The organism is Gimesia chilikensis (assembly GCF_007744075.1).
Lineage (GTDB): Bacteria > Planctomycetota > Planctomycetia > Planctomycetales > Planctomycetaceae > Gimesia > Gimesia chilikensis_A.
Map to the genome: position 1 here is coordinate 8,248,451 of NZ_CP036266.1, position 40,904 is coordinate 8,289,354.

Annotated in this window: 35 protein-coding genes (1 of these 35 cut by a window edge); 22 read left to right on the top strand and 13 right to left on the bottom strand. The window is 53.6% G+C overall.

Annotated features, from left to right (window positions below; translation table 11 throughout):
* Positions 1 to 197, bottom strand: the beginning of a protein-coding gene (gene aroE, locus HG66A1_RS31605) for a shikimate dehydrogenase (protein WP_145193562.1). The gene continues 661 nt to the left of window position 1, outside the view; only the first 197 of its 858 coding nucleotides appear in the window; its start codon is at positions 195 to 197; its stop codon lies beyond the left edge, outside the window.
* Between the two features lie 52 nt (positions 198 to 249).
* The gene (metF, locus tag HG66A1_RS31610) at positions 250 to 1,131 is read right to left on the bottom strand and encodes a methylenetetrahydrofolate reductase [NAD(P)H] (RefSeq protein WP_145193564.1); all 882 of its coding nucleotides are present in this window, start codon (positions 1,129 to 1,131) and stop codon (positions 250 to 252) included.
* A 437-nt stretch (positions 1,132 to 1,568) separates the two neighbouring features.
* Here metF and ahcY point away from each other — a divergent pair, with 437 nt between their 5' ends.
* Positions 1,569 to 2,900, top strand: coding sequence for an adenosylhomocysteinase (ahcY, locus tag HG66A1_RS31615; protein ID WP_197996908.1), 1,332 nt, complete (start codon positions 1,569 to 1,571; stop codon positions 2,898 to 2,900).
* Between the two features lie 231 nt (positions 2,901 to 3,131).
* Entirely contained in the window at positions 3,132 to 4,154 is a 1,023-nt protein-coding gene (locus tag HG66A1_RS31620; RefSeq protein WP_145193566.1) for a sugar phosphate isomerase/epimerase family protein, read from the top strand.
* Positions 4,155 to 4,235: 81 nt separating this feature from the next.
* On the opposite strand, the gene HG66A1_RS31625 is transcribed toward HG66A1_RS31620, so the two are convergent.
* The 3 genes from HG66A1_RS31625 to HG66A1_RS31635 form a co-directional block, all read right to left on the bottom strand.
* Complete coding sequence (locus HG66A1_RS31625; RefSeq protein WP_145045854.1) at positions 4,236 to 5,282, bottom strand: fatty acid desaturase family protein; 1,047 nt, start codon at positions 5,280 to 5,282, stop codon at positions 4,236 to 4,238.
* Between the two features lie 322 nt (positions 5,283 to 5,604).
* Positions 5,605 to 7,089 (bottom strand): sulfatase, encoded by a 1,485-nt coding sequence (locus HG66A1_RS31630; RefSeq protein WP_197996909.1) that lies wholly within the window; start codon positions 7,087 to 7,089, stop codon positions 5,605 to 5,607.
* 135 nt (positions 7,090 to 7,224) lie between these two features.
* Positions 7,225 to 7,458 carry a SlyX family protein gene (locus HG66A1_RS31635; RefSeq protein ID WP_145193570.1) on the bottom strand — a complete coding sequence of 78 codons (234 nt, stop codon included), beginning with the start codon at positions 7,456 to 7,458 and terminating at the stop codon, positions 7,225 to 7,227.
* A 113-nt stretch (positions 7,459 to 7,571) separates the two neighbouring features.
* Here HG66A1_RS31635 and HG66A1_RS31640 point away from each other — a divergent pair, with 113 nt between their 5' ends.
* Positions 7,572 to 9,116: an alpha/beta hydrolase-fold protein gene (locus tag HG66A1_RS31640; protein ID WP_145193572.1), complete on the top strand. Its 1,545-nt coding sequence runs from the start codon at positions 7,572 to 7,574 to the stop codon at positions 9,114 to 9,116.
* A gap of 12 nt (positions 9,117 to 9,128) precedes the next feature.
* Here the strand turns inward: HG66A1_RS31640 and HG66A1_RS31645 are convergent, their stop codons facing one another.
* From HG66A1_RS31645 to HG66A1_RS31675, 7 genes are all read right to left on the bottom strand, one after another.
* Complete coding sequence (locus HG66A1_RS31645) at positions 9,129 to 10,169, bottom strand: ThiF family adenylyltransferase (protein ID WP_145193573.1); 1,041 nt, start codon at positions 10,167 to 10,169, stop codon at positions 9,129 to 9,131.
* 167 nt (positions 10,170 to 10,336) lie between these two features.
* Positions 10,337 to 11,416, bottom strand: coding sequence for a hypothetical protein (locus tag HG66A1_RS31650; RefSeq protein ID WP_145193575.1), 1,080 nt, complete (start codon positions 11,414 to 11,416; stop codon positions 10,337 to 10,339).
* A gap of 274 nt (positions 11,417 to 11,690) precedes the next feature.
* Positions 11,691 to 12,392, bottom strand: coding sequence for an FKBP-type peptidyl-prolyl cis-trans isomerase (locus HG66A1_RS31655; protein WP_145193577.1), 702 nt, complete (start codon positions 12,390 to 12,392; stop codon positions 11,691 to 11,693).
* Positions 12,393 to 12,651: 259 nt separating this feature from the next.
* A complete protein-coding gene (locus HG66A1_RS31660) occupies positions 12,652 to 13,884 on the bottom strand; it encodes an LL-diaminopimelate aminotransferase (protein ID WP_145193579.1) in 1,233 nt (410 codons plus the stop codon).
* Between the two features lie 154 nt (positions 13,885 to 14,038).
* Positions 14,039 to 15,379 (bottom strand): hypothetical protein, encoded by a 1,341-nt coding sequence (locus HG66A1_RS31665; RefSeq protein ID WP_145193581.1) that lies wholly within the window; start codon positions 15,377 to 15,379, stop codon positions 14,039 to 14,041.
* An 87-nt stretch (positions 15,380 to 15,466) separates the two neighbouring features.
* On the bottom strand, positions 15,467 to 16,537 hold the full coding sequence (locus HG66A1_RS31670; RefSeq protein ID WP_145193582.1) for a YgfZ/GcvT domain-containing protein: 1,071 nt from the start codon (positions 16,535 to 16,537) through the stop codon (positions 15,467 to 15,469).
* 292 nt (positions 16,538 to 16,829) lie between these two features.
* Positions 16,830 to 18,053: a protein-L-isoaspartate(D-aspartate) O-methyltransferase gene (locus HG66A1_RS31675; protein ID WP_145193584.1), complete on the bottom strand. Its 1,224-nt coding sequence runs from the start codon at positions 18,051 to 18,053 to the stop codon at positions 16,830 to 16,832.
* Between the two features lie 217 nt (positions 18,054 to 18,270).
* Between HG66A1_RS31675 and HG66A1_RS31680 the strand changes: the two genes are divergently transcribed.
* The 18 genes from HG66A1_RS31680 to HG66A1_RS31765 all read left to right on the top strand — a co-directional run bounded on the left by HG66A1_RS31680 (position 18,271) and on the right by HG66A1_RS31765 (position 38,665).
* Complete coding sequence (locus HG66A1_RS31680) at positions 18,271 to 19,098, top strand: HEAT repeat domain-containing protein (RefSeq protein ID WP_145193586.1); 828 nt, start codon at positions 18,271 to 18,273, stop codon at positions 19,096 to 19,098.
* Positions 19,099 to 19,543: 445 nt separating this feature from the next.
* Entirely contained in the window at positions 19,544 to 20,140 is a 597-nt protein-coding gene (locus tag HG66A1_RS31685) for a hypothetical protein (RefSeq protein ID WP_145193588.1), read from the top strand.
* A gap of 10 nt (positions 20,141 to 20,150) precedes the next feature.
* On the top strand, positions 20,151 to 21,035 hold the full coding sequence (locus HG66A1_RS31690) for a prepilin-type N-terminal cleavage/methylation domain-containing protein (RefSeq protein WP_261344708.1): 885 nt from the start codon (positions 20,151 to 20,153) through the stop codon (positions 21,033 to 21,035).
* Positions 21,019 to 22,986 (top strand): hypothetical protein, encoded by a 1,968-nt coding sequence (locus tag HG66A1_RS31695; RefSeq protein ID WP_145193592.1) that lies wholly within the window; start codon positions 21,019 to 21,021, stop codon positions 22,984 to 22,986. The genes HG66A1_RS31690 and HG66A1_RS31695 overlap by 17 nt, the downstream gene beginning before the upstream one ends.
* A 65-nt stretch (positions 22,987 to 23,051) precedes the next feature.
* Positions 23,052 to 23,645, top strand: a complete 594-nt coding sequence (locus HG66A1_RS31700) for a Tfp pilus assembly protein FimT/FimU (RefSeq protein ID WP_197996911.1) — start codon at positions 23,052 to 23,054, stop codon at positions 23,643 to 23,645.
* 39 nt (positions 23,646 to 23,684) lie between these two features.
* Complete coding sequence (pilM, locus tag HG66A1_RS31705) at positions 23,685 to 24,758, top strand: pilus assembly protein PilM (RefSeq protein ID WP_145193597.1); 1,074 nt, start codon at positions 23,685 to 23,687, stop codon at positions 24,756 to 24,758.
* 102 nt (positions 24,759 to 24,860) lie between these two features.
* A complete protein-coding gene (locus HG66A1_RS31710; RefSeq protein WP_145193599.1) occupies positions 24,861 to 25,595 on the top strand; it encodes a PilN domain-containing protein in 735 nt (244 codons plus the stop codon).
* The gene (locus HG66A1_RS31715) at positions 25,588 to 26,196 is read left to right on the top strand and encodes a type 4a pilus biogenesis protein PilO (RefSeq protein ID WP_145193601.1); all 609 of its coding nucleotides are present in this window, start codon (positions 25,588 to 25,590) and stop codon (positions 26,194 to 26,196) included. Before HG66A1_RS31710 ends, HG66A1_RS31715 begins: the two co-directional genes overlap by 8 nt.
* A 183-nt stretch (positions 26,197 to 26,379) precedes the next feature.
* Complete coding sequence (locus HG66A1_RS31720) at positions 26,380 to 26,979, top strand: hypothetical protein (protein WP_145193603.1); 600 nt, start codon at positions 26,380 to 26,382, stop codon at positions 26,977 to 26,979.
* 65 nt (positions 26,980 to 27,044) lie between these two features.
* Positions 27,045 to 29,459 carry a hypothetical protein gene (locus tag HG66A1_RS31725; protein WP_145193605.1) on the top strand — a complete coding sequence of 805 codons (2,415 nt, stop codon included), beginning with the start codon at positions 27,045 to 27,047 and terminating at the stop codon, positions 29,457 to 29,459.
* Between the two features lie 2 nt (positions 29,460 to 29,461).
* Positions 29,462 to 30,523, top strand: coding sequence for a tetratricopeptide repeat protein (locus HG66A1_RS31730; protein WP_145193607.1), 1,062 nt, complete (start codon positions 29,462 to 29,464; stop codon positions 30,521 to 30,523).
* Positions 30,524 to 30,738: 215 nt separating this feature from the next.
* Entirely contained in the window at positions 30,739 to 32,205 is a 1,467-nt protein-coding gene (locus HG66A1_RS31735; protein ID WP_145193609.1) for a sensor histidine kinase, read from the top strand.
* A 64-nt stretch (positions 32,206 to 32,269) separates the two neighbouring features.
* Positions 32,270 to 32,659, top strand: a complete 390-nt coding sequence (locus tag HG66A1_RS31740) for a response regulator (RefSeq protein ID WP_145193611.1) — start codon at positions 32,270 to 32,272, stop codon at positions 32,657 to 32,659.
* A 33-nt stretch (positions 32,660 to 32,692) separates the two neighbouring features.
* Entirely contained in the window at positions 32,693 to 34,201 is a 1,509-nt protein-coding gene (locus HG66A1_RS31745; RefSeq protein WP_145193613.1) for a GGDEF domain-containing protein, read from the top strand.
* 11 nt (positions 34,202 to 34,212) lie between these two features.
* Complete coding sequence (locus HG66A1_RS31750) at positions 34,213 to 34,548, top strand: STAS domain-containing protein (RefSeq protein WP_145193615.1); 336 nt, start codon at positions 34,213 to 34,215, stop codon at positions 34,546 to 34,548.
* A 17-nt stretch (positions 34,549 to 34,565) separates the two neighbouring features.
* Positions 34,566 to 36,323 carry a GspE/PulE family protein gene (locus HG66A1_RS31755; RefSeq protein WP_145193617.1) on the top strand — a complete coding sequence of 586 codons (1,758 nt, stop codon included), beginning with the start codon at positions 34,566 to 34,568 and terminating at the stop codon, positions 36,321 to 36,323.
* Between the two features lie 35 nt (positions 36,324 to 36,358).
* Entirely contained in the window at positions 36,359 to 37,432 is a 1,074-nt protein-coding gene (locus tag HG66A1_RS31760; RefSeq protein ID WP_145193619.1) for a type IV pilus twitching motility protein PilT, read from the top strand.
* A gap of 27 nt (positions 37,433 to 37,459) precedes the next feature.
* Positions 37,460 to 38,665: a type II secretion system F family protein gene (locus HG66A1_RS31765; RefSeq protein WP_145193621.1), complete on the top strand. Its 1,206-nt coding sequence runs from the start codon at positions 37,460 to 37,462 to the stop codon at positions 38,663 to 38,665.
* Here the strand turns inward: HG66A1_RS31765 and HG66A1_RS31770 are convergent.
* On the bottom strand, positions 38,662 to 40,011 hold the full coding sequence (locus tag HG66A1_RS31770; protein ID WP_145193623.1) for an AI-2E family transporter: 1,350 nt from the start codon (positions 40,009 to 40,011) through the stop codon (positions 38,662 to 38,664). The genes HG66A1_RS31765 and HG66A1_RS31770 overlap by 4 nt on opposite strands.
* A gap of 276 nt (positions 40,012 to 40,287) precedes the next feature.
* On the opposite strand from HG66A1_RS31770, the gene HG66A1_RS31775 reads away from it, so the two are divergent.
* Positions 40,288 to 40,863, top strand: coding sequence for a glycine cleavage system protein R (locus tag HG66A1_RS31775; protein ID WP_197993739.1), 576 nt, complete (start codon positions 40,288 to 40,290; stop codon positions 40,861 to 40,863).
* Positions 40,864 to 40,904: the final 41 nt, after the last annotated feature.

The window sequence follows — 40,904 nt, forward strand, 5'->3', positions numbered from 1 at the left end:
GCACCGCGGAAGCCCATTGCCCGCAGACCGCCGACGGCCTGGACCAGATTTTCGGGAGCCACTTCAATTGTCAGGTATCGCCATTCCAGACCACAGGCATTGTAGGCTGCTTCCATCATGCACTGCGTGGGGTTCTCTGCGACCGGTTGTCCGAACACACACGTCAGTTCCTGTTTGAAGTTGAGCGGCTGATTCATGTCGTGCTTTCTCCCTGTTGTGTCTGTTGGTCGCGAAGAAAAGGGGCTCCGTTCAGGCTACGGATTCGTGCCAGCCCAGGGCATCAAAAATCCGCTTGCAGGCCTGCGAACGGTTCAACACGTAGAAGTGCATGCCCGGAACACCCGCATCGATTAGCTCCTGGCACTGCGCGATGGCGTATTCCACGCCGATCTCAAACTGGGCGTCGAGGTCATCCTGAGCGGCTTCGAGCCGGCCCACGAGCTCGGCAGGGAACTCGGAACTGCACATCGACATGATCCGCTGGATCCGCCGGTATTCGGTGATCGGCATGATGCCGGGGATGATTGGACGGTCTATGCCTGCCTGGGCACAACGTTCCTGGAAGCGATAGAAGTGCTGGTTGTTGAAGAAGAGCTGGGTGTAGATCGCATCTGCGCCCGCATCCACTTTTCGCTTGAGGTTTTCCAGATCAGCCTGTGGAGTCAGCGCCTCGGGGTGCACTTCGGGGTAGCCGGCGACGCCAATGCCCATCTCGGGGAAATTCTCACGAATGAGGGTGACGAGTTCACTGGCATACTTCAGACCGCCGTCCGCGGGAATGAAAGTTTCTTCCCCTTTGGGTGGATCCCCACGGAGCGCCATGATGTTTCCGATGCCTGCCTCGCTGGCTTCCTTCAGCCAGTCAACCAGTTGCTCCCGCGTGGAACCGACACAGGTGAAGTGGGCCGTCGCGGTCGAGTGCAGGTCTTTCTGGATGGTATCACAGAGTTCGATGGTTCGCTTGCTGGTAGATCCGCCCGCGCCATAAGTACAGGAGACGAAAGCAGGTTTGTAACGAACCAGTTCCTCCAGTGTACGAAACAACTCTGCATCGCCACTTTCATTTTTGGGAGGAAAAATTTCAACAGAGAGACCAAAGGTTCCCGAACGATAAATTTCGCTGATTCGCATTATCTTTTCTTGTCTCGAAGGGGTGAGGCGAACTCGGTACGAGTTTATACCACGAAGTTACGACTCGCGTAGTGTATAAATTATGGGTTTTGCCGGTCAACAAATCTGCATTTTCTATTGCCAGTCCGGCTGGATTTACCTATCTTGCAATCAACGCAGAGACCATTCTACCTGACTATTTGCCAACTCCTGAAACAGCGGCCTGAAAGGCAGACTGTGATCGCAATCTGAGATGGGAGCGAGAGGCACTCAACCAGAGGTGGCCCGCTTCTGAGCAGGGTAGCGTCTCTGGCCGAAATCGATGAAACCCGCTGAGATTCATCGTCAATTAATTGGTCTGCTTAAGTAAAGCAACTATAATAACATGATTCAAGTCGGTTTCCGCTTGAAGATGAATCAAATTTCCCCTTTTCCAACTGAATCAACAAGGATTGAGAATGTCCACCGAAACCAACCCGTTGCCGTATAAAGTGAAGGATTACAGCGAAGAAGAATTCCAGAAACTCGCTGCCTGGGGTCGCAAGGAAATCGAGCTGGCAGAAACGGAAATGCCAGGTTTGATGGCACTGCGGGAAAAGTACGGTAAAGATCAGCCTCTGAAAGGAGCCCGGATCGCCGGCTGTCTGCACATGACCATTCAGACCGCTGTGCTGATCGAAACTCTGACCGCACTGGGCGCTGAAGTCCGCTGGTCCAGCTGTAACATTTTCTCCACCCAGGATCACGCTGCTGCAGCGATCGCTGCCACCGGTGTTCCCGTCTTCGCCTGGAAAGGGATGAGTGAAGAGGAATTCGACTGGTGTATCGAGCAGACTCTGTTCTGGCCCAACGGCGAAGGTCTGAACATGATCCTCGACGACGGCGGCGACCTGACCGTGATGGTCCATGAAAGGTATCCCGAGCTGCTGAAGGAGATCAAAGGTCTGACCGAAGAGACCACGACCGGCGTGCACCGCCTGCACCAGATGTTCGAACAGGGTAAACTGGGCGTTCCCGCCATCAACGTCAATGACTCCGTCACCAAGAGCAAGTTCGACAACCTCTACGGTTGCCGGGAATCTCTGGCTGACGGCATCAAACGGGCTACCGACATCATGATCGCCGGCAAGGTCGTTGTTGTCTGTGGTTACGGTGATGTGGGTAAAGGCTGTGCCGACGCGATGAAAGGCCTCGGCGCCCGCGTGCTGATCACCGAAATCGATCCGATCTGTGCTCTGCAGGCTGCTATGGAAGGTTACGAAGTTACCACCATGGAAGATGCTGCCAGCCGTGGCGACATCTTTGTGACCTCTACCGGCTGCTGCGACGTCATCCGGGGCGAACACATGGACCAGATGAAGAACGAAGCCATCGTCTGCAACATCGGTCACTTCGACTCTGAAATTCAGGTCGCCTACCTGAAGAACCGCAGCGATATCGAGCAGATCGAAATCAAGCCACAGGTCGACAAGTTCGTCTACCCCGACGGCAAAGCGATCATCGTGCTGGCCGAAGGTCGTCTGGTCAACCTGGGTTGTGCCACCGGCCACCCTTCGTTCGTGATGTCCAACAGCTTCACCAACCAGGTAATCGGCCAGATCGAACTCTGGAACAACGAAGACCAGTACGAAATCGGCGTCTACATGCTGCCTAAGCAGCTGGACGAAGAAGTCGCCCGTCTGCACCTGGAGAAACTGGGCGTGAAACTGTCCAAACTCACAGACGCACAGGCTGAATATCTTGGTATTCCAGTAGAAGGCCCTTACAAGCCGGACTACTACCGCTACTAAGAGTAACACGGCTTTAATTGAATCAGGACCTCCGAATCGCTGCAACAGTGATTCGGAGGTCTTTTTATGCGCCGCGTCAAAGTCTGATTGTCACATCAGAAGCCAGTTTCTATAATCCGGGAACGGTCTGGCGTTGAGGGATCACTGCCGGACCGTTCCGCTTTCATTCCTGAGACAGGATGTGCTCTGCATGCTGTTTTTTCGATTACACGAACAGAGAAAGATTCTCCCATGACACAAGCCTCATCGCGCCGTGACTTTCTGAAACAGACCGCTGCCTTTTCGACAGGACTGGCCGTCTCCAGCTGGGCCGGTTCCCTGCTGGCCAACACCGCATTGAACCAGCCTCTGTATAAGATCTCCCTGGCTCAATGGTCGCTGCACCGGGCTCTGCGCGGGGGCAAACTGGACAACCTCGATTTTGCCAAAGTCACCAAAGAAGAGTTCGGCATCAATGCGGTCGAGTACGTGAACCAGTTCTTCAAAGATAAAGCTGAGGACAAGAAATACCTGGCGGAAATGAATAAGCGGGCCGCCGACGTGGGCGTCAAGAACGTGCTGATCATGATCGACGGGGAAGGGGCTCTGGGTGATCCGGATGCCAAGAAACGGACCCAGGCAATTGAGAATCATCACAAGTGGGTCACCGCTGCCAAGACACTGGGCTGTCACTCCATCCGTGTGAATGCCCGCAGCAACGGCAGCTACGAAGAACAGCAGAAGCTGGCCGCCGATGGTCTGCGTCGTCTGACTGAATTCGCCAAAAAGTACGGCATCAACGTTCTGGTGGAAAACCACGGCGGATTGTCGTCTAACGGTGCCTGGCTGGCCGGTGTGATGAAGATGGTCAACATGCCCGAATGTGGCACGCTGCCCGACTTCGGCAACTTCGTACTCGATCGTAAAACCGGCGAGCAGTACGATCGCTACAAAGGCGTCAAAGAACTGATGCCTTATGCCAAAGCCGTCAGTGCCAAAACACACGACTTTGACAAAGATGGCAACGAGATCAACACCGACTATGTGAAGATGATGCAGATCGTTCTGGACGCCGGCTATCACGGTTACGTGGGCATCGAGTATGAAGGCAAGAAACTCGATGAGTACGCGGGCATCAAAGCCAGCAAGAAGCTGCTGCTCAAAGTTCGCGAAGAGCTGACTCCCGAGGAAACTGCTGATCCCTGCTGTGGCCAGGAAGGGTACTATGTACCGCAGCGTCGTCGCATGTTCCGTCGGCGTCTGTTCCGCAGATAAGCGAAATCCGGACAGTCTGTCTACATAAAAAAACGCCCCAGTGTCCTGATGACAGCTGGGGCGTTTTCGATTTCGTGATGACTACGATGCGCGGTGTACTTTGGAGACATCGCGGTCGGAGAGAATCTCGCGTGCGACATCGGTGACAAAGTTGTCTGCGCCCAGCCATTTTTCTTTCTTCGGTGCGGGAGCACCCACATTCATACCGACGCCCGGTTTCCAGAGGGCGGGGAGGGTATGCTTGATGGCTGACATGTAAGTCGTAAATACCGGGTACTTCGTATCGGGATTGTCCTGCTGATAGTTGTCCATTTTTTCAACCAGCTTGTTGTGGGCAATCTTGGGATGCCGATGGTGCGGCCCGTGAACGAAGATGTCAAAGTTAATGTAAGTGCAGATCCGGGTGATCAGACCATTGCCAATCACGGTCCGGGTGCCGAGCAGCGGATCGTAACTCTTCATTCCCAGGTGTTCGGTGAATTTGCGGAAGGTCTGAATCACACTGGCCACCCAGTGAGGAATGACCCAGGCTACGATGAACGGACGCCAGAGCGAGAACCAGGCAATGGTTCCCAGGACGGCAGCCCAGAACACAGCCATCGCCGCGTATTCCAGACGCATGGTGCGAATGACCTTGGGGTTTTTAACCGGAGTGTTTTTGCTGAAACAGAGCCGACTGTAGACGAAAGGTGACGTGAAGAATCCGAAAGGGAACTCCAGCCAGCAGAAGATACGTCGGAATGTCAGAGACGTTGTAGGATCGGAGTACGGCCACAATTCCCAGTCACCGGGCTTATTCAGATAAGCGTGATGACGGATATGGGCTTCCCGATAAGCGGTATAAGAGACCAACAGTCCGGTGCCGATCGCGCGGCCCAGCCAGACGCTGACCCAGGTCTTACCACAGATTCCCTGGTGAGATGTTTCATGGAAACAGCTCGACCAGCAGAACATGCTGTAGGCAGCAATGATCGTCCAGCCGACCTGGAAGTACCAGGCAGGGGAGGGCCATTGGAATGCCAGCGCCATGATCGCGATGGATCCGAACAGTGAATGTGAAAAACGGGGAGTTGTCGATTTTGTTTCGAGATCTTCGATCTCTTTAGCAGTGAAAAGGGTCACTGACATCGCACGTACCTCCTGGTTGTGCTCAGACTTTCAAAACGGTTCGTTTAAATACGTATCGGAAAGTTGAGCTTGTGCCACATCAGGTGAGTTGCAACTTTTAGACCAGATAATCAGGAGCTGCAGCAGTTTTTACCCAGTCTGCTTATCTTTCCGACACATTAAGGATATGTCGCGAAAGAACGTGTTGCATAAAAGAATCACCAGACAAATGGCACAACCTGGATAACATTGATAAATTGTATCGATTAGATAATTTATATCAGTTACCCCAGGCGCTGACCAGAAAATTTTTGCAAATCGGCCCAGAAAAGTATTCTGGCGTTCACTTCTTCTTCTGTTCTGGCAGGTAGAGATAGGTCTTGGGGAAGAGTTTTTGTGTCATCAGTACAGTTTTGGACTGACCGCCATTCCAGATATCCCACTTAGGATCGGCATAGCGGGCAAAAAACTGATCGAGCTCCTGTTTCAGCTCGTCTTTTTTCTGCTTGTACTGGGCATCATCGATCAGGTTATTGTGTTCTTTTGAATCCTGGGTCAGGTGATAGAGTTCGTTGGGCGATTCATGATAGCGTTCGATAAACTTCCACTCTGGTGTCCGAACGGCCCGCACGTTTTCGAATTCGTAGAAGACCTCTTCCTTCCAGGGAATCTGTTTCCCCTTGAGCACGGGAGCAAAGTTACGTCCGGGGCGGGCGGGCTTGGCCGGGATTTTATCCTCGAGACCGAGGTAGTTAAGCAGAGTCGGATACACATCGTAATTGGCGACCATCATCTTCTGCCGGGCTCCCTCCACGATCTGACCTGGCTGAGAAAAGATCAGCGGAATCGTCAGCGTCCAGTCAAAGGCGGTTAAGGGGCGGGTGTGATCGCCCATGCCCCAGTAGCCGCTATGGCCGCCGGAAAGCCCCTGGTCGGCTGTGAAAATAACCAGCGTATTTTCACGGAGACCAAGCTCTTTGAGTGTCTGCATGATTTGCCCGACACCATCATCCACGCCTGAGACTTCCGCTGCATATTTGCGAATGATGCCCAGGTCTCCGATCCAGTCTCCGTAGTTGAAGTTCCAGGGCTGCGCTTTTTCCCGCGGGAAGGAGGGGAAGGTCAGCTGTTCGTATTCTTCCTTGAAACGGTTTTTAATCGGCTCCTTCATCGCGGAACCCAGTCCATAGGGACCGTTATACGCCAGGAACAGGAAGAAGGGTTTATCCTGATTCTGTTTGATGAACTTGATACCGTGCTGCGTCCAGAGATCGGTCAGGTAGGTCGGTTCTTTGTGAATCTTTTCGTCTTCGATCACTTCCTGATCATAGAATCCGGAACTCGCGCCGTGCGGCTTGGTGATCCAGTAGGAAAAACCTTCCTGGGGATAGAGGTTGTCGCCCAGATGCCATTTGCCCGAGAGTCCACAGACGTAGCCGGCGTCATGCAGGATCTGGGGAATGGTCTGAAATTCCTCCAGTGTATTGTAGGAATCGGGACCGGTCTGGATGCGTGGCCTGAGATAACAGTGCACGCCATGCTGACAAGGCATGAGTCCCGTAAGGAAGGTTGCCCGCGTAGGCGAACAGACCGCGTTGTTGGCGAAGGCCCGCGTAAACAGCGTGCCTTCCTGAGCCAGCTGATCAATGTGCGGCGTTTTGATGTCTTTGTTGCCGTAACAACCCAGCGTCCACTCCCCGTGGTTGTCGGTCATGATGATCACGACGTTGGGCCGCTTCTGTTGCGCGGCCTGCAGAAAACCGGCACTTACCAGCGCGACGACAACGATCAGACAACGTACGACAGAGGAATTAAAGAAGCGTGACATGAGCAGAACCTTCCGGTAAGAAAACAGAAAACGCTGGCCAGGTTGAGCACTTTCAGCATGCCGCATTCGATTCTGTTTTGCAAGTCGTCTGCCTGATGACGACCCATTTCATTGGCTCTGCCGACCTTCGCCGCATCAATAATGCGGCGGTTTCTCCTCGAGGGGGTCCCGTCCTTCGTCCTCTTCTTCGAGTGTCCCGATGCGGTTATCCAGTAACTTCATGGATCGACTCAGTTTGTCCAGCACATCATTCTGATGCAGGATCGCCGTGTTCAATTGCTCAACATCGTGCTGCAGGTGCATCAGCACCGATTCAATCTGGTTCAGGCGGGAAGAGACTTCTTCCAGGGGAGAAGCTGATTCACTCATGGGACTTTGATCTTTCGGGAAAGCGGCTTTTCAGCGGGGTCCAGCCGGTTATGATGTAGGGAGATTTTATTCGCGCACGGTCCACTTTGAAACAGGCTCAGGTCAGATTCATCATGATTCCCGCATTTCGACTTCGCTTGCTGATGTTGTCCCTTCTCTTTACGCTGTTTCAGGCCTTGCCGGCAGAGGCAGCTCAGCAGCGGTTTGAGGTCCAGTTTACGGAGGCCGTCCATCCACAGCCGTTTACGGGGCGCGTCTATCTGTTCTTCACCCGCTCCGGTCGTGAGCCCCGGCTGGGTCCTTCGTGGTTTAATCCGGAGTCCTTCGTGGCGCGGGATGTTACCAACTGGAAGCCGGGCGAGCGGCTCGAATTTTCTGCCAAGACTCCCGGTCTGCTCTCTTATCCAGACCCGTATGCGGACATGAATCTGAACGGTTATCAGGTGCAGGCTGTCGCACGTTTCAATGCAGGGGAACCGAAGATCGGCACCGGCCCGGGCAACGGCTATAGCCAGGTTCTCCGTGTGCCCTCCGTGGTCTCGACTCAGCCGCCGTTGTTAACTATTGATTCACTGGTACCCGCGAAACCGTTTCCCGAAACCCGCTGGAGTAAACAGATCCGGGTGCGTTCTGAACTGCTTTCCAGGTTTCATGGCCGCGAGACATTTCTGGAAGCCTCGGTCTTACTGCCACAAAGTTATTACAGCCAGCCGCAGCGGAAATATCCCGTCATCTATTCCATTCCCGGGTTTGGCGGCGACCATCTGCGGGGAATCCGGAATGAACCGATTGCCGAACAGAATGAGCAGGGGGTTGAGTTTCTGCGGGTGCAGTTGAACCCTCAGTGCCAGTGGGGCCATCACGTGTTTGCCGATTCCGCCACCAATGGCCCGGTGGGGAAAGCCTTCACGACTGAGTTCCTGCCGGCACTGGAAAAGTCTTTCCGGGCGATCCCCCATCCACGGGCGCGATTCCTTACCGGTCATTCCTCGGGAGGCTGGTCTTCGCTGTGGTTGCAGATTACTTATCCCAATCAGTTTGGCGGAACCTGGAGTACCGCTCCCGACCCGGTCGACTTTCGCGACTTTCAGCTGATCAATATCTACGAAACGAACAGCAACGTCTATCGTGATGCGAATGGCCGACCACGGCCATTGGGGCGTCGTGGCGGGAAACCGATCCTCTGGTTTGAACCATTCGCGAAAATGGAACAGGTGCTCGGTTACGGCGGTCAGCTAAGAAGCTTTGAAGCTGTCTTTTCCCCGCGTGGCGCTGACGGCAGGCCACTGAAACTGTATGACCGGGAGACGGGGAAGATCGATCCCCGGGTTGCCGAAACCTGGAAAGCGTATGACATTCGCCTGATTCTCGAGGAGAACTGGGAGAATCTGGGCCCGCAACTGGCGGGTAAAATCCACGTCTTCATGGGTGAGGAAGATACGTTTTACCTGACGGGAGCCACGGTGCTGCTCAAACACTCGCTGGATAAACTGAATCAGCAATTTGACGCGCAGTCGGTCGTAGAAATTCATCCTGGTAAAGATCACTCGACGCTGATGACCCGGGAACTGGTGATGCGTATCCGCCGCGAGATGGTGCAGGCGTTTCTCGCGCATCGGGCAGAGATCGAATCCGCGCTGAAAACAGAGTCCCGGTAAACCGGGCTTCGGTCAGCTGCCGATATAGCGGGCGTAGACCGTTTTAGCGACCGCGGGATCGTCGGTCCCTTTGATGATTGCGCGTCCGTCGCGGAACAGGCTGATTTCGTAGTCGGGGTTTTTCAGATTCAATCGCAGCAGATAAGGATTGAAGTCGACCTCACCGGAGTGCTTCAGTTTTTCTGCCAGATCTTCAAAGACAATCTTACCTTTATCGGCGGGAGCGACCTGTACCGCGTTACGACCACAGAGCCGCGTGGTGCGTGAGCCCTGTTCCCCTTTCAACCAGACGCGTTCTCCCTGGTGACAGGCTTTGCAGCCCGATTTTTCTCTGAGGTCCGCGACGCTCATCTGTCGATACGAGCCTTCCCAGATATCGACCACGGTGAGTACCGGTTTGATGAGATCTTCTTTCCCGGCGAGCAGCTTGATCGCATCGACGGCTTCCAGGGAGGCGATCACATTGACCGTGGGTCCCAGAATACCCGCGGTGTCGCAGGTTTCGGTGCTGCCCGGTTCGGGAGCGGTATCGATCAGACAACGCAGGCAGGCGGTTTTGCCGGGTAGAATGGTCATCGTCTGACCGGTACTGCCGATACAACCGCAGTAGATCCAGGGGATGCCCAATTCGAGCGAGACATCATTGATCAGATACCGGACTTCGAAGTTATCGGTGCCGTCCAGGATCAGGTCGACGTCTTTGGCGAGGGACAGAATATTGGTATGGTCGATGTCGGCGACAATCGGCTCGATGTTGACGGTACTGTTGATCTTCTTCAGTTTTTCAGCAGCTGCGATTGCCTTGGGCAGTTTGGCTGCGACGTCCGACTCATCAAACAGAACCTGCCGCTGCAGGTTGCTGATCTCGACGAAATCGCGGTCGACAATTTTGATCTGTCCCACGCCTGCGCGAACCAGTGTTTCCGCGAGTACGGTTCCCAGCGCTCCACATCCACAGAGTAAGACGCGGCCCTGCATCAGGTTCGTCTGACCCGCTTCGCCCAGTTCAGAAAAGAGGACCTGACGACTGTAACGTTCCAATTCCGGTTTCATGCTTGCTGACTGCCCGTATGCTGAATGAAGTATTTCCTGAGTCTTATTCTAGCATTCCCCGCCAGGGAAAACAGGGGCGGCGGCAATCCTCGGGTGGTAAAACAACGAACCCCGCTACCTTCGCAGCGGGGTTCGTCTCTGCATACTTCAATTTTTCAACACGGTGCCTAGTCGACACTGATCTCCTGCAGCAGTGACACAAACTGTGGTTTGATCAACTGCTGGTTGGTTTCAGCCCAACCCTTGGAGGCGACATTAACCGTGATCTTCGGTTTGATCCAGGTGGTTGGCCCCTTGGTTTTGACTTTGACGAACGGTGCAAACTGCTCCAGTTTGGGCAGTCTCTGCTGCCATTCTTCCAGAACGTCTGCTGGAATGTCGGTCGCGTTGAGCTTACCGGCATAGGTCAGTTTTTTATTAAACGAGGACGCCAGCAGGACTGTATCGATCCGTCCGTCAGGCAGGGTCGTGTAACCGACCAGCAGACAGTCGAACTCGGGCAGTTGTCCCGTGGTTCCCTCTTCTTCGGGAATCATTTCCTTGCCTGCTTCTTCGGTTCCACCAGCGAAGTCATTTAGAGCATCTTCGAGGTTTTCAGCCCCGTCACCCTCGTGCTGCTTAGCCTGATCAACGATGGTAGAGACGAGGTTCACGTTGGCGGTCTTACGCACTCCCCAGTCGTCAAACAGGGAATCGAATTCAAATCCACCTACAATCGCAAAGGCCCCGACGGTCAGTGTCAGTCCCCAGACCGCCATGTCGAGTTTCCAGGCTCCTTCGGGGAACCGGCTGATGGTGGGTCGCCAGATTTTGAACGGGTTCAGAACGATACTCAAGATCCCGAATTCCGCTGATTTGGAAACCGCATACAGATAGGCGATAAATTGACCGATCAGGAACATCAGCGCTCCTGCGCTCGCCTGGGTCAAAGTCCACAAGCAGAGTTCTGCCGGGTTCTGGGTGAGAAACCGCCCTGCGATACTCAGTCCGATCGAACCGATGACTCCCAGTCCCAGGACCCAGGCCCATTCGGGAATCAACTCCCAGATGGTCTGTGGCTGAGGTTTTTGCTCGGTGCCTGCCTGCAGATCCGGCTGGCCGACACATTTGCCTAACGCGGGATAATAGCCACATTTCGGACACCAGGAAGAGAGTCCCCAGGGTTCGTGCGTACCACATTCGGAGCAGGTTGGCTGTGAATGAGTCGCTTGAGACTCCTCGAGTAACTGATGCTGTTGCGGGTTCATATCTGATTTGGCCCTGTTTTCTGTTGGCGTAGATTGGCGGTAGATTGAGACAAATGGTTTCAGTCACCGTGAACTCTAGCTCACAAAAAACGACATCTATGAAACTGGATATGTATAAAAAACATCAGTTCGGCGGAATTGGGCAGTCCAGAATCCACAGGATCCAAAAAATCGCTACAGCCAGACATCAGATCAGACGTAAAAAAACCGACGCCTTCGAAAAGACGCCGGTTTGATATTTCAGACACACTGTTTGTGAAACAGGCGAATCAGCTTAGTTCACTTTCAGCAGTTCGATATCGAAGATGAGGACTTCGTTGGGTCCGATATCAGGTCCTGATCCCCGCTCGCCGTAAGCCAGATCACTGGGGATGAAGAGCTGCCATTTGTCGCCTTCTTTCATCAGCTGCAGTGCTTCGGTCCAGCCACCGATCACCCGGTTGACGGGGAATGTTGCTGGCTGTTTCCGTTTGTAGGAGCTGTCGAACTCGGTGCCGTCGATCAGGGTGCCCCGATAGTGAGTCGTCACTTCATCGGTCAATTTAGGAGTTTTCCCTGAACCGGATTTGATGACCTTATACTGCAGACCACTCTTAGTGGTTTTGACGCCTTCTTTTTTGGCGTTGTCTGCCAGGAATTTCTTGCCTTTGGCAACGTTTGCCTCGGCTTCTTTCTGCATTTTAGTCTGAGCGTCTTTCTGCAGCTGCTGCTGGAATGCGAGCAGGGTAGCCCGAATTTCGTCTTCGGTCATCTGTGGTTTCTGCTTGGTCATGGCATCCATGATGCCTTTTGCCAGAACCTGGGGATCCAGATCCAGGTTATCCCGCATGAGATTCTGACCGAGATTGTATCCAATACCGTAGCTGACTTTCTGCTTCTGATCTTTCAGCTGGGATTTTTCATTTTGAGCTTGCGCCAGAGACGCGCATCCGAAGAACGCAATACAGAGACAGGCAGTAAGATGCCATTTTGACATGAGTAAAACCTTTCGGTGAATAGTGAAAACGAAGATTTACAGGAGAGACCATACGGGTCGGCGAGATTCCGGACACACGCGAAATGCGCCCGGAATTAGCAGGGGTGTATTGCATGGTGTCCTCTCGCAGAGAGGAACTTGGACGAAATCAGATTCTCAATTATAGGAGAGACGCCCCGGAAGTGTCTACAATAAAGCATCCTCGACCTGAAAAACAGGGGTTTCTCCCGTACTTCTCCGTTCAAATCAACCCAGGAGTCTAGCTCACGACTTTCTGGAAGCGGGTCACCGCTTCGTTGATATTATCCCGGCTGTTGAAAGCACTTAACCGGAAGTAACCTTCCCCTGAGGCACCAAAGCCGCTGCCCGGTGTTCCGACGAGGTGTGCTTTCTGGAGCAGTTCATCGAAAAAGTCCCAGCTGGTTGAATCGCCGGGGGTCTTGAGCCAGACATAAGGGGCGTTGACGCCGCCATAGACTGAGATGCCCACCGCTTCCAGACCTTCACGTAACAAACGTGCATTCTCAAGATAGAAGGAAATCAGTCCCTGGATCTGCTCTTTACCAGCATCGGAGTAAGCTGCTTCCGCACCCCGCTGGATGATGTAAGAAACGCCGTTGAATTTCGTGCAATGTCGGCGGTTCCAGAGTGGATGAATATCGGCAGTTTCTCCGGTCGATGTTTTCCCTTTCAATGACTTCGGGACGACGGTGAACGCACAACGGGTTCCAGTGAAGCCGGCGTTCTTACTGAAGCTGCGGAATTCGATCGCGACATCCCGGGCGCCTTCGATTTCATAAATCGAGTGTGGAATTTCCGGATCGGTAATGAATGCTTCATAGGCCGCATCGAACAGAATGATCGAGCCGTTTTCTTTCGCGTAATCGACCCACTTCTTGAGCGTTTCGCGGGTGGCGACGGTTCCGGTCGGATTGTTGGGATAGCAGAGGTAGATCAGATCGACGGGAGATTCGGGCAGTTCCGCCACGAAGTCGTTTTCCGCCGTCACGGGCAGATAGGTCAGACCTGCATAGCGTCCGCTCTCATCAGCGGCTCCGGTGCGACCGGTCATCACGTTGGTGTCGACATAGACAGGATACACGGGGTCCGTCACCGCGACCTTATTGTCGGCACCGAAGATGTCGAGGATGTTCCCCGTGTCACACTTGGAACCGTCGGAGACGAAAATTTCATCTGCAGCGACATCGATGCCTCGAGAGTGAAAATCATTTTTGGCAATCGCTTCCCGCAGGAAGCCGTAACCCTGCTCGGGACCGTAGCCGTGGAATGTTGTGGGGTCACCCATTTCGTCGATGGCTTTGTGCATGGCTTCACGAATGGCGGCGGGCAGGGGTTCGGTCACATCGCCGATGCCCAGCTTGATCACGGCTGCATCCGGGTTTTCTTCGCAGAATTTATTGACGCGACGTCCGATTTCCGGAAAGAGATAACCCGCCTTGAGCTTCAGGTAGTGATCGTTAATCAAAGCCATGTTTACGCCTCAAATGTTCAAATGGTCCAAGTGAATCTGGTGTTAAGCTTGATGCAAGCTGGTTTTAAATTAAGGAAACGCCGTTGTATTTTGAATTTGCCCGAATTGCAACCGAGGCACTCTGGATAGACCCTGTTTCTTGCAAAAGGTTCCCTCAGTCCGCCTGTGCGACCGGGCGGGGCAGGGTATTCAGCCAGAAACGATCGCTCAGGGCGTCGATCTCTTTTAAGCCTGTGTATTCACTGACTTTACGTTTGCCCGTCCAGCGGTCTGCTGCGCCTTCGAACAGAATCCGAATGCGTGGCGTTACCTCCGCTGCGGGTGACTGCGATTCCAGCATGCGTCCCACTCCAATCGCGACCCCCAACTGAAAGCGGGCCTGCGGATAGAGAGGCGCACCGAGTTCTGCCAGCGACCAGCGTTCTACCCGAACCCGGCACCAGGTGCTCAAAGGCTGGGGCGGGTCGACAAACGGTTGGAGGGAAGCCGGGAGTTCCGCACGGGCCTCTTCATCAATCATCAGAACCACACGGTCGTGACGACTGGCGTACAGTCCCCAGGCGGGCCAGTGATCAAAGTAGCCGGTCGGTTCAAACAGAGGCGCCAGGATGGCGAGCCAGACCAGCAGCAGGGGAACACGTTCGATGCCTGGCACGCGCGCGGGGGCCAGCCTCTCTGCCTCGAGTTGTGCATCGTCTTTGACGGCGCGGGGACGGTCCAGGGTCGGGTTCCGCATAAACAGCAGCAGATCCTGGATGATGAAATAAACGTTCCAGATCAACACACCCTGGTAATGATTCAAGCCCCAGGGACCGATTGCCAGCATCAGACAGACGTGCATCCCGATGGCTGCGACGAGCGCCGGCTTTCGGGTACGACGGAAAAACAGACCGGCGGCGACCAGCAGTTCTCCCATCGGAAACGTCGCGGCAATCCAGCCCAGCGTTTTCGGAGACCAGAAGGCCGTCGAGATTCCGATAGACGAAAAGAGCCCTTCAGCGAGCTGACGACCCAGCGTCTGTACAAAACTGGCGTCGCATTTGGAGAGTGCCGAATAGACGTAGATGCTGATCACGAACAATCGCAGCAACCGAATCGCCCGAGCCGGAGTGAGCGACGTCAGCAGTAACAGGCCCAGTGCAAACTGGTAGGTCCAGGGTTGCAGGCGATGCTGATCGAAGACCACTGAAACCACATACGCGACGAGAAATAACAGGCCACAAATCCGTTGCCAGTTCACGCCGGGCTCTGGAGCCGGCTTGCGCAGACAGAGGGGCACTACAGAAAACAGCAGCAGACACCCCGCGGTGGTCAGCATGATCGTCAGCGTCAACCAGTCGATGCCTGCGGGGAGCGCGGAAACCCACTCGAACAGTGGAATCTGGGGAAACCGCGTCTGTGGTGTCCAGAGCTGCCAGGTCGTCCCCAGCAGCAGTAGTGCGAAGAATGCCAGATTGGTTTTGAGTAATCGAAGCTGGAGCGTCTCACGAGACATGGATGAATTCACCGTTTTTTGACTCATTATAGCGACTGTCGGTGAATATACCGCGCCGGGAACAGGGCAATCAGAGAGAATGAACGGCTATTCCATCGAGCAGAGCACCGTACCTTCCACAGCCTGTTCTGCCACGACGACTTCCACTTTGGTTCCCGGCTCATAAGCTTCTTTACGAACAATCGCCAGAGCCACGACGGGATACTTGCCGTAAGATTTCGCGGCAGAAGTAATCTTGCCAACTTCTTTCTGATTGTCTTTCACTGTCGCCATAACCGGAGTTCCGGGAGCGGGTAACTCGTCGCCCTCAAGGGCAATGATTCTCAGTTCCTGGTTGACGTGCCCCAGTGCGTCGATGCGGGCAATCGGTTCCTGTCCCAGGTAGCAGCCTTTCTTGAAGGAGATGGCCTGGCTGCTACGCCCCGCTTCCTGTGCCAGGTTTTCATCGGTCAGATCGATACCGGAGAGAGGAAAGCAACTTTCAATTCGCAGCGCCTCGAATGCTTCCTGACCGGCGGGCTTTGCCCCGGCTTCAATCAGCTGCTGCCAGAACGCGACGATTTTTTCGTGGAGCAGACAACAGAGATATCCGGGCTGACCGAACCAGTCGACGCGGCGGACGGTGAGCTCGGCTTCACTGTCGGTCACCCGCTGCTGCTGATTCACTGCGAGTGCTGCGATGTCGAGTTTACTCAGGATGTGACCTGCCTCTGGACCGGTGAGATAGAGGCAGCCGAATTCCGGTGAACGGACGATTTGTTCGACGTCTTCCATAATAATGTAACGGTCCAGGTGCTCGGTGAGAGCCGCACTTTGACCGGGCGCGAGATCCAGCCAGAGTGAATCCCCCTGGTTAAACACCGTGATGTACCCCAGGATGCGACTCTGTACGTTGGTAACAAAGGCTTCACAACCCTGGTCTACGGGGAGGCTCTTGATATCATTGGTACAGAAATTGTGCAGAAACTTCTGACGGTCGGACCCCTTGAGTTCGACCTGCTCGCGATCACTTAAATCAAAGAGCACCGCCGAGTCATGTCCTGCCTGGTACTCCTGTTGGGGATCTCCGTAGTGTGCCGGGTAAGGATACGCGTGGTCCTTATCGGGAAAATGAGCACCTGCTGCTTCCTGAACGAGCTGAAAATGATTTAAGGGCATCTGATTATCCCATCGTGATGGAGAGTGACGCGCTGTTCTCCCTGTTGATCTCTGTCGTTTGGAAGACGGCGCTGCTTGACACTCGGATTGTCTATGTTGAACGTCGTTGATTGGTTGAGGCGGGTTCTCTAATTAAATGCCCGCCTGTTTCCATTTTAATTCTCAGACGCTGTTTTCCAAGGTGTGCAGCCCGTTTTTAAACGGAACGATGGCGAATCAACGCAGCTCGGCTAATGTGCGCGGATCTTGACCGATGCGGAAAAAAGGTGAAATCAGAAATGTGCAGACGGCTTCAATCGATCTTTTCAATTTTGAGATCGTCGACCTTCAGTATTCCCGTGCCTCCGTTCAAACCTAATTGAATCACGGCTTCGCGGGCCTGGGGTGGCACGTTGATGGTCTTTTTCACCTGGTGCCAGTCGCGGCTGCCAATCCAGGGTCCGAGGTAGGCCTGCCCGATATTGCGACGGATCTTATCATAAAAGTGAATGATCAGTCCGGGCTTCTGATAAGCCTTGGTTCCCTGTGCCGTATTCAGATAGCCGACCTGCATGCTGATTTCGAGACTCTTGATTTTGGAGCCGTCGATCGCCATCCCCTGCAGAATCTGTGAGAGCTGATCGCGGACGTCATTTTCAAACTGCAGATAGGATTTGCCTTCGGGTGCCTCATCCGTCATGCGTGAGACGCGGCGCTGATAGTGCCAGTTATCGACTTTCTGATCCTGGTTGGCATCAACTTCAAACGTGCCGTTAACGATTTCCGGATGCAGGGGATCTGGCTTGACTTCCCGATTGTCTTCCGAGCGTCCCGTCATGGGGACGAACAGGGTGGGAATCAGGCGTTTGTGTTTGAGCTGTCCCTTTTCTTTCTGGAACAGATGAAACACCTGCTGATACCGTTCACCGAGGGGAATCAGCAGTGTGCCCCCCTCTTTAAGCTGATCGATCAGCGGCTGGGGAACTTTTTCCGGCGAGCAGGTCACGATGATCTTGTCGAAGGGTGCCTCTTCCGGCCAGCCGAGATAACCATCGCCAATCCGGGTGTGTACGTTGTCGTAACCGAGCTGTTTCAGTCGGACCGCGGCCTTCTTACCGAGGCCCTCGACGATTTCAATCGTGTAGACATCCTTGACCAGTCCGGAGAGGACGGCTGCCTGAAATCCGCTGCCGGTACCGATTTCGAGCACCTTGTCGGTCGGCTGAGGATCGATGGTTTCGGTCATGTAGGCGACGATATAAGGGGGGGAAATCGTCTGTTTGTAGCCGATGGGAAGTGCCAGATCCTGGTAGGCCAGATGTTTGAGGTTCGAACTGACAAACTCGTGGCGGGGTACCTGCCGCATGGAAGAGAGCACGCGCTGGTTTTTGATGCCTTCGCCCTCAATGTAACGCGTGACCATCTCGTTACGCTGGTTGCGGAAATATTCGTTGTTTTGCGAAAACGCGGGCTGGCAGAGCCCCAGCAGAGCGGTCAGGAAAAGCAGACTGAGCACATTTTTATTCAATCGCTGCATGAAATCTTCCTCTGGTCAGCGGAGAGGTTTAAATGGTGTTTATTTGTATGATAGTGATGAAATTATAGCAGTTTGGGGTATTTCACGTTAATGGCGATTTTTGATTTCAAAGCGGTATTGGACAGATTGGTTTATGATTTTCTGATTTCTATCCACACAATCAACAGAATCCGCTATCATCCGGCAGTGTGATAAACTTTTCAGGATTCTTAAGTGAATGGACTCCCGGAACATGCGACCGTTTTTCGTTGTACTGAGTATTGGATGTCTGTGGTGCCTGCCTGGATTGCAGGGCTGTAGTAGTGGTGATGCTTCCTCGAAAGCAGAGACAGCGAAAGCGGCTGTCAGCGAGGAATCGGAAAGCACCGCTGAAACTGCGCCAGAATCGGCTGCAGCAGAGTCGAAGACCGTCAGTGTCAGTGAACCCGTCGATCCTCAGGCTGAAGTCAAAGAGGCTTTCGAAAAGCTGCTCGCGATCCGTACCGAACCCGATCCCGATGAATGGCAGGCCGCCGACAAAAAACTGGTCGCCTTCGGTAAGACGGCCGTTCCCACACTAAAGGAAGGGCTTACCCACACCGATCCGGGTGCACGCGAACTGGCCAGTATGTATCTGGCGAGCCTGGGACCCGACGCGGAAGCAGCGGCCCCCGCTCTGGTGGAAGTTCTGTCGGATGAATCCCCTTTCACGCAGGTCAATGCCGCCTCAACCCTGACGCATTTTCCTAAACACCGCGACAAGGCAATTCCGGTGCTGATCGAGCTGACCCGGCACAGTGATCCCAATACGCGACTGACGGCCGTCTATTCGCTGGGAAATCTGGAAGAACATTCCACCGCGCAGGTAGAGGCCATCCAGGCGGCTTTGAATGATGAGAACAGCGACGTCCAACTGGCGGCCATTAAAGTTCTGGGCCAGATGGGGCAGCCGGCCAAAGCCTCGCTGACCGAACTTCAATCGCTGATCGATAATCAGAATACCAGCGACGATCTCCGTGAAGCAGCAGTGGCTTCTAAAGATCAGATCGAACAGGCACAGAAATAAGCGCGACGGCAGCCAGTCTTTCTGCTGACTATTAAGCTTTCGACAACGCTCCCGGTCTGTCTCGCGCGCCGGTTGTAGCGGTTCCCGCAGTTGTAGCATCTCGCAAAGCGGGGATCTCTCCGGAAACTGCCCCGACGCTGACGATTTTCAGAGATCTTTCTTAATTCTGTTTGACTCCCGGGAAAGCTGACCTACTTTTACTGGCAGAGAGGGCAACAATCCTCTCGCCAACATGCGAACATCATTTTCCTCCGCTTCTTCACCGAAGCGAGGATCTACAGCGCGGCAAGGAAAGCTGGGAGCTTTGAGGGGACCTTGCCGCGCTTTTTATCTTAAACCATCTGTCTGGATGGTGCTGGATATCCAGGTCGCTTTTGCTGCTCTGTGAAACAACGAACGGCAAATTCGATCGGCACCCTCAGGCGGACTGTTATGGAAAAAGGTCATGGCAACCAGAAACAGGTTGCAGCGATCTCGCCGCACCGGAATCACACTTGTGGAATCGTTAGTCTCTGTGACCATCACAGTGATTGCCGGTACTGCTCTGTTCTCAGCCATCGGTGCTTCTCTGGGAGCCAGTTATTCGGCTCTGAACTCCAACATCGGCGCAGGCCTGGCAGATCAACTGCTGGAAGAGATGTCAGCCGTTCGATTCCCGACCTCCAGTGATTCCCGTCCCACCGCGACCGGAAACCGCAGTCAATTCAATGATCTGGATGACTATCACAAATGGTCATCCACGCCCCCTGAGAATAAGACCGGTTATGCATTGGGCAACGAGCCTCTGACCGTACTGAGCACCTACCCGATTGCCCGTCCCACACTGCTCCAGCCAGATCACGACTTTCTGCAGCGACTCACGCGAGAAGTCACCGTGGAAAAAATTCGCCTGAACAGCAGCTCGGAATGGGAAGTAACAACGAGTGACACCGATTATCGGCGCGTAACCGTCACCATCAAACTGGCGATGCAGGCCGGTGCTCCTCGACAGACCATTAAGGAAACCACACGTATTTTCAGCTATGTACCACTATCACCCTGATCAACGCGAGATGAAAACACACCGTGCGAGTGACTGCCATTCGGACTGCGTTCGCTGCTGCGCAGGCACAGCTCTTCGCGCGAGGGGCTTTACTCTGGTGGAACTGCTGATGGCCATGTCGATCTCGGCAATTCTGGTCATGGCACTTGCGGGAATCGTCACCGCCACTCAATCCGCCTGGAGACACACGCAGGGAATAGAAGATTCGCAGGCCGAAATCAACGCGTCCTTCGATCGGATGCGGATGATGATCTCGCAGGCTGGTATTTACCAGGTAAATGGACAGGCTCCCGAAGTGGGGCTGGCAGTCGTGACCCGCGCCTGGAATTACATTGATGTCCCGGACATTCTGGTGGTGTGGTCCGGTGGACGGAACGGGGGGATCAGCCAGAATGGAACCTTAAACCGGCTGCCCCGGATGAACGAAATTTTGATTTACACTTCGGATCCCGCAGACGCGCATCAGTTTGTCGAAATCGCGTTGCCCGATTCTTCGGCGGAGATCGACTTTAACAGTTCTGCTTTCGACAACACGATTCGCACAGCGATCCAATCCAGCCAGGCAGAAAAGGCGTTACTGAGCAAGCGGCTGAAGAACAGTCAGTACCTGCTCTCGGGAAGCCCGTGGGGACCAACGGCGTCGAATCTGATCTTCACGATTACCCGTACTCCCGATGATGCGAGTCTGCAGGCCACGACTCCCGGCACGAGTGACTGGATGAATCTTCCCTGGCCGCAGGGCACCGTGAGTGCAACCAGCGGACTGCGTCAGGTGACCGTGAATTATGAAATCCAGTTTGAGACCGCAGAACAGAACACGTTAACCGACATCAACTCGGAAACCGCATTACCGTTTTTTGGATCCAGTTCGAGGTTGTATGCGTACACACCATAAACTCCTGAAGGCCTGCCTGCGACAACATGGCTCGGTGCATCAGCACTGCCATGACCGCTCAAAGTGCGCGCCGCGATCTGGAGTTTCGCTGATCCTGGTGATGTTCGCCTTGAGCATGTCGCTGGTCTTAACATACTCATTCATTCAGACACAAAGCGTACAGACTCAAATCTCCGCTAATGGATCACGTCGCGACCTGGCACGGAATGCAGCACGGGCCGGCATTTCAGATGCTCTTAACCGACTGAATTCACTTGACTGGCAAGGCGTCAGTGATCAATACGAGCGACCATTTCAAGCGGACGCGGATGGCGATTGCCGTTATGCTGTTTCTTTCGCCGCCGTTGGTAATTCGCTGAGTTCGGTACTCGAACTCAACGTCTCTTCGCGGGGAACCTGGACGTCAGCCGCCGATTCCAACATGAAATCAGAACACGAGATCACTGCCCGGGTTCGGCTGGTACCGCGAATTCAGGGACGGACGATTCTGCCGGGCGACTCTGCGGTGGCTTCTGACCAGATCAACAATGACGGCGACTTCGATCGTGTCACAGACTATGTGCTGTTCGCAGAGCAGGGTTACACATCACTCAACTTCGATCCGGCTACTCGCTTCGACGGGAACATCTGGATCTACGACCAATACAACATGTTCAACGATCCGGCCTGGAGTTCTTCGGTTCGAGATACTTATCTGGAAGATGTGGGGAACCGGTTTGTTGCGTTTCCCGAGGGTGCGACCAGCCTGTCGGATGCCCGGATCTCCGCGCCCCACCCGATTGCGGGGAACGTCACTTTTTATAACTACCCGAATTACGCGGTCCGCGATGATCTGTCTGACCTGAAAGTGAGCTGGTCCACGACAGGTGAGCGATTGACCATTCCCAGCACCGACTATGCCGCTTTCTCCTCTTATCGACTGTATGAAGGGGGTCCTCTATATCAGGCTGAACGGTTGGGTTCGACTCTGTATAACCGGACTTTGAAACCGACGGCCGACAACCCCCTGGGCATCTATTATCGCTCGGGAAATCTAAGCGTGTATGACAGCGTGACCATTCAGGGAACGCTGGTCTGTACGGGGAAAATCTATTTTTATGGCAAACAGATCCACCTGACCGCCTTCAACTGGAAAGACGATAGTGGAGACGCCATCGTGACGGATTCTCAACTCTGGCCCCAGTTACCCAGCATGGTCGCCAGCAACATTGAGTTCGAACGTGAGACGCAGACCACCGTCGAAGGTGCCATCGTCTGTCAGGGGAATGTGAAAGGGGGCGGCTGCTCGCTCAGCTATCCTTCCGCACTCAATATCAGTCTGAGTGGTACGGCGACAGCGGTTCCCCAAGGCCAACCTTACAGCACGATTCAGTTACAGGAATACAAAATTCTCAGCAGCCTGACATCGAATGGCGACTATGCGATCTGGCTGGAAACGACGGGTACGGGGAACACGGGCACAACGGGCAGCTGGTATCCCATCGTTGCTTTTGACCACGGTCAGCAGCAGTTGACGGTTCGGGGAGAAATCGAACAGTCCACCCCCACCTCTTATCGCATTGAACGACACAAACGCAACCTGATTCAAATTCGTGGTCCGGTCTGTGCAGAAACTTTTGATTTCAACCGGATCAACGAATGGGTGCTGTACAGCTCTCTCTGGAACGACCGGAAAAGCAACTGGAATTATACGAATTATCTGAGAAGTATTCTGGGAATGAGCGACATCGGCTTCAGTGAATGGCTGGAGTACCCGGGCAACTTTGCCGGCTGGGACAGTTACTACCAGACCTACGGAATCAGCCTTGAACCAACGCTGCAGATCCAAAACCTCGTCGAACGGGAATACCGCTGGGAGCCTCCGCTGTTTCAACCCTACGACGGTGGCGACGCCAACCCGGAACTCGCCGGATATCGCTGGTCATTGATTGAGTGGAACGAAACAAACTAAACGACAGAACCATGATTAACAGCCGACACCAACCAACCTGGGAACACAGCAGAGGGGCCTGCAGCATGCAGTGCACCCGACCGCGGGACCTGCGCACGGTGCAGAATCAATGTGGACGTTCGGGGTTCACGCTGGTTGAAGTGTTGATTGTGGTCGTACTGATTTCGATCCTGGCTTCGGTCTCGCTGCTTTCCATTGACTCGAGTACATCACACTCCCTGGAGACCACCGCGCGGATGCTGGTGGCTGACCTGCGGCTGGCCCGAAATCATGCGATTCAGTTCAACACCGAATACACGGTGGAATTCGATCTCAATACGCAGACATACGAAATCGTACACAGCGGGGCAGGTACCGCACCTGTGCCTGAGAACAGCCTGGCGGGGTCATCCGCAGACAAAACGAAATACATCCAATCCGTACAGAAAGATACTTTGAACCTGCCCGATCGGGTCGTCATCAGCCAGATCTATCTGAAGACTTCTGACACCGACGTGCGGGACCTGGCCTTCGGACCTATGGGAGGCACCGGGCCGGGACGCAGCGAAGATACCATGATTGTCATCTCCACGACTCGCAACGGGACCACCTTTTCCATCCCGATTACGGTCTCCTGGATTACAGGCCAGGCGTGGGCAGACGAAATACAGACCAACTGAAACTAGAGAAATACCTGATAATAGACAGAATCAATCAACATGATTTCCTTACCTCGTTCACAATATACGCCCATCGGTTTGCAGCTGGGCCCCAGTTCGGCCACGCTGGTGCAGTTGACCGGCCCGAAACAGAATCGGGTCGTGCATGCCATCGCCCAGGAGCAGTTCGATCTGGATGACCGACTCACTGCCGATGAACGCGACACAAAGATCGCCGCTGAACTACGGCGGATTCTGGTTGACCACCATTTCAAAGGCCGCCGTGTGATCAGCTGTCTGGGTTCCCAGGAACTGTTCATTCAAAACGTGAGACTGCCTCAACTGCCGACCGAAGAAATCGCGAAAGTGGTCGCCTGGGAGGCGGAAGAACGTCTGCCTTACCCGGTTGCGGAAGCGGAAATCCGTCATCTGCCTGCAGGACAGGTACGACAGGAATCAAACACCAAGCAGGAAGTGATCCTGCTGGCCTGTCACAACGGAATACTGGAGCGGCATTTGAATCTGCTGGAACAGGCGGGACTGACTGCAGAGGCGATTGATGTTGAGCCATCGGCCACGCTGCGTTGTTTTCATGATGAAAAACGCGAGCTGCAACTGAACTCGGTGAGCTGTTATCTGAATTTTGGTGACGCCGCCACCACCGTGATTTTTGCCGATCAGCAGAACGTACTGTTTCTGAAATACATTATGCAGGGGAGTAATCACCTGGACCGGGCCGTGGCTGACAATCTGGATCTGCCGCTGACCGAGGCAATTCGCCTGCGAAAGATCGTGACTAATTCTCCGACGCTGGATGCCAGTGATGAGCTGCACCGATCGGTGATTGATTCGATCCGCTCACTGCTGGAATCGATCAGCACAGAAGTGGAGAACTGCCTGCGATATTACAAAGTGACTTTCCGCGGAAAGAAACTGGACCAACTGGTGGTGACGGGTAACGAATCGAGTCCGTGGCTGATCGACTTTCTTTCCGAGCGACTGAATACGGACTGCCGGATGGGCAACCCGTTCGAGCGTCTGAAGAGCTGGCCGACATCCACTTCGATTCTGGAACGACCTGGCAGATGGAGTACCGCCATGGGCCTGGCCATGAAAGAAAGTTCCGACAAATAACACATGTCTCAGAGATACCTCTGAGACAAACCATATTCCAACAAGATAGCTACCAGCGAATCCGAGAGCCGGATTTGTCAGCAACCCGTTAAGGGCGAGATCATGATACCTGAAATTGATTTTTTACCTGCCAGTTATCGCGAAGTGCGACGACGACACCGGAACCGGATCTGGCGTCGTTCGATTGTCGTCATCTTCCTCACACTGGTCACCTTGAGCACCGTGCGACAGCGGGAGATCCAGCACGAACTGCAGTCGAAAAAGGAAACGCTGGAAAAGCACATCCAGCAGATGCATGAGCAATTGCAGGACCCTGCACGGCTGACACAGCAGATTGAGCTTGCCGACGTGCGGGCCGATCTGCTGGCCGGGTTGCTGCTGGATGAATCACCGGCGCAACTCCTGGCGATCACCAGCCACTCTCTGCCCGAATATGTCTCGTTAAACGAGTTTCAATTCCTGTTTGAAAAAGTGGCGGGTAAAGAAAAGCCGACGAATGTCAAACAGAAAAAAGCACCAGAGAACGTGGTTCCTGAAAAGCTGGATCTCGAGAAGCTGAAACAGCACCGGACGGACGAACAACTGGTGCTGCTGGTGCAGGGGATTGCCCCCGATCATCTTTCGATCTCCGATTATATGTCAAACCTGGATCGACTGGGCGTGTTTAAAGCCATTGATCTGATTCAATCCAATGAGACGATGTTCGAAGGAGAACCGATGCGGCAGTTCCGGCTTCGTATCGTGGTGAAAGCACCAGGTATGTTTGCTCCCCCCCTTGATCACCGGTTGACCGCCGGCCTGGATCAGTCTTTGACAGGAGGTTTTGGCCATGAATGAAAAATTACGACGCGACAGCCTGATCACCATCATCAGCCTGGCGGTAGTGGTCGCCTTGTTTACCTTTGTGATTTACCTGCCGGGGCTCAAGAGCAAGCAGCAGCTTAACAAGCAGATCGCCTCCATCCAGGAAGAGATCCGCGCGATTCCCACCAAGGTTGAACAGCTGGAACTACTGCAGAAGGAATTGCAGCAGCGCGAGGCATTCATCAATCGCATGAAAAAACATATCCCCACGGATAAAGATACGCACCGGGTTCTGCAGCGGGTGGCACAGCTGGCAAATAGTTCCTCGCTGACGGTTTCTTCTCTAAACCCTGGTGAGCCTGTGCCTTATGCAACTTATCTGAGGCAGCCTTTCACCGTCAATATAAGTGGACCTTACAAGGGGCTGATCCAGTTTCTGAATGGACTGGATACCGATAGTCGGCTGTTTACCGTCTCAAATCTCATGCTCACTAGTCAAAATAGCGAAAACAAGAAGTTTGTCAAAGGGACCATCGAACTGTCAGTTTACGTATTACGCGATACAGAGAGTGATTTTTCCGATTTTAAGGAAAATAGGGTCAGCCAGTCCTTTCTTACGACCGATAAAAGATAAAGAGACACTCCCCTTCAAGCTATCCCTGAGGTGAACTTCGAAAACAGGCGTTCTCGCTTATGAACCGAAATTAGATCCGTTTCCCTTCTTGCAGTCATCTATTCCAGATGTGGTGAACTACACGTGAAATCGTTCAGCCAACAATTAGTACACGATTTGAAGGTCAGCTGGCAGAAAACCCTGATGTTAGGGCTGTTACTGCTGGTCGGTCTGTACTTCTGGATTCCACCTCTCTATCGCGCCATGCGGGGCACATCAGCCCCAGAATTAACGCCTGCGAAAGTGAGTCCGGCACCGATTCCACAACGTCCTCCGGTCGAGACAGAGATGAGTTTCACCCAGCTCGATCCCAAAGAAACCACACTTCACTCCTGGGAACAGTTCGATTCGCTGATGCACACTGATCCGCTGGTACAGTCGGTGCAGATGGGAGCGATTCAACGCAATCCTTTTGAAGTGAATCGGGACCAGTTCTCGCCCCCCATTCTGTTTGCCGAAGAGCCGCCCGAAACAGAACCCAAGCAGGTTCAGGTGGAGAAACAGGAACCGGAAATCAAGGCACTGCCCGACGAGATCGTATTGACAACTACGATCATCGGTAAATTTCGCAAGGCGGCGATGATCAACAAAAAACTGTATTACGAAGGTAAACCATTCCAGTATGACAATGTGACCTATGTTCTGGAACGGGTCGCAGACCGGAGTGTGATTTTGCGGCAGGGTGATCAGACATTTGAATTAAAAATTCAAAACGATCCTTCCGCATTTATTAAATTTGAATAATCAGACGGTTCGCATCACAGGCTGATTCTCAACTGATTCGAACGATCACGGATGATGGTCGAAACATGAAACGACAATATTTTATTCCGGCTTTCTGGGCAATGCTGACAGGTCTTTCGCTGCTGTTAATCGCAGCCATGACCGACGTCAAAACACCAGAGTCCCTGTTTATCTCACCTCACCATGCGCGGACTGCGCGCAGTGCGGCACCGCAGCAACAGGCTCCCACGAATAGAGAGCCTCTGCTTGAGGTTTCAGATAATACAGCTGCTTCTACGCCGGCCCCTCAGCCTGCGCCTGCGCAGCAAGTCGTTGTGACAGCACAACCTGAGCGGCAGCCTGAAATTAAAACCGTGGCCCGTACCGTGCAGGCGACACCAGTGCCACAGTATGTCACACCCGAAGTCAAGACAGCAGCGAACGCATCTCGGACCGTACAGACGCGGACGCTTGTCGATCCCACACTGGAACAGCCGAGCGAAACTCCATCCACACCGAAGCGTTCCCGCGCGATCCAGTTTCACCTGGCTGAGGAAGTACAAGCTGAGCGCGTGGATCCCACTGAGAAGAAAATGGAAATGCGGCTTGCCAGCCTGACCCGTCAGGTCGATCGGCTGACCAATCTGCAGTTGGAAGTGCAGCAGCAGTCCAAAATGGAACTGGCTCAGAATACGGATCGTCTGGAACAGGCGACCAAGCTCCTGCAACAGATGCAGCAGATGAATCAATTGCGTGATCTCGAACGTAAACTGGACGGGATGCAGGACAAAGCCGACGCAGCTGCACAGCCGAAAACGCCTGCACCACAGGCCACAGCACCGCAGGCTCCCGCTGCCAGCGAGACCAGCGCCCCTGCCGATTCCAAAGCGAAAAAAGAGCCGGTTCTGAAAGTCAGCCCTGATAAGGGAGCCGGGGAAACTTTCTCCCTGCAGATCCAGGATGCGGAAATCATGCAGGTTCTGGACATGCTGGGGGAACTCTCGGGCATGAATATCCTGGCCGGGCAGAGCGTTTCGGGGACAATCACAGCGAACCTCAAGAATGTCACGCCGTTGCAGGCCCTGGATGCCATCCTGCGTTCGCGCGAGTTGACTTCAGAAAAAGAAGGGGAATTCATCTACGTGATGACCCAGGCTGAGCTGGAACAGAAGAAGAAGTCGAGCCGGAAAGTCGTCACCAAGCTCTATACTCCGTTTTACATCAGTGCCAAAGAATTACAGCAGCTGATCACGCCGATCCTGACGGAAAACGTGGGGATTGTCTCGCTGACCACACCCAGTGAAGTCGGAATTTCTCCCGATGAAACAAGTGCCGGCGGTGACTCGTTTGCTCAGAATGATTCCATTCTGGTTCGCGATTACCCTGAAATCCTGGAAGAGGTAGATCGTCTGCTGGAGAAAATGGACGTGCCTCCGCTACAGGTGGTGATTGAAGCGATGATTCTGAACGTCACTCTGAATGATGACATGCGGTTTGGTGTGAACTTCGCCATGCTCAGTGGGAATAACAAGAGCCTGCTCGTCGATGGTAACGGTCAGACATTGAACGCTGCCAGCGGTTTTCCGGGGTCGGGCAGTTCGTCGATCGTCCCGCCAACCGGCCAGTTTGTGGCTGACCTGGCAGGACTCAAATACGGGTTCCTGCACGGCGACATCAGCGGTTTTATCGAAGCACTGGAAGACATCACGGAAACCAACCTGATCGCCTCTCCCCAGCTGCGAGCATTGAACAAACAGAAAGCGGAACTGATCATTGGTGATCGCATCAGTTACTCCACGGTCACCCAGAACGGCAATACCTCGATTCAGAACGTGAACTTTCTGGATTCCGGTATCGTGCTTAACCTGCGGCCCTTTATTACTCCCGATGGCCAGATTCGAATGGAAATTCATCCGGAACGCAGTTCGGCGACCATTAACTCCTCGACGAATTTGCCCGACCTGAAGACCACCGAAGTCACTACGAACGTCATGGTCCGCGACGGGAATACGGTTGTCATCGGGGGACTGATTGAAGAACGCGTCTCCGATACCAAAAACCAGGTTCCATTCTTAGGTGCGATTCCCGTGATCGGCAATGCGTTTCGCCAGCAGCGGGAAATTACGACCCGTTCCGAGCTGATCGTGCTGATCACACCGCGGATCGTACATCCTGAAGAGGCCAATGCTGAAGGTCAGGCCGAGCGATACGAGGGTGTAGAACGGATTGATAACTTCAAGAAAAGCTTCCTGCCGATCAACCAGGTACGAATTGTCCAGATGCATATCAAGCTGGCCAAGAAATACCTGCGGATTGGAAACCTGCCTAAAGCCAAAGAGCACATCAAGGTTGCCGTCCGCCTGGATAAGAACAACACCGAAGCAATTCAGTTGAAGAAGTACATCGAAGATGCACTGATCAACCGTAATCGCCAGATGATCGGATTGCCTCCACTGTCTGGTCCCCAGATGCCGGCTCCAGTCGTGGAGGAGGTGCCCTGAGCATGCTGCGGAATCTCAGTTGCATCGCCTGTGCGTTGGTCTGGCTGATCTGTTGCGGCTGTCAGGCGGTGCCGATTTCCACACTGACGCAGATGTCAGGTGAGGCGCTGCAAGGGGAAACCACACCACAGACCTCAGAAACTGCCTCACGGACCGAACGAACATCTCCTTTCAATGAACGGGCGAATCAACTCGTAGATCAGGCATTACAGCATTACTCCCAGGGAGAACTGCAGCAGGCCCGGTCGCTGCTCGCCTCGGCGCGGGAAATAGATCCCGGGCATATCGGGACGTTTGAAATCGAGGCTCAGCTCTCCTACGACATGGGCGATCGGAAACAGTTTCTGCAGTCGCTCCGGGCAATACGTGCTGCGAGCCCTCAAGACGCCGCCAAACAGAGTGCCATCGGAACCCTGTTTTTTCAGGCCGGCCAGACACAGGAAGGGATCGCCTGCCTGAAGCGTGCTATCGCGTTGAAACCGCATGAAGAAAACTACTCGTTGAAACTGGCGGCTTTTCTGGAGCAGACCAGCCGCACTGATGAGGCTCATGAAGTTCTGTTACGGGCCCTGCATAAGACGCCGGGCAGCAAACGACTGCCCATTGCCCTGGGTCGCGTCTGTGAGGTCAATCAGCAGTGGTCCGAAGCCAGCATATATTATGCGATGGTGATCAATCATCTTCCCGAAAACCATGTCTGGCGAAAGCACCGTGCTCGCTGTCTGTATCACGCCGGCAAGTACCAGGAAGCTTTTGAACAGTTCTCCATCTGCCAGGAAGCAGACCGGGAACTGCTGTCACTTTCAGAAAAAATCGCGTTTGGCGACACGGCGCTGCGGCTGGGAGATCTGGAAAAGGCGCAACAACTGTTCGATGAAATTTCTGCTGCCCACCAGCACCAGTTACTCCACGTAGAGGTATTACGCGGGTTATGCGCAATCAACCGGGGTCAGACAACTGACGCGAAAGCCATCATCGCTACAGCCCGTAAAAAATGGCCCGCTGATCCTACGCTGTTAGAGGTCGCGGCCCTGCTCCCTGCGCAACAGACTGCGGTAAGGTAATCACCTGAACTGCGTATTTTTGCGCAAGATTCATTTGCCCAGCGCAAACTCGCTCCCGAAATTGGACAACCCCGATTTCGTAACCTAGATTTAGAGTGGTGATTTAAGATCACTTCTTAATTGGTGGAGTGCGCTCTGTAGTACTCCAATCTGGATTCGAAACAGGGTATTTCATTTTCAGCAGTATCGTCACTCTGCTGAGAAGGTGTTCGGCAATGAAAAGTTATGGCAAATACTGGGTTCTGGTGGTACTGCTGCTCTTCATGAGTTGTGCAGATAACCTCCTGGTAACCAGCCAGTTAGCTTCTCCCATGCTGGCGCTGGCCGCCTCGCTGGTGGCTTCACTCGTCGGTTGGGCCTGGCTGGTGAAATCCCTGCAGAAAGACCGCGATCAGATCAGCGCGTGTCTGCGGAATCCCGAATTACTGCGTCCGGAACTGAAACAGAAGAACTTCTTCGGAAACCTGTTCGCGGAAGCGATTCAGAAAATTGAAGAATCCGATACCGAACTCGTATCGACCACACAGGTTAAGACGATGTTAAAAGCCCGTCTGAATGCCCTCTCGAAGAAAGAGGCTCTGATGGAATCGGTGCTGGATCACCTGGAGACCGGGGTACTCGTCTTCGACGCACAACACACGCTGGAGTTTTCGAATCAGGCCGCATCGACGTTCGTGATTCCCGAAGCGGACCGCACGCAGAACACCAGTGAATCCGGCCTCGCACTCAATAAAGCACTCAGCAGCGATGTGGTGATTCCCGAGATCGCCAGCCTGCTCACCAAAACAATTGAACGCAAAGATGCCACGTTAAGCCGCCGCAGCGAGTTCCAGTTAACGGGACTCGACTTCCAGTCTCATTTCCGCGCCATCGCCACGAACCTGTTCGATGAAAATCAGGCGCTGCTGGGAACCGTGATCGTGGTAGAAAACATCGGCGAAGAAACTAATGAGAAGGAACGGCATGCCGAGTTTGTGTCGTCCGTCGCTCACGAGTTGAAAACACCGATGGCCGGGATCAAGGCTTATATCGAGATGCTGCTGGACGGTGACTGCGAAGAAGAGGAAGCTGAAGAACTCTATGGCTTTATCAACGAACAGATTGACCGTCTGACTCGACTGGTCAACAGCATGCTGAATCTGGCCCGCATTGAAAGTGGTGTCGTAGAAATCAAGCGGCACGACTGTGAGCTGAATGACATTCTCAAATCGGCAGCTGATGTCATTTCGCCCAATGCCGGTGAAAAAGACATTACGTTTACCTCTGAACTGAGCGATCTCTATCTGCCCGTGCACGTCGATAAAGATATGCTGGGCCAGGCAATCATCAACCTGCTGTCAAATGCAGTAAAATACACGCCGCATGGACACGAAGTCCGCCTGCGGAGCAGAATGGAAGACAATACGGCAGTCATCGAAGTTCGGGATACCGGGATGGGAATTCCAGAAAATTCGCTGCCTCACATTTTTGACCGGTTCTATCGGGTACCCGAAAACAACCGCTCTGCGGCCGGTACGGGACTGGGTCTGGCCCTGGTCCACTTCATTGTGACCAACGTCCATAATGGATCCATTTCGGTGCAGTCGGTCGTCAATAAAGGAACCTGTTTCACGGTCACCATTCCGCTGGGACATAAAGAACAGAAGAAGAAAAAACAACTGGCATCGCCGGTAACCGTATAACAGAATGCGTTCGTGACCCGCCCTGTCGCGGTTCGACAGATGGAAAGAACCAAGGAATACTGCAATGAGTCATCTGGTTTATGTTTGTGACGACGATTCGCACATCGTGCGTGCGGTCAGTATGAAACTTAAAAAAGCGGGCCTGGAAGTCGTCTGCTTTCCGGATGGCTACGCCTGTTGGGAACAGGTTCAGGAACGTGCGCCTGAGATGATTATTACCGATTTGCAGATGCCCCGCATGAATGGTCTGGAACTCTGCGAAAAAATTCGCGAATTTGAAGCAACCCGCTCGATCCCGCTTACGTTACTGACAGGGAAAGGTTTCGAATTCGATCATGATGAATATATGCAGAATCTGAAAATCACTAATGTCATGGTGAAACCCTTCAGCCCCAAGAAATTGTTAACACAGGTCCAGGAGTGTCTGCAAACGGCACCGGACACACTTGGATAGTCGCTCAAATTCAGTTTATTGAAACTTTATCTCATGCGAAATTATTATACTGCCATCCAGTTCTGGTCTTACTCCCTGCTGGTAGTCTGCCTGTGTCCGCTGGCGGTCTTCCTGGGTGCCTACATGCACTGGCCCCTGGGGGTGGCTCCCTTGCTCCTGCTGGCACCCCCAACAGTTCTGGCGGCGGTCTCTTCACCACGGGTCTGTTACTGGACCATTACAGTGCTCTCCATCAGTTCCTGCTTCGCCGAAATTTTCTTTCGCCCGGACCTGGAAGAAGTCAGAAGTACCTACCCAGCGAGCATTATGTGCGCTAGCGTGCTTGTCGGACTGGTACTGCTGATCGATCTCTACATGGGCAAACTGCGTCACAAACTGTCTCAGATGCACGACCAGAATGACGAACTGGTCCGTCAGCTGTACCAGACTCAGAAACAGGCCGCTGCCGATGCTTCGAAATCGGGAATTACACAAATCAATGAGAAACCGGTCAGCGAGCAGAAAGAGAATACGAGTGTCGAGAGTGGCGTGAATTATCCACTGCTCCTGCTGACGCTGCAGGACATCGGTCGTCGGATCTCTACCAATCAATCCAATGAATCTTTGATTCCGACCGTGATCAGCACAGCCAAAGCTTCGCTGCAATGTGAATCATGCCAGGTTTATCTGTGGGATTCAAAATCACGAGCTCTGAAAAATGCACTGCCCGCGCGAGCCCGCGACCGACTGGACTACCGGCCTGCAGCCAATCATGGCGTAGCCGCCTGGGTGATCGAACATCGTCAGATCGTAATGCGGAACGACGCCGACCAGGATTACCGCCTCAAGCGGATCATCGAAGACGATCCACAGATGCCGGATGCGATTGCACCGCTGACCGTGGGTTCGGAACTGATCGGGCTGTTGATCATCGATAAGATCGACGTGGATTCTCCCACCATTGGTCGCCTGATTTACATTCTTTCCAATATCTACGCGTTGGGCATCAAGAATTCACAGTTGTTCAAACGCATTGAAGAGATGGCCAGCCGCGATGGACTGACCGGATTGTATAACCATGCGACCTTCCAGGAAAAACTGCATGAACTGGTGAAGGGCGCAGAAGCGCAGTCCACGAGCCTCAGCATCATCATGAGCGACATCGATCACTTCAAATCTTTCAACGATACTTACGGGCACCAGGCTGGTGACTTCGTACTGAAAGAGGTCGCCCGCATCTGGAAAACCGTGATGCCTGATAATGCCGTGCTGGCACGCTACGGCGGTGAAGAGTTCATCGGCGTCCTGCTGGATCACGAATATTCCCAGGCACGTCAGATCGCGGAAGATTTACGTGAGACCCTGGAAAACTGCCCGATTCTGTTTGAAGGGCAGCAACTACAAGTCACAGCCAGCTTTGGTGTTACAGAATTCCGTCACCCCGCAACGAATACGAAAGATCTGGTGCGGGTGGCTGATGAATATCTCTACAAGGCGAAGGAAGGCGGACGAAATCAGGTGGTCGGCCTGGATACGAACGCCACCAGGAAACCGGGTACATAAGCGAGTCAGACATGCAGATCACAACGGAAGTTTTTGGCAAAGTTCTGGTGGCTCATACGCCGGATGAACTGACGGATGACACATCCGGTGATTTCGTCCATGCGCTGTCAGACGCGATTAACGAACAGCATTACCAGGTTGTCCTGCAGATGGATCGCAGCGATCTTCTGGACAGTGCCGGTCTGACGGCCTTACTCGATCTGCAGGATCTGACCCGGGAACACGGGGGGAATCTCAAGATCAGCGGCCTGGAAGAACCTGGCAAGAAAATTCTGGAAATGACACGACTCGACCAGCGGATCGATATTTTCGATTCGGTGATCGAAGCGGTTTCCAGCTTTCAATAAAGATTTAAGAACCAGTCATGAATACCAATTCCCTGTTACAACCGAAAATGCGGCTCGGTGATCTGCTCATCTTCAAAGAGTACATCACTGCAGAACAGCTGGATTCCGCGCTGGAGGAACAGTCTCAGGGAGATGGCAGCCAGCTGCTGGGTGAGCTGCTGGTCAACAACGAATATTGCACCGAAGAGCAGGTGCTGGAATGCCTGGCCCTGGAATACCGGATTCCCTACGTACAGCTCGACAGCCGCATGTTCGACTCGAAAATCTTCGATGTTCTGCCGCGTGAATTTGTGGAAAAGCATACGGTGCTGCCCCTGTTCAAAGTCCGCAACGTTTTGACTGTCGCAGTCGCGGAACCGACAAACGTCTTCCTGGTCGACCAGCTCCGCGACCTGACCAAATCAGAAATTCAGATTGTCGCCGCCAGCGCCCGCGAAATCCGCCGGATGGTGCAGACTTATATGCCGAACACGAACGTGTTCGTGATCGACGACATCATTGATGATGCGAACGGCACCAATGTCGAACTGATTGAAGAATCGATCGACGACATCGGCTTCGATGTCGAGTTTGCCGGCCAGAGCCCGATCATCAAGCTGGTCAACTACATTATCTATAATGCGGTTCGCGAGGGGGCCAGCGATATTCACATCGAACCCAACGAACAGCAGTTGCGGGTGCGCTATCGCGTGGATGGAGTGCTGCACCAGGCACTTGAGCCGCCCGTGCATCTGGCGCCTGCGGTTTCTTCGCGTATCAAGATCATGGCAAGTCTCGACATCAGCGAACGTCGTCTGCCCCAGGACGGACGAATTCACGTCCTGATGGAAGGACGTCCCATCGACCTGCGTGTGAGTACGCTTCCCATGCCGAGCGGTGAAAAGGTCGTGATTCGTATTCTGGATAACCGCAGCGTCAATATTTCACTCGAACAGCTGGGCTTCAGTTCCGAAGTCCTGGAAAACTTCACTGAACAGCTGGAAAAACCGAACGGCATTATTCTGGTGACCGGGCCTACCGGTAGTGGTAAGAGTACCACCCTGTATGCGGCTCTGAATGCCGTCAGCTCGATTGAGAAAAATGTCTGTACGGTCGAAGACCCGATCGAATATCAGCTGCCGATCATCAATCAGTTCCAGGTGAATGAAAAAATCGGTCTCTCATTCGCCACGATCCTGCGAAGTCTGCTGCGACAGGACCCGGATGTGGTGATGGTGGGCGAAATCCGCGACCAGGAAACCGGTAAGATCGCCATCCAGGCAGCCCTGACCGGTCACCTCGTCTTCAGTACGCTGCACACCAACGATGCGATTTCCGCGATTACGCGTCTGATCAATATGGGTGTCGACGACTACCTGATTGCGGCAGCCGTCAACATGGCACTGGCGCAGCGACTCTGTCGTAAATTGTGTCCGAAATGCAAAACACCGTATGAATTGCCCAAAGCGATGCAACTGGCGGTGGAACGGGTCGGCCTGGAAGCGAACGAATTTTATAAAAACAAAGGCTGCAAGCGGTGCCGCAACACCGGATTCTCCGGGCGTATCGGCGTGCATGAGATCCTGACCATCGATGATCAGCTGCGGGAAATCATCTCATCTAATCCTACAGTGGCAGCAGTCAAAGAATATGCACAGAACAATGGCATGATCCCCCTGCGGTACGACGCTCTGCGTAAAGCCCAGGAAGGACTGACGACAGTGGAAGAAGCCATCAAAGTCAGTGATGAAGGCTGGATTCCCCGAAAACCCGCGCTGATCCGTTCCCATTCATAACGGCATCACGCTGAAGAGATAGAGAGTAATCCCCAATGGAAATGAACGACCTGTTACACGCGGCTGTGGACAGTGATGCTTCGGATATCCTGCTGGTAACCGACGCACCACCCATGTTCCGTATTGACGGTCAGCTGCGCACTACCGCCCTGGAACCGCTGGATCCCGAAACGATTCGCGATCTGTGCGACCAGGTGATGAAGGTGCAACAGAAAGAAATTCTCGAAAAGCAGAAGGACGTCGACTTCGCGATCACCGTTCCGCGGCTGGGGCGTTTCCGTTTCAATATCCATGTGCAGCGCGGTTCCCTGGCAGCTGCCATCCGTCGATTCTCCAATGAAGTCTGTACGCTGAGCAGCCTGGAACTACCCCCTGTCGTGGAAGAGCTGACGCGGCTCAAAACCGGGCTGATCCTGGTGACCGGGCAGACCGGTTCCGGTAAGTCCACCACGCTGGCGGCCATGGTCGAAGCCATTAATCAGCGGGATTCAAAACATATCATCACTCTGGAAGATCCGATTGAATATCAGTTCCAGCATGGAAAATCCCTGATCGAACAGCGGGAGATCGGCGAAGACTGTCCCGGGTTCACCTCGGGGTTGAAACATGTTCTGCGGCAGGATCCGGATGTCATTCTGATCGGGGAATTGCGGGATCTGGATACCATTCGTGTCGCGTTGCAGGCTGCGGAGACCGGTCACCTGGTGCTCGCTTCACTGCACGTTTCCAGCGCAGCGGGAGTCGTCGATCGACTGGTCGAAGTCTTTCCTCCGGAAGAACAGTCTCAGGTACGCAGCCACCTGGCGGAATCGTTAAGGGCTGTCATTACCCAACGCTTATTACCCGCGGCGATGTCCAATGGTCGTGTGGCTGCTGTGGAAATCATGCTGACGAATCGGGCAATTCAAACCAGTATTCGCGAATCGACGACCCATCTGATCCCAGGCATTATTTCGACGAACCGCCGCGTAGGTATGCAGACGATGGAACAGGCTCTCAAAGAACTGCTGTTAAACGGCAAAGTCGACGCGGAAACCGTGGACGAACACCTGCAGGAATTAAAGGGCGAAGCGTCGGGCAAAGAATATTCTCATGGATTACTGGCTTAACGGGATCGATGAGGGACAGGCGAAACAATGCAATTCACATATATAGCACGCAACACGACAGGACAGAATCAGTCCGGAGAACTGGTCGCTGAGACCAGGGAAGATGCGGTTGCCAAGTTGCGCCAGGAAGGTCTGTATCTGCTCTCACTGGAAGAAGCGGATGAAAAGTCATCCAAGAGTCTGGCAGCAACCCGTAAAAAACGGGTCTCTCGCAAAGACGTGATCTATTTTACCAACCAGATGGCGATTATGGTCGACGCGGGTGTGCCCGTGGCCACAGCCCTGGAGGGAATTGCGAAGCAGATTGAAAACGAAACACTCGCCGAGATTCTATCCTGCATTCAGAAAGACGTTGAAGCGGGAAGCGACCTCTCCAGCGCACTGAGTGAATTTCCACGGCTGTTCGATAAAACCTATGTGAACCTCATCAAGGCCAGCGAAGCCAGTGGTACGATGCCACAGATGCTGAACCGGATTGCACAGCAGGCTGAAGAAGAACAGGAAACCATTCAGCAGGTGAAGGGCGCTTTGATCTACCCGGCTGTGATGCTGGTGATGTGTATCGGCGTCTGTGTTTTCCTGCTGACATATGTCTTTCCCAAGCTGATGCCCATGTTCGCTGCCCGTGGTGCTGCGGTTCCCACACCGACTAAAATGATGATTTTCGTCTCGACGGCCATCACCTCTTACTGGTATCTGCTGCTGCTGTTTCTAGCGGCTGTGATCGGCTTCTTCTTCTATATGCGGAATCAGGCCTGGGGCAAAGCGACGTTCGACTGGTGTCTGATTCGGATGCCGGTCTTTGGCTCGATGCTCAAAAAACTGGCCATCAGCCGCAGCATCCGTACGCTGGCAACTACGGTTAACGCGGGGGTTCCCATGCTGGAAGCCATCGAACTGAGCGCTGGTGTATCCGACAATGTTTATTTCAAACAGAGCTGGATGGAAATCAGCGAGCAGGTTACGACCGGAAAACAGATTCACGAGGCACTGGAAGGCAAATCATTATTTCCCCCCACGATGCAGCAGATGATCGCTTCCGGCGAATCGACGGGCCGACTGGGAATGGTGCTCAATAAGCTGAGCGACTACTTTGATCGGGATGTCAAAATCGCCATCAAGTCCGCCACGACCCTGGTGGAACCGTTGATGGTGGTCTGCATGGGCTCGATCATCGGTTTTATCGCACTCTCGATGCTGTTGCCGATCTTCACGCTGAGTACCAGCCACTAATCCGACTCAGGCGATTTCTTTTCCTGCTTCTGCTCTGGTTGGGATTTCGGTGACTCGGGAGACTCTGCTGTTGTATCTGCCTCTGGTGACGGACCCGCTGCGGGTGCATCTGCCCTGGTGGTCTCTGTCTCTGCTTTGGGTCCTGGCTGCTGATCATCTTCCTGTTTCACTTTTTCCTCCTCCGGGACCATGTCGAGCAGATTATTGCTGTTGAATTTCTCCTTGGAGAACGCACGAAGCTCGGCATTAAAGATCTGCACAAGTGCGTGCAGACAGGAAGCGACGATCGGGCCGATGAAAACCCCCCAGAGCCCCATCATCTGCAGTCCGCCCAACACACTGACGAAGGCAAGCAGGGGATGCAGTTTTGCGTCACTCTGCAAAATATAGGTACGGATGACGTTGTCCATCGTACCGACGACCAGTGTCCCGAACAGGGTCAAGAAGATCGCCGCGCCCCAGTCTCCCTCGTACATCAACCAGCCGGCACAGGGACCCCAGATAATCCAGGACCCCATCAGGGGAACCATCGATGTGATCGTGGCGAGGATCAGAAGAATGAAGAAATGCTCAAAACCGACAATGTATAAGGCGATCGCAGTCATCAGTCCCTGACCAATGGCCGCCAGGAAGGTTCCCAAAACCACGGCCCGCACGACTTTCTGAAACTTATCGATCAGCTGCCGCTGGTAATCCAGGTGCACGGGAATCAGAGACTGTGTCGATTCGACGAGCACGTATCCATCGGCCAGAAAGTAATACAGGGCAATCACAAACATGATCCAGGCGATCGCGGCGGAAAACACGGTGCCGAGCAACCCCACGGTTGAAGCAGCGAAACCGAGCGAACGTTTGGCGATCGGAACCAGAGTCGCCTGCAGATTCTTGCGGATGAAATCATCGGTGACTTGCGACTGTTCCTGATTGCTGGTTCCCTCTTCCGCAGCTGCCTCTTTTCCCAGGTATTCGTTGGACCATTCCACGAACTGATGCAGTTTGACGTTACTGACCTCCACCTTTTCGCGGACCGTCTGCACGGTTTTATTCCAGTTTGCTTCATCAAGCGCATTCACCACCGTGGTAAACAGCTGCAGGGAACCCAGGAAAATCCCCACACACAGGGGAACAAAGATCGCGGAAATGATCAGCGTGGTCGTGATGCTGGCGGCAATACGGACGTGGCCCCGGGACCGTTTAATGAAATACTGGAGGAGGGGCTGACTGACCATGGCGACCACGGCTGCCAGAAAAAGGGGCAGCAGGAACGGCAGGATTACCTTGAAGAAGGTCACTCCCAGGAACAGGATCAGGCAGAAAATGATGCTGAGTGAAACGAGGCGAACCATAAACCAGTTCCCATATTGAATAGATCGCAGAAAAAGCCACGATCGGTTACCCGATCTGAGCTGTTGGCAGGTAACAACTTACAGCAATGCAAGCACGAATGATAGTACAAAAGCCTCCTCAGTCTGACGGGAAAGGACTGGGACAGACTTTCAGATTATTTTCGTTTCCTTATCGCAATTTTGAACCCCCATTCGCTACAATAACGATTCCCTCTCGATTCAGGAACGATGCGCATCGAGATCAGTTTGTCTATCTCGACAGAACCGGAGTCTGGTATGAAACGTTACATTATCTCACTTTTATCTGCGAACCGCGTAGGCATCATGGCCGCCGTCACGACTGCCATGGATGAACTGGGCGCAAACCTGCATGAAGCCAGCATTGCAGTGATCCAGAACTTTTTCAACATCGTGATTGCCGCTGACTTCCCTGACGAGCGCGATCCAACCCTGATCCAGGAACACATCGAGGGAATCTGTAACGCGTTCAATGTGGATGTTTCCATTAAGGACCCGGATGTGGACGTGCCCTCCATGCTGCCTCCGGAAGACTGCATCAAGTACCTGCTGGCCATCGCGGGCACTAACCGTCCCGGAATTCTCAGACGTATCTCATCCCAGCTGGGACAGGATGGCGTGGACATTATTGACCTGTCTGCCACCAGTGCCTCCGATGGACAGACATTTGAGATGATGATTAAGGTGGCGGTACCCAAATCGCTCGACATCCTCGAGCTGCAGTCCGTGATGGAGAACATCTGCAGTGACTTTGATGTTTCAGTCGATTTCATCAGCGAATCGGATTCGGCCATCATCAGTTCACAGAGCCAGACGCGTATGTTTAAGCTGTAATACTCCCCGATTGCGGGACATTACTGAGAAAAAGATTTGGG

What these genes read in the sequence shown, in the direction of transcription:
- metF (WP_145193564.1), bottom strand. Translation starts at nt 1,131, where the DNA reads ATGCGAATCAGCGAAATTTATCGTTCGGGAACCTTTGGTCTCTCTGTT.
- ahcY (WP_197996908.1), top strand. Translation starts at nt 1,569, where the DNA reads ATGTCCACCGAAACCAACCCGTTGCCGTATAAAGTGAAGGATTACAGC.
- HG66A1_RS31620 (WP_145193566.1), top strand. Translation starts at nt 3,132, where the DNA reads ATGACACAAGCCTCATCGCGCCGTGACTTTCTGAAACAGACCGCTGCC.
- HG66A1_RS31625 (WP_145045854.1), bottom strand. Translation starts at nt 5,282, where the DNA reads ATGTCAGTGACCCTTTTCACTGCTAAAGAGATCGAAGATCTCGAAACA.
- HG66A1_RS31630 (WP_197996909.1), bottom strand. Translation starts at nt 7,089, where the DNA reads ATGTCACGCTTCTTTAATTCCTCTGTCGTACGTTGTCTGATCGTTGTC.
- HG66A1_RS31635 (WP_145193570.1), bottom strand. Translation starts at nt 7,458, where the DNA reads ATGAGTGAATCAGCTTCTCCCCTGGAAGAAGTCTCTTCCCGCCTGAAC.
- HG66A1_RS31640 (WP_145193572.1), top strand. Translation starts at nt 7,572, where the DNA reads ATGATTCCCGCATTTCGACTTCGCTTGCTGATGTTGTCCCTTCTCTTT.
- HG66A1_RS31645 (WP_145193573.1), bottom strand. Translation starts at nt 10,169, where the DNA reads ATGAAACCGGAATTGGAACGTTACAGTCGTCAGGTCCTCTTTTCTGAA.
- HG66A1_RS31650 (WP_145193575.1), bottom strand. Translation starts at nt 11,416, where the DNA reads ATGAACCCGCAACAGCATCAGTTACTCGAGGAGTCTCAAGCGACTCAT.
- HG66A1_RS31655 (WP_145193577.1), bottom strand. Translation starts at nt 12,392, where the DNA reads ATGTCAAAATGGCATCTTACTGCCTGTCTCTGTATTGCGTTCTTCGGA.
- HG66A1_RS31660 (WP_145193579.1), bottom strand. Translation starts at nt 13,884, where the DNA reads ATGGCTTTGATTAACGATCACTACCTGAAGCTCAAGGCGGGTTATCTC.
- HG66A1_RS31665 (WP_145193581.1), bottom strand. Translation starts at nt 15,379, where the DNA reads ATGTCTCGTGAGACGCTCCAGCTTCGATTACTCAAAACCAATCTGGCA.
- HG66A1_RS31670 (WP_145193582.1), bottom strand. Translation starts at nt 16,537, where the DNA reads ATGCCCTTAAATCATTTTCAGCTCGTTCAGGAAGCAGCAGGTGCTCAT.
- HG66A1_RS31675 (WP_145193584.1), bottom strand. Translation starts at nt 18,053, where the DNA reads ATGCAGCGATTGAATAAAAATGTGCTCAGTCTGCTTTTCCTGACCGCT.
- HG66A1_RS31680 (WP_145193586.1), top strand. Translation starts at nt 18,271, where the DNA reads ATGGACTCCCGGAACATGCGACCGTTTTTCGTTGTACTGAGTATTGGA.
- HG66A1_RS31685 (WP_145193588.1), top strand. Translation starts at nt 19,544, where the DNA reads ATGGCAACCAGAAACAGGTTGCAGCGATCTCGCCGCACCGGAATCACA.
- HG66A1_RS31690 (WP_261344708.1), top strand. Translation starts at nt 20,151, where the DNA reads ATGAAAACACACCGTGCGAGTGACTGCCATTCGGACTGCGTTCGCTGC.
- HG66A1_RS31695 (WP_145193592.1), top strand. Translation starts at nt 21,019, where the DNA reads ATGCGTACACACCATAAACTCCTGAAGGCCTGCCTGCGACAACATGGC.
- HG66A1_RS31700 (WP_197996911.1), top strand. Translation starts at nt 23,052, where the DNA reads ATGCAGTGCACCCGACCGCGGGACCTGCGCACGGTGCAGAATCAATGT.
- pilM (WP_145193597.1), top strand. Translation starts at nt 23,685, where the DNA reads ATGATTTCCTTACCTCGTTCACAATATACGCCCATCGGTTTGCAGCTG.
- HG66A1_RS31710 (WP_145193599.1), top strand. Translation starts at nt 24,861, where the DNA reads ATGATACCTGAAATTGATTTTTTACCTGCCAGTTATCGCGAAGTGCGA.
- HG66A1_RS31715 (WP_145193601.1), top strand. Translation starts at nt 25,588, where the DNA reads ATGAATGAAAAATTACGACGCGACAGCCTGATCACCATCATCAGCCTG.
- HG66A1_RS31720 (WP_145193603.1), top strand. Translation starts at nt 26,380, where the DNA reads ATGTTAGGGCTGTTACTGCTGGTCGGTCTGTACTTCTGGATTCCACCT.
- HG66A1_RS31725 (WP_145193605.1), top strand. Translation starts at nt 27,045, where the DNA reads ATGAAACGACAATATTTTATTCCGGCTTTCTGGGCAATGCTGACAGGT.
- HG66A1_RS31730 (WP_145193607.1), top strand. Translation starts at nt 29,462, where the DNA reads ATGCTGCGGAATCTCAGTTGCATCGCCTGTGCGTTGGTCTGGCTGATC.
- HG66A1_RS31735 (WP_145193609.1), top strand. Translation starts at nt 30,739, where the DNA reads ATGAAAAGTTATGGCAAATACTGGGTTCTGGTGGTACTGCTGCTCTTC.
- HG66A1_RS31740 (WP_145193611.1), top strand. Translation starts at nt 32,270, where the DNA reads ATGAGTCATCTGGTTTATGTTTGTGACGACGATTCGCACATCGTGCGT.
- HG66A1_RS31745 (WP_145193613.1), top strand. Translation starts at nt 32,693, where the DNA reads ATGCGAAATTATTATACTGCCATCCAGTTCTGGTCTTACTCCCTGCTG.
- HG66A1_RS31750 (WP_145193615.1), top strand. Translation starts at nt 34,213, where the DNA reads ATGCAGATCACAACGGAAGTTTTTGGCAAAGTTCTGGTGGCTCATACG.
- HG66A1_RS31755 (WP_145193617.1), top strand. Translation starts at nt 34,566, where the DNA reads ATGAATACCAATTCCCTGTTACAACCGAAAATGCGGCTCGGTGATCTG.
- HG66A1_RS31760 (WP_145193619.1), top strand. Translation starts at nt 36,359, where the DNA reads ATGGAAATGAACGACCTGTTACACGCGGCTGTGGACAGTGATGCTTCG.
- HG66A1_RS31765 (WP_145193621.1), top strand. Translation starts at nt 37,460, where the DNA reads ATGCAATTCACATATATAGCACGCAACACGACAGGACAGAATCAGTCC.
- HG66A1_RS31770 (WP_145193623.1), bottom strand. Translation starts at nt 40,011, where the DNA reads ATGGTTCGCCTCGTTTCACTCAGCATCATTTTCTGCCTGATCCTGTTC.
- HG66A1_RS31775 (WP_197993739.1), top strand. Translation starts at nt 40,288, where the DNA reads ATGAAACGTTACATTATCTCACTTTTATCTGCGAACCGCGTAGGCATC.